Here is a 57671-nt window from a genome sequence, read left to right on the forward strand (position 1 = left end):
CGAACGGCACCTCGATCAGCAGCCGCCGCAGCAGAAATCCGTACGGCACCCGGGCCACGCCCGCGACGGCCGCGAGCAGCAGCGCGTACAGCCCGAAGGCCCACACCGCCTCGCGGGGCGTGGAGACGACGACGAGGACGAAGCAGAAGACGGCCGCGAGCTTGCAGTGCGGCGGCAGGTCGTGGACCGGCGACCGGGCGTGCCGGTAGAGCTTGTGGGCGTGTCCGGCGCCCATGTCAGACGGTCTCGGTCGTGACGGGCGCCGCCTTGGCCGCCGCCGCGTGGCTCCTGCGGCGGCGTACGACCACGAAGACGCCCGTGCCCACCGCCAGCGTCGCCCCGACGCCGATCACACCGGCCAGTCCGCCGGAGAGCCGGGCGTCCGAGACGTCCTTGACCTGGTAGTCCGCGAGCGGGGAGTCCTTGGCCGCGTGCGCCTTGGCCCCGGCGTCGATGCCCTTGTCGTGGGCGACCTTCTCCAGGCCGTCCGGGCTGGTGGAGGCGTAGAAGCTGACGAAGCCGGCGAGCGCCAGGGCGAGCACGAGGCCGACGCCGGCGATCTTGCGGACGGGGCGCGGGGCGGCCTTCGACACCTCGACGGGGACCACGGTCCCGTCCGCCTTCCGGATCTCCAGCGGCTTGGCCAGCCCCCGCGCCCCGTAGACCAGGTCGGGACGGACGGCCACGACCGCGCCCACGGTCAGGGCGGTGATGACGGCCTCGCCGACGCCGATGAGGACGTGCACCCCGATCATGGCCGTCGCGACCTTGCCGATGGGCACGTCGGTCGTCCCGCCCAGCGCGTAGATCAGGGTGAAGGCGCAGGCCGCCGCCGGGACGGACACCAGCGCGGCCACGAAGGCGGCGGCGGTCACGGAGGAGCGGCGGCGCGGCAGCGCCTTCGCCAGCAGCCGGAAGAGGGCGTAGGCGACGACCGTCGTGACCACCGCCATGTCGGTGATGTTGACGCCCAGGGCCGTGAGCCCGCCGTCGGCGAACAGCACCCCCTGCATCAGCAGCACCACGGATATACAGAGGACCCCCGTGTAGGGGCCGACGAGTATCGCCGCGAGCGCTCCGCCCAGCAGATGGCCGCTGGTGCCCGCCGCGACGGGGAAGTTCAGCATCTGCACGGCGAAGATGAACGCCGCCACCAGCCCCGCGAGCGGCGCGGCCCGCTCGTCCAGCTCGCGTCGCGCGCCGCGCAGGCAGACCGCGACGGCGGACGCGGCGACGGCCCCGGCGGCCAGGGACACCGGGGCGTTGATGAATCCGTCGGGTACGTGCATGACGGTTCTCCGTCTCTCCGTCTCTCCGGCCCCTGTGTGCGGCCGTGATGTCCGGCCGTTTCGTCCAGCCGTGAACCGCTCGATGATAGGGCCGTCCTGCGAACGAGTGGCAAGAGCGTGCACGGCGCGACTGCGCGCCCCTTGCCAGGGCCCGCGCCCTACCGCCGTAACGAACCGGAACCACCTCCAAGGCCAGTCGAGTGATTCGCCACCGCTCAAGGCATATGTCCCGTTCCACGGCTCACTCGTCATGACGGCCATCTCTGCTCTGCCACTGCTCGCGGAGCCACCGAAGAAGGAGGTCCCATGCGATCGCAGGAGATATCCGCGCGCCGGTACCGGCGGCCGTTCCTCGCGTCCACCGTCACCGCCGCCGCCCTGCTCATGGCGGCGGCCCCGGGCACCACCGCCCGGGCCGTGCCGCCGGCCGGCACGGATCACGCGCGGCCCCGGGCGGCCGGACTGCCCGGGGACTACGACGAGACGGCCTGCGAGGGCCCGTCGCCGGACGAGGGGGACATCTACTCGCGGCCCCCCGTGCCGGGCCCCGAATCCGACCCGCCCGGCGGCAAGCCCGCTCGGCCCAACCCGTCCGCCCCGGCCAGACCCCCTGAGCGCGCCCCGCACGGCTCCTCGGCCGGGGCCGCGCCCATGCGCCACGGCCGCGCCCTGCCCAGGCGCGTGCCCAAGCGCGTGCCCACGAGGTGGCCCAGGAACCTGCCCGGCCGCGACGAGGCCGCGCGCATGCTGGCCGACCTGGACGTCAGGCCCCTCAAGGGCGAGGGCTACGACCGCCGCTACTTCGGCGCGACCTGCTGGGCGCGGCACGGCCTGGACCAGTGCACCACGCGCGAGGTCGCGCTGAAGCTCTACTCGGTCGTGCCCGCCACGCTCCAGGGCAAGTGCCGGATCGTCGGCGGCCAGTGGCACAGCGAGTACGACAACAGGACGCTGGCCGACCCGGTGCACGTCGACGTCGACCACGTCGTGTCGCTGCGCAACGCCTGGGGCTCGGGCGCGCGTGAGTGGCCGGCGGAGAAGCGGCTGGAGTTCGCCAACGACCTGACGGCCTCCCCGGAGCTGATCGTGGTGTCCACATGGGGCAACCGCCGCAAGGGCGACAAGTCCCCGGACCAGTGGCTGCCGCAGGACCCGATCGGTCAGTGCCTCTACAGCCAGGCGTGGATCGGGGTGAAGGACTACTACGGGCTGAGCGTCACCCGTGCCGAGAAGGACAAGCTGCGGCAGGTCCTGGACGCCTGTCCCGCCCAGACCCCCACGGACGGCCCCGGCCGCCCGAACCGTCCGAACCGCCCGGAACACCAGCAGCCCCAGGAGGACCGGCAGGACCACCAGACCCGGCCCGACCGTCCGGAGCGCCAGAACGACCACGGCGGGCAGGACCGTCAGGACCGCCCCGCCCGGGAGGACCGCCCCGCCCACCAGGACCGGCAGGACCGTCCCGACCGGCAGGGCGACCATGCCCGGCAGGACCACCACGACCGGCAGGACCGCCCTGACCGGAACGACCGGAACGACCGGGACAGCCGGAACGACCGGGACAGCCGGGACGACCGGGACGACCGCTGAGGAGCGAAGGAGCGAGAGGCCCGGACGCCCGGCGGGAGGAGGCCCGGCCGCCCGCTAAAGAGCGGCCCGGCTGCCGGTGCTGACCGGCACGGTCGCCTGCGCCGCCCGTCGCGCGGCGTCGGCGACCTGGTCGGCGGTCAGCACATAGCCCGTCTCCGCGTCCGTCGTGGAACGGGCGAAGACCACCCCGTACACCTTGCCGGAGGGGGTCAGCAGCGGTCCGCCCGAGTTGCCGGGGCGGACCGTGGAGCGGACGGAGAAGACCTCGCGCGTGGTGATGCCGTCGCCGTAGATGTCCTGGCCCTTGGCCCGGACCTCGTTGGCGACGATCGCCGCGCGCAGGTCCAGTCCGCCGTTCTCGGGGAAGCCCGCGACGACGGACGCGTCGCCGCGCTTGGCGGTCTTGTCGAAGGGCAGCACGGGCGCGTCCAGGCCCGGGACGTCCAGGACGGCCACGTCCGTGTCCGGGTCGAAGAGGACGACCTTCGCGTTGTACGCACGTCTGACGCCGCCGACCTTCACGGTCGGGTCGCTGACGCCGGCCACCACGTGGGCGTTGGTCATCACGTGCTCGTGGGAGAAGACGAATCCGCTGCCCTCCTGGCCGCGCCGTCCGTCGCCGCCGACGTTCGCCACGCCCTCGACCTTCACCACGCTCCGCCGGGCCGCCCGGGCCGCGTCCGCGGTCACCATGTCCCCGGTGGGCTTCGGGACGCTGGTGGCGGGCTCGCTCTCGAAGGGGTTGAACACCTGGGGGAACCCGGCCCCCGCCAGCGCGTCGGTCGTCCGGCTGAACCAGGTGGGCGCCTGCTCGGGCATCACCTTGTGCACCGCGCCCAGCAGCTTCGACTCCTTGATCTCCCGGGTGAGGGAGGCGGAGTTCGACGAGACGAGCACGCTCGCGGCCACCCAGCCCACCAGCAGCACGGCCAGTGAGGCGGCGGCCGCGCCGGCTATGCCGTCGAGGCCGCGCACGGGCGCCCACGTCAGCCGGGACCGCAGCCGCCAGGCGAACCGGCCCGCGACGGCGTGGCCGATCACGGCCGGGATCAGCACGACCAGGACGGCGGCGACGGCCGCCAGGGACGTACCGGGCTCGAAGGGCTCCAGGGCGTAGGGCAGCGCCCAGACGCCCAGCACGGCGCCGCCGAGGAACCCGGCGAGCAGCACGACGCTCGCCACCAGGCCCCGGCGATAGCCGGAGACGGCGTAGGCGAGGACGAGCAGCAACAGCAGCACATCGATCAGGTTCAACGCGAAGCCCTTTCCTTCACACGCGTCCCCCGACCGCGCCCACCTGCGTGGACTTAGAAAAACGCCACCGCGGCGGGTGGCGGTTCCCATTCCGTCCGAATTCATGGCGTACGCCACGTAGCCGTCCACCGGGGGGCTCCGCCCCCGGACCCCGGGTTCTCGAACGCCGGACGGGCTGAGTCAGCCCGTCCGGCGTTCGAGGACAAAGAGGTGAGCCGCGTCAGACGCGCACGGGCTCCCGCTCCCCGTCCGGGTCGCCCGCCGTGGCCGTGGCGGACGGCGCGAGCGCCTTCTGGAGCCCCTCACCCTCCACGTCCACGTTCGGCAGCGCCTTGTCCAGCCACTTCGGCAGCCACCAGGCCGCCTTGCCCAGCAGGGCGAGGACCGCCGGCACGATCGCCATCCGCACCACGAACGCGTCGAAGAAGACCGCGATCGCCAGGCCGAAGCCGATCATCTTGATCATCTGCTCGGACGAGCCGATGAAGCCCGCGAAGACGCTCATCATGATGACGGCCGCCGCCGTGACGACCCGCGCGCCGTGGCGGAAGCCGGTCACGATGGCCTCGCCCGGGCGCTCGCCGTGGACGTAGGCCTCGCGCATGCGGGTCACGAGGAAGACCTCGTAGTCCATGGCCAGACCGAAGACGACACCCACCATGAAGATCGGCATCATGCTCATGATCGGGCCGGTCTCCTCGACCCCGAAGAGCGAGCCCAGCCAGCCCCACTGGAAGACCGCTACGACGGCGCCGAGCGCGGCGACCACCGACAGCAGGAAGCCCAGCGCGGCCTTCAGCGGCACCAGGATGGACCGGAAGACGACGATCAGCAGCAGGAAGGCCAGGCCGACGACGAGCGCCAGGTACGGCAGCAGGGCGTCGTTGAGCTTCTGCGAGACGTCGATGTTCATCGCCGTCCCGCCGGTGACCAGGACCTTCGCACCGGTGTCGGAGGCCAGCGCGGCGCGCTCGCCCCGGATCGCGTGGACCAGGTCCTCGGTCTCGGTGCTGGTCGGCTTGGACTTGGGGATGACCAGCAGGGTGGCCGTGTCCCCGGCCTTGTTGAACTGCGCCGGGGTCACCATGACGACGTTGTCCAGCTTCGCCAGGGTGTCGTGGGTCTTCTGCGCCGCGGCCTTGGGGTCCTTGGCGTCCTTCAGGTCCACGACGTTCAGCAGCGGGCCGTTGAAGCCCGGGCCGAAGCCCTCGCTCAGCAGGTCGTACGCCTTGCGCTGGGTGGAGCTCTTGGAGGCGGCGCCGTCGTCGGGCAGGCCGAGCTCCAGCGAGGCGGCGGGCACGGCGATGGCGCCCAGGCCGATCACACCGGCCGCGAGCACCAGCACCGGGCGGCGCAGTACGACGCGGGCCCAGCGGGTGCCCATGTTCGGCTTGTCGCCGGCGGCCACGGCGGGGCCGTTCTTGCGGATCTTGCGGGGCAGCACCTGCTTGCCCGCGAAGCCCAGCAGCGCCGGGATCAGCGACAGGGCGATGAGCACGGCGATGGTGACCGTGCCGGCGGCCGCCATGCCCATCTTCGTCAGCATCGGGATGTTGACGACCGCGAGGCCGGCCAGCGCGATGACGACGGTGAGTCCGGCGAAGACCACCGCGGAACCGGCGGTGCCGACGGCGCGGCCCGCGGCCTCCTCGCGCTCACGGCCCTCGGCGAGCTCCGCGCGGTAGCGGGAGACGATGAAGAGGGCGTAGTCGATGCCGACCGCGAGGCCGATCATCATGGCGAGCGTCGAGGTGTTGGCGGAGAGGTCGAGCACGGGCGCCAGGGCGGCGATCGAGGAGACGCCGATGCCCACGCCGATGATGGCGGTCAGCAGCGGCAGTCCGGCCGCGACCAGCGAGCCGAAGGTGATCACCAGGACGAGCGCCGACACGGCGATGCCGATGATCTCCGAGCCGCCCTCGGGCATCTGCTGGAGGACGCTGCCGCCGACCTCGACGGTCAGCCCGGCGTCGCGGCCGTGCTGGGCGGCGTCCTTGAGCTCGGTGCGGGTGTCCTCGGTCAGGTCCATGGACTTGACCTTGTACGCGGCCGAGGCGTACCCGATGTTCTGGTCCTTGTTGACGGCCTGGCCCTGGAACGGGTCGACCGCCATGGCCACCTGCGGGCCGCGCTTGAGCTCGGCGACGACCTTCTCGACGGCCGCCTTGTTCTTGGGATCGGTGAGCTTCTGGCCCTCGGGCGCCTTGAAGACGACGCGGGCGGAGGCGTTCTGCTCGGTATTACCGGGGAATCGTTTCTCCAGGAGGTCGAAGGCCTGCTGGGCCTCCGTGCCCGGTATGGAGAAGTCGTTGTTGGTGGACTTGGACGCCGTGGCGGCGCCCGCCCCGGCCAGCACCAGCAGCAGCACCCATATGAGGGCGAAGTACCAGCGCCGTCGGAAGGAAAGCCTTCCGAGTCTGTAGAGGAACGTGGCCACGAGTGTGGTGCTCCCGTCGGTTCGAGTGGTGCGGGGAACTGGAAGTGGGAACCAGCCCGACGGGAGCGGTACGTCAGGTGGGGCCTCAGTGGGGGGTCAGTGGGGGGTGGTCATACGCCGAGAGCGGGGATGATCACGGCGTCGACGTAGTGGGTGAGGAACTCGGCGTCCGGAGCCCGGTCCTCGATGAGCGGACGGGCCAGAAAGCCGCCGATCATCATGTGGGCGACGAACGGGATGGCGGGGTTGTCCGCCGCCAGCTCGCCACGTCCGACCGCGCGCCGGAGCATCTCGTCCATCCATCCCATCTCGGGCTCGACGAGCACCTCGCGCAGCGCCCGGTGGAGTTCCGGGTTGGTGTGCACGGCGTGCCCGAGCCCGCGGAGCAGGGCGGTGTCCTTCTCCATCTGCTCCGTGTCGGCCTGGCACACCATGGCGTGGAGGTCACCGCGCACCGAACCGGTGTCGATGCCCTCCAGGCTGCCCGGCTTGTTGTGCCGCAGGGCCTTGGCGACCAGCTCCGGCTTGCCCCTCCACTGGCGGTAGAGGGTGGCCTTGCTGGAGTGCGTCCGGGCGGCGACGGCGTCCATCGTCAGGGCGTCGTAGCCGACCTCGCGCAGGATCGCGAGCACCGCCTCGTAGAGCTCGGCCTCGCGTTCGGGGGTCAGCCTGGTGCGGCGGACCGTCGGCTTGGGTGGTTCCGTGGGCATACCGCCCCTCCCTTCCCCCGTGGCCGTACGAAACGGTTTCGTACCGTACGAGCGTAAGCCCGGGCCGCAGCGAAACGACATCGTTTCGATGGTGTTCTCCGTCACGAACCGAGTTGCCGGGGGATCAGCCGCCCGAAACCATTGACGCGTGAGCGACGCCTACATCCGCTTTCCCCATCTGCACGGCGAGCTGCTCTGCTTCGTCGCGGAGGACGACCTATGGCTGGCCCCGCTCGGGCCGCCGGGGGCCGCCGCCGGGCGGGCCTGGCGGCTGACCGTGGACCGCACCCGCGCCGGGCACCCCCGCTTCTCCCCCGACGGGCGCCACATCGCCTTCACCAACTGGCGCAGTCTGGATCCCGAGATCCATCTCGTCGACATCGAGGGCGGGCCCGCCCGCCGGCTGAGCTACTGGGGCAGCACCGACACCCGGGTCTGCGGCTGGGCGCCCTCCGACCGGAACGGCGGCTACGACATCCTCGCCGTCTCCTCGCACGGCCAGCCGTTCTCGTACTTCTCCTGGGCCTACCGGCTGCCCACCGACGGCGGCCCCGGGCTACGGCTGCCGTGGGGGCCGGTGTCCGACATCGCGATGGGCGAGGTCGACGGCGAGCACCGCACCCTGCTGCTGGCCGGCAAGCCGCCGCACGAACCCGCGTCCTGGAAGCGCTACCGGGGCGGGGCGACGGGCCGGCTGTGGCTCCACGGCACCCGGCTGGTGCCGGACATCCAGGGCCATCTGGACTCGGCGATGTTCGTCGACGGCCGGATCGCCTTCCTCTCCGACCACGAAGGCATCGGAAACCTCTACTCCTGCCGGCCCGACGGTTCGGATCTGCGCAGACACACCGACCACGCCGACTTCTACGCCCGCCACGCCGCCACCGACGGCTCCCGTGTCGTCTACCAGTGCGCGGGCGAGGTGTGGCTGGTGGAGGACTTCTCCCCCGGCGCCGCCCCCCGGCGGCTGGACCTGCGCCTGGGCGGACCGCGCGCCGGGCGGCGCACATACCAGGTGCAGGCCGCCCAGCACGTCGGCGCGCTGGCCGTGGACACCACCGGCCGGGCCAGCGCGATCGGGGTGCGCGGCAGCCTGTACTGGCTCACCCACCGCGACGGCCCGGCCCGCGCCATCTCCGACACCCCGGGCGTAAGGGTGCGGCTGCCGGAGATGCTGGGCTCCACCGGCCGTATCGCCTATGTGACGGACGCCGAGGGCGAGGACGCCATCGAGATCGCCCAGCTGCCGCGCGCCTCCGGGCCCTCCGAACCGCGCCGGCTGGCCGCCGGGCAGCTGGGCCGGGTGCACGAGCTGCTGTCCTCGCCCGACGGCACCCGGCTGGCCGTCGCCTCGCACGACGGGCGGCTGCTGCTCGTGGACGCCACGGCCGAGGGGACGGGCGAGGTCACGGAGCTGATCCAGTCCGCCAACGGGCCCGTGCGCGAGCTCGCCTTCTCCCCCGACTCCGGCTGGCTGGCCTGGTCCCACCCGGGGGTCGGCCGCTCCCTCCGGCAGATCAAGATCGCCCGGCTCTCGGACCGGCTGATCGTCGACGTCACCAACGGCCGCTTCGAGGACGAACAGCCCGTCTTCACCCGCGACGGCCGCTATCTCGCCTTCCTCTCCTGGCGCGGCTTCGACCCGGTGTACGACGTCCACACCGGCGACCTCTCCTTCCCCCTGGGCTGCCGCCCCTACCTCGTCCCGCTGTCGTCGGCCACGCCCTCGCCGTTCGCGCTCTCCGCCGAGGGCCGGCCGGCGGGCGGCGGGCTCGACCTGGACGACACCGGGGACCACGAGGGCGCGCTGGTGGTGGAGGTGGAGGGGCTGGAGAACCGGGTGACGCCGTTCCCGGTGGCCGCCTCGAAGTACTCCTCGCTCCACCCGGTCGGCGGCGGCGGTCTGGTGTGGCTGCGCTGGCCCATCTCCGGCGCTCTCGGCGAGACCTTCGCCAGCCCCACCGACGTCTCCGGCAAGCCCACGCTGGAACACTTCGACCTGGTCAAGGCCAAGCGCACCGAACTCACCTCGTCCATCGACTGGTACGCGGTCAGCGGCGACGGCACCCGGCTCGTCGTCAACGACGACGGCGACCTGCGCGTCGTCCCCGCCACCGACACCCCCGACCCCGACTCGACCGTCTTCGTCGACATGCGCCGCATCCTCCACGAGGCCGACCCCGCCGCCGAGTGGCGGCAGGCCTACGCCGAGGCGGGCCGGATCATCCGCGCCTACTTCTGGGAACCGGGCATGTGCGGCATCGACTGGGACGCGGTGCTGGAGCAGTACCGTCCGCTGCTCGAACGCGTCGCCTCCCCCGACGAGTTCGCCGATCTGCTCCGCGAGGTCCTCGGCGAGCTGGGCACCTCCCACGCCTACGTCGTCCCCGCCCGCCGCAACGAGGGCCCGCCCCACTACCAGCGCGCCATCGGCCTCCTCGGCACCAACCTCACCCACCGGAAGGACGGCTCCTGGACCGTGCGCCGCGTCCTGCCCGGCGACTCCTCCGACTCCAAGGCCCGCTCCCCGCTGGCCGGTTCGGGCATCCGCGAGGGCTGGGCGCTCACCCATGTCGACGGCCGCCCCGTCGACCCGGTCGCCGGCCCGTACCCGCTGCTCGCGGCGGCGGGCGGGACGACCGTCGAACTCACCTTCCGCCCGCCCGAACCGGACGGCCACCCGCGCCGGGTCGCGATCGTCCCGCTCGTCGACGAACGGCCCCTGCGCTACCAGGACTGGGTGACCAAGCGCCGCGCGGTCGTCCACGAGCTCAGCGGCGGCAAGTGCGGCTACCTCCACATCCCCGACATGGGCGGCTCCGGCTGGGCCCAGTTCAACCGCGACGTACGGATGGAGATGTCCCGGCCCGCCCTGATCGTGGACGTGCGCGGCAACGCGGGCGGCAACATCAGCGAGCTGGTGGTGGAGAAGCTCACCCGCACCATCGTCGGCTGGGACCTCACCCGCGGCGCCCAGCCCGTCTCGTACGCCTCCAACGCCCCGCGCGGCCCGGTCGTCGCCATCGCCGACGAGATGACCTCCTCCGACGGCGACATGATCACCGCCGCGTTCAAGCTCCAGGGCATCGGCCCGGTCGTCGGCCTGCGCACCTGGGGCGGCGTCGTCGGCATGACCGGCCGCCACCGGCTCGGCGACGGCACGTCCATCACCGTGCCGATGAACGCCGCCTGGTTCGACGCCTACGGCTGGGGCGTGGAGAACCACGGCGTCGAACCCGACATCGAGGTCGACCGCACCCCGCTGGACTGGGCCGAGGGCCGCCACAAGCAACTGGACGACGCGGTACGGGTGGCGCTGGACCTGCTGGAACAGCACGGCACGACGAACCCGCCCGACTACTCGGGCGTACCGGACCTGCGCCGGCCGAAGCTGCCGCCGCGCCAGGACTGACGGCATGAGTGAGGGGCGGCTGACGGCATGAGTGAGGGGCGCGCCCTGCTACTGGGCGCGCCCCTCACTTCACGTCATCGAACTACTCGTCCACGTCCTGGATGTCGTCCAGGGACTGCTGGCGACCCTGCTGCTGGCTCTTCTGCTGCTGTTGCTGCTGCTGGCCCTTGACCTTGTCCTGAGTCTGCTGGCCCTTCTGCTGAGCCTGCTGCTTGGCCTGCTGGGCCTTCTGCCTGGCCTGCTGGGCCTTGCCCTGCATCTCGTCCTTGATGCCCATGCGTAACTCACTCCTAAGGGGTGATCGGGGAAGTGGGCCGCGACCAGCCTCACACGCCCCCACGCCCCCCGCATGTCGATCAGTGACGCTCCGTGCGCGCCTTCGCGTCCGCCTCCCCGCCCGCGCCCACCAGCCCGAACCGCGCCCCGGCCAGCCGGGGTTCGGCGCGTCGCATCTCACGCGGGCCGCCCAGCGCGACCAGCGCCGGGAGCGCGGCACGCAGCGGCTGCAACGCGCGGAGCCAGCCCTGCCCGTAGACGTGCGCCGAGCGCCGCTCGACACCGGTCGCCAGCCGGTCGACGGTCGGCCCCAGCGGATAGGTGCGATTGGCCGGCCACGGCAGCCGCTGCCGCAACTCCCGCATCACCTCGAACTCGTCGGCGCCACGCACCATGTCGGTGTCGGTCCAGCTCAGATAGGCCACGCCGACGCGCACGCCCTTGTGGGCGACCTCGGCGCGCAGGCTGTGCGCGTATGCCTCGACGCCCGCCTTGGAGGCGCAGTACGCGCTCATCATGGGCGCCGGGGTGATCGCGGCGAGGGAGGCGATCTGGAGCAGATAGCCACGGCTCTCGGTGAGGACGGGCAGGAAGGCGCGGCCGGTGACGGCGCTGCCGATCAGGTTGACCTCGATCACCCGCCGCCAGTCGGCCGGGTCGGAGCCGTCCAGCGGGCCGCCGGCGGCGACACCGGCGTTGGCGACGACGACGTCCACCTTGCCGAAGCGCGCCTTGACCTCCGCCGCGACGCCCGCCATGGCCTCGTGGTCGGTGACGTCGGCGTGCCAGTACGCGGCCTCGCCGTACAGCGTCCGGGCGACCCGGCGCAGCTCGTCCGGCTCCAGCCCGACGAGCGCCACGTCGGCGCCGCGCGCCGACAGCGCGCGGGCCAGCGCCTCCCCCACGCCGCGCGCGGCGCCGGTGACGACGGCGACCTGCCCGCGCAGACTCGTCCGGGGCCTCATCGCACGGCTCCGGCGGCGTCGGCCGCACCGGCTTTCGTACGGGCACGGGGCGCCCTCAGCAGCTGGTACTCGGCGAGGTCCACCCGCCGGGTGACCTTGCGGAACTCCGCCGTGCTGCCCGGCCAGACCGTGGTGTTGCGCCCCTGGGCGTCGAGGTACCAGCTGCGGCAGCCGGTGTTCCAGACCGTGCGCTCCATGCGGCGCTGGATGCCGCGGTTCCAGGCGCGGACGGCGGAGGGGCGGGCGTCCAGGGCGGCCCGGCCGCCGATGGTGTCGAGCTGGCGCAGGAAGTCGGCCAGATAGTTCAGCTGGGCCTCGATGATGAGGATCATCGAGTTGTTGCCCAGGCCGGTGTTGGGGCCTATGACGAAGAGGAAGTTGGGGAACCCGGCGGCGCTGGCGCCGCGCAGGGCCGCCATGCCGTCCTTCCGCCACTCCTCCGCGAGCGTGGTGCCGTTGGCGCCGGTGACGCGGTCGGCGATCGGCATGTCGGTGGTGTGGAAGCCGGTGCCGAAGACGATGACGTCGGCCTCCGTCTCCGTGCCGTCGGCGGCCACGAGCGTGGAGCCGCGCACCTCGGCGAGGCCGGAGGCGACGACGTCGACGTTGGGGCGGGCGAGCGCGGGGTAGTAGTCGTCGGACAGCAGGATGCGCTTGCAGCCGATGCGGTAGTCGGGCAGCAGCTTGGCTCGCAGGGCGGGGTCCTTGACGGATTTACGCAGATGGGCGGCGGTGACGCGCTCCATGAGCCCGAGCCGTTCGGGCCACTTGGTGAACAGGCCGACCTGCATCTCCCGTACACCCCACAGCGTGCCGCGCCGCAACATGCCCGTGGCCGGGACCTTCGAGTGCAGCCAGCGCTCGCCGGCGGTGATCCGGCGGTCGAAGCGCGGCAGCACCCAGGGCGGGGTGCGCTGGAAGAGGGTGAGACGGGCGGCCTCGGGCTGGATCGCGGGCACGATCTGGGCGGCCGAGGCGCCGGTGCCGACCATGGCGACGCGCTTGCCTCGCAGGTCGGCGTCGTGGTCCCAGCGGGCGGAGTGGAAGACGGGCCCGGGGAAGTCCGCGAGCCCCGGGACGTCCGGGATCCGGGGGTCGGAGAGCGGCCCGGTGGCGGAGACGACGACGTCGGCCGTCCAGTCCTCCTTGGAGGTACTGATCTCCCAGAGCAGCCGCTCGGCGTCCCAGCGCATCGCCAGCACCTCGGAGCCGAAGCGCAGATGCGGACGGAGCCCGAAGGTGTCCGTGATCCGCTCCAGATAGGCCCGGATGTGCGGCTGGCCCGAGAAGCTGCGCGGCCACTCGGGATTGGGCGCGAAGGAGAACGAGTAGAGATGCGAGGGAACGTCGCAGGCGCAACCTGGATAGGTGTTGTCCCGCCAGGTGCCGCCGACGGAGTCCGCGCGCTCCAGGACGACGAAGTCGGTGACGCCCTCGCGGCGCAGCCGCACGGCCGCGCCCAGCCCGCCGAACCCCGACCCGATCACCGCCACGCGCACGTGACGTACGCGCTGTTCGTACTCTGCGCGCTGTTCGTGCTGGATCATGCCGCCGCCTCCCGGCCCCAGTTCCACAGAAGCACCCGTTCGACCGCGCCAGCGCTCACTGGCACGGTCGGAGCGTAGGGCAGGGACGGGGCACGGCGATAGGGGCCGGGGGAAGGGAAGTTACCGGCGGTCGCGCGTACGCTTCCCGCGTGGCGAACGACGGGGCGAACGACGGGAAGCGCGAGTACCGGACGGCCGAACTGGCCGAGGCGGCCGGCATCACGGTGCGCACCCTGCGCTTCTACCGTGAACGCGGACTCCTCCCGGCACCGCGCCGCGAGGGCCGTATCGCCTGGTACGGCGAGCCCCACCTGGCCCGGCTGCGCACGGTCGCCGCGCTGCTGGACCGGGGCCACACACTTGGCGGCATCGCCGAGCTGATCGCGGCCTTCGAGGGCGGGCGCGGCGTGGCCGAACTCCTGGGCACCCCCTGGTCGCAGGAGACCTCCGTCCGGCTGACCCCGGAGGAGCTCGCCGACCACTTCGCGGGCGAGGTGACCCCGGAGAACCTCGCCGCCGCCCTCGACATCGGCTATCTCGCCGTGGACGGGGAGCAGATCGTCCACATCAGCAGCCGCCTCCTGGAAGCCGCCACGGCCCTGGTCCGCGCGGGCATCCCCCTCTCCGCCGTCCTCACGGCGGCCCGCGAGGTCCGCGCCCACGCGGACGCGCTGGCGGGGATGTTCAGCCGTCTGGTGCACGAGTACACCGATGTGGCGTCGGACGACGGCGAGTTGACGCGCCTGCGACCGCTGGCGCGGACGGTCGTGGACGCGGAGTTCTCGCTGGCGATGGACCGACGGTTGCGCGGGGCGGGCGCGCGCGACGTTCCGGGCTCCGGGGACGCGACCGCGTGCGCCCCGCCCAAACAGCTCTAACCGGCGAAGAGTTGGGGATGGCGGCACTAAAGTCCCTGTTGTGACGTGCCGAGCCATACCGGCTCAACGCGGTCCTTTCCCAGGGTCGGTTCGCTGCGTTCGAGGCTCCAGCCAGGGGCCTCGGACGCGGGCCACATCGTGCCGTGTCCGGGGTTCCTTCATGGGGCCTCGCCGTCGGCGGGCCTCTCCTTCGAAGGAAAGGCGCCGGGAATGCCTCGCCATAGGAAGCCGAAGCCGTCGATCGACTGGGGCAGGGGAAGCGGTGGGTGAAAGCAGTTACACCGTGGGTGGAACTGCTTGTCACCGTCACTACGCTGATCTTGCTCATGATCGGCAAGGGGTGATCGGCTGGGCCTATACCCGTTAGGTCCAGAACGACCGCCTTTTCGGCCCGCCCGTCACGGATCCAGATTCCGTGGCGGGCGTTCCTGTTCCCGCAAGCAGGAGCAGGAGCAGGAGCGCCGTGAACGACCGTAGCAGCCCACCGCCCCGCGCGCACGGCACTCCGGCCGGGATTACCCCTTCGGGATGGGCGGCAGCTCCGCGTGCCGGACCGTGTAGCCGCCCTTGGTGACCGGGGCGTACGGGGCGGAGGACATGCAGGTGCCGACGTCGGAGGAGACCGGCTGCTTCGCGCCCTTGTCTCCGTCGCGCAGGACGTTCACCGCCGCCCAGGAGAAGCCCACCCGGTCCTGGGACTTGTGGCCCGCCTTCTCCTTGCCGCCGTCCAGGACGCTGAAGCCGAGGCGCTTGCCCAGCCAGTCCTGCGGGCCGTCCGGGCTGACCTTGGTCATCACCGCCGTGAGGGACGCGACGCCCGGCCCGGTGACGAGGCAGTCGACCTTGCCCTCGGCGGTCATGGTCCTGCCGAGCGCGGCGACGTAGTGGGAGACCTTCACCGTTCCCTCGGCGTCGGTGGGCAGCCCGGTGGGCAGCCCGGCCAGCGGCCGGCTGTAGGGCTTGGCGTGGGCGTCGAAGGTGAAGGAGCGGACGTCCTTGTCCGGCCAGAACGGGAGCTCGAAGGTCGCCGACCCGGTGACGCTCGCGCGCTTCGGGGCGGTGTCCGCCGCCGCGTTCCCGGCGGCGGCACCGCCGAGGGTGACGGTGGCGGCCAACGCGGCACCCAGCGCGGCGACTTTGCGCGAGCGCGAGGAAAGGCGGACGGACGATGCGAATGCCATGGCGTTTCTCCCGAGGAGGCCGGTGAAGTTGCGGCTGCTGCTGAACTCATCGTTCAACAGCAGCCGCAGCAGCTCATCCGTCCCCGGGCGTAACCCGCCCTCGCCCCCTCCGCCACGGGGCGATCCGTCATCCGCCCGGAGGACTACCGCGCCTCGTAGACGGCCGTCACCGGCGCGTGGTCCGACCAGCGCAGGTCGTGGCTCGCGGCCCGCTCGACGACCGCCTTCACCGCCCGCTCGGCCAGGCCCGGCGTCGCGACCTGGTAGTCGATGCGCCAGCCGGAGTCGTTGTCGAAGGCGCGGCCTCGGTACGACCACCACGAGTACGGGCCGTCCACCCCGGGGTGGAGGGTGCGGACGACGTCCACGTACTCCTCGAAGACCTTGCCGAGCCACTCGCGCTCCTCGGGGAGGAAGCCGGCACTCTTGCGGTTGGCCTTCCAGTTCTTGAGGTCGGCCTCGGTGTGGGCGATGTTCCAGTCGCCGCAGACCAGCACCTCACGGCCGTCGGCGGCGGCGCGGGCCTTCAGGCCCACGAGGTAGGGCAGGAACTCCGCCATGAAGCGTTCCTTCTCGTCCTGCCGCTCCGTGCCCACCTCGCCCGAGGGCAGGTAGAGGCTGGCCACGGTGACACCGGGAAGGTCGATCTCCACGTACCGGCCGCTGCCGTCGAACTCCGCCGAGCCGAAGCCGACGCGCACCGCGTCCGGCTCGCGCCGGGAGTAGAGGGAGACGCCCGCGCGGCCCTTGGCCGCGGCCGGGGCGTGGACGACGTGCCAGCCCTCGGGGTCGCGGACCTCGTCCGGGAGCTGGTGGGGCTCGGCGCGGACCTCCTGGAGGCACACGACGTCGGCTTCGGTCTGCGCGAGCCACTCGACGAAGCCCTTCTTGGCGGCGGCGCGCAGTCCGTTCACATTTGCGGTGGTAACGGTGAGCATCCGGGCACGATACCGACTCCTGAAATCCCTTGCCGCCCGGCGGTCGCGCGCACGTACCATCGCGGCATGGAGATCGTGCCGGTCGCCTACGACCACCCGGACGCCGTAAAGCTCAATGACCAGGTGCAATTGGAGTACGCCGAGCGGTACGGGAGCGGCGACGACACCCCCCTGGACCCGGCGCACTTCGCCCCGCCGCGTGGCCTGTATCTCATCGCGTACGACACGGACGGCGAGCCGGTCGCCACGGGCGGCTGGCGCGCGATGGAGCGCGACTCCGAGGGCGGCGTGGGGTACGCGGACGGGGACGCCGAGCTCAAGCGGATGTTCGTGATACCCCGGGCCCGCGGCCGGGGCCTGGCGCGACGCATCCTGTCCCTCCTGGAGACCGACGCCCTCGGGGCGGGCCGCGCCCGCATGGTCCTGGAAACGGGCGACAAACAGCCGGAGGCCATGACCCTCTACCTCTCCAGCGGCTACGCCCCGGTGCCGGCGGAGAGGAAATTCGGCTACTACCGCGAATACGACACGAGCCGCTGCTTCACCAAGCCGCTTCGCTGCCGCTAGGGCTTCGGGGGGCGCGGGGCGGAGCCCCACGCAGGTCCCGGGGGCGGGCGGCGCCCGGGCCGAGCCCCAGCCCCGGGGGCGGGTCCCTGTCCTGGGCGGGAGCGAAGCCCCGGGCCATCCGGGCCGCGAGGCCCAGCGGGCCGGGCCGCCGGGGCGCAGCCCCCGGCGTGGGCACGAGGCCTGGGGCGAGCCACAAGCCGCCGGGGCCCAGGGGCGCAGCCCCGGTCGTCACGAGACCCAGGGCAGAGCCCGAGCCGCCGGGGCCGGGGGGGCACAGTCCCCATGGGCGCGAGGCCCGGGGCGAGCCACAAGTCACCAGGGCCCAGGGGCGGAGCCCCGCGCCGCCAAGCCCCGGTGGTCGTGGGCCGGGGCCGGTGTCGTGTCAGGTGCCGTGGCCGGCGGCGATGGCTGCTTCCACTTCCGCGCGGATGCGTTCCGCGGGGTAGCGGCGGACCTCGCCGAAGGGGGAGAGGGCGCGGTCGACCGGGCCCGGGTCGTCCTCGCGGACCTCGGCCATCAGGACCGTGCTGCCCGGCGGCACCTCCGCCGCCAGCATCTCCAGGGCCGCGTTCGACGCGGTGGCCGCGCGGGCGTCGTGGACGCCGCCGATCAGGCCGCCCGCGCCGAAGCCGACCAGGACGCCGAGCGGCCCGCCGAGGATGCCCAGCAGTCCGCCGAGCAGCCCGCCCATGGCGAAGGCGTTGGCCGTGCCGGTGTTGTCGACGGCGTCGGGGAAGTCGAGGGCGCCCTCCGAGTCCCGGGCGATCACGGCGCCCTCTCGCAGGGTGACCTCCTTGTCGGTGTGGGCCCGGCGCAGGGCGTCCAGCGCCTTGTGGCCCTTGGCGGGGCCGGCGACGTTCAGGAAGAGGACGTTGTCGTTCACGGCATCCACTCTTCAGCCTGCCGCCGCACCCCGCACGTCAGTCGCCATCGTCCGGCGGAGCGTCCCCGGCGTCCCGTATCGCGTCGCTCAGGTCGAGCACCGCCTCCGCTCCCCCGCCCGGCGGGTTGGTGAAGGAGAGGGCGGCGCCCAGCACCCGTGCCTGGCCGACCGCGATCGTCAGCCCCAGGCCGAGGCCGGCCCGCGAGCCCGTGCGGAAGCGCTGCGGGCCGTGGGAGAGCAGCTGCTCGGGAAAGCCGGGGCCCAGGTCGCGTATGCGTATGACGCCGTCGTCGACCTCGGCCACCACCGTCCCAGAGCCGTGCCGGAAGGCGTTCGTGACGAGGTTCGCCAGGATCCGCTCGACGCGGCGCGCGTCGGTCTCGACCAGCCGGTCGCGGACCACCCTGACCTCGACGGCCTGCCCCGAACCGGCCTCCCCCGTCCCGGCCGCCGCCGCCCGTACCGCCCGCCGGGTGAGCTCGCCCAGCGCCCGTACGTCCGTCTCGGCGTGCTCGGCGTCCGCGTCGAGGCGGGCGACCTCCAGGACGTCCTCCATCAGGGTGCGCACCCGGTGCGACCGTTCCCGGACGAGTTCGGCGGGCCGGCCCGGCGGCAGCAGTTCCGCCGCCGCGACCAGGCCCGCGACGGGCGTGCGCAGCTCATGGGCGATGTTGGCGGTGACCTCGCGCTCGGCCTGGAGGCGGGCGGCCAGCGCGTCGGCCATGGTGTTGACGGCGTGGATCAGCCGGGCGAGCTCGTCCTTGCCGCCCCGGGGCCGGAGCCGGGCCGTGAGGTCGCCGTCGGCGATCCGCTCGGCGGTCCGCGCGGAGGCGTTGAGCCGGCGCCCCGCGACCGTCGCCAGGGCCACCCCGACGACCCCGGCGAGCGCGGTGCCGATGCCGCCCGCCAGCCACAGGACCTCGTCGAGCTCCTCCAGATTGCGGATCTGCCGGGTGTAGGGGTGTTTGAGGACGATGGTGTCGTCGCCCACGCGCGTCGCGGCCCACAGGGTCGGCTCGGGTCCCGAGCGGTCCAGGTAGGTGGCGCGTCTGCCCCGGTCGACGGCGCGCCGCAGGGGCTCGGGCAGCCGGTGGGGGTTGAGGATCACCCGGGGGCGGTCGAAGCCCGCCGCGTGGTCCTCGGCGGCGGACACGACCCGCTGGTCGAGGGACTCGCGCGCGGTCTCCAGCTGGCCCCGCGCGGTGCGGTGGTGCACGACGAGGCCGATGAGGACGGAGACGACCGCGGCGGTGGCCGTGATGGCCACCCCGATCTTCGTACGCAGACCCATCGACTGAAGTCTCCTCGGCTGGGGGCTGGGTTCCGCGCGCTCAGCGCGGCGCCTGCTGGGGGACGAAGAGCCGCAGGTCGCGCAGCTCGTTGTGCTGCCCGGGCGGGAGCCCGTCGACGACGACCACGGCCCGTCCGTAGTAGGCGGAACGATCCTTCCGCACCAGTCCGGCGAAGGTGACCTTCGCCGGGTAGCTCCTGTCGCGGCAGCCCGGCAGGCACCAGCCGCCGGACGCCTCCCCGGTCGCCTCGGCGGCCGGACCGCCCCAGGACAGCCAGCGCAGCCCGGTGAGCCGTACGGACTCACCGGCCTCGAAGGACGCGGGACGGCGCAGCGAGGGTTTACCGGGGCCCTCGACCGCGTAGACCGGGCCGGTGAGGGCGGTGGGGGGCCGGGCGGGGCCCGCGTCCTCCAGCCCGCCGGGTTCCGCGCAGCCGCAGAGCAGGGCGGCCAGCAGTCCGGCGGCGAGGGGGGCGGCGCCGGGCCGTGCGTGAATCGGTCGCACGGGTCTCGCGTGGAGTGGTCGCACGGACTTCCTCACGCCGTCGGGACAGGAGCGGACTGGACGAGCGGGACGAGCCGGACGAGCGGAACGGACCTCACGGCCACCCCGCCCCCACCCGCCCTTAGCAGGTCGCACGAGGCTCGTGGGGCCATTCGTGCCAAATGTAACCGGCGTGGCTGGTTCGACGCCCGTGCCCTTGACCGATTCCCGACGGGGACTCATAGGATCTCCGCGCTCAAGTGGTCCAGGCCGGCCAGCCGTCAGCCGACGGCCGGGAGCCGGCCCGTAGCCAGTCGCCGGCCGGCAGGCCGCGGCGCCACGGTGGAGGTCACTCATGCCCATCGCCCGTCGTACGATCCTCGGCGCGCTCGCCGGGACCGCCGCACTCGGCACGGTGGGGGTGCCCTCCGCCGGGGCGGCCCCGGCCGGGGCCGCCGCCTCCGCGCTGGCCCGGCTGCTGCCGCGCCACCATGACCAGGTCACCTTCCGTACCGTGCCCCGCCGGGGCGGCCACGACGCCTTCCGAGTGTCCGGCACGGCGGGCCGGATCACCGTCGAGGGCACCACGGCGGCCGTCCAGCTGACCGGCTTCCACCACTACCTCCGGCACGTCGCCCACGCCCACGTCTCCTGGCGCGGCGAGCAGACCGGTCTCCTGCCGGCCCGGCTCCCCGCCGTCGGCACCCCGGTCGCCGCGACGGCGAACGTCGCCCACCGCTTCGTGTTCAACGACACCAACGACGGCTACACCGGCCCGTACCACGACTGGGACTACTGGGAGCGCGAGCTCGACGTCCTGGCCCTCCACGGCTTCAACGAGGTCCTCGTCTACGCGGGCGCCGACGCCGTGTACCACCGCACCTTCATCGAACACGGTTACAGCGACGCGGAAGTCCGCGCGTGGGTTCCCGGCCCCGCGCACCAGCCGTGGTGGCTGATGCAGAACATGGCCTCCTTCGGCGGGCCCGCCTCCCCCGAGCTCCTCGACCGCCGCACCGCCCTGGCGCGGAAGATCGTGCGCCGGCTGCGCGAGCTGGGCATGACCCCGGTGCTGCCCGGCTACTTCGGCACCGTCCCGCCCGGCTACGCCGAGCGCAACAAGGGCGCCCGGACCATTCCGCAGGGCGGCTGGTGCGGCTTCGACCGCCCCGACTGGCTCGACCCCCGCACCCCCCACTTCGCCGCCGTCGCCCGCACCTTCTACCGGGTGCAGCAGGAGCTCTACGGCGCGACGTCCATGTACAAGATGGACCTGCTGCACGAGGGCGGCTCCCCCGGCGACGTCCCCGTCGGCGCGGCGGCCAAGGCGGTGGAGAAGGCGCTGCGCACGGCCCACCCGGACGCCGTCTGGGCCATCCTCGGCTGGCAGCACAACCCCCGGCGGGAGATCGTCGACGCCGTCGACCGCTCCCGGATGCTCGTCCTCGACGGCATCCCCGACCGCTTCCCGAAGATCGTCGACCGGGAGCGGGACTGGGGCGGCACCCCCTACGCCTTCGGCACCATCTGGAACTTCGGCGGCCACACCCAGCTGGGCGCCAACACCCCCGAGTGGGTCTCGCTCTACGAGCAGTGGCGCACCAAACCGGGCAGCGCCCTGCGCGGCATCGCCGTGATGCCGGAGGCCGCCGACAACGACCCCGCCGCCCTCGCCCTCTTCTCCGACCTGGCCTGGACGTCCGGGCCGGTCGACCTCCGGACGTGGTTCGGGCAGTGGGCCGTCACCCGCTACGGGGCCGCCGACGCGGGCGCCGCCCGCGCCTGGGACACCCTGCGCCGCACCGCCTACGGCACCACCCGCGCCGACAGCTGGAGCGAGCAGGCGGACGGCCTCTTCGGCGCTCGCCCCGACCTGGCGGTCGACCGGGCCGCGAGCTGGTCGCCGCAGAAGCTGCGCTACGACGCCGCCGAGTTCGAGACGGCCCTCCCGGCCCTGCTGTCCGTGGCCCCGCCCCTGCGCGCGAGCTCCGCGTACCGGGCCGACCTCGTGGACGTCGCCCGCCAGTGCGTGTCCAACCGCGGCCGGCTGCTGCTGCCGCGCGTCAAGGCCGCCTACGACGAGGGGGACCGCGACCGCTTCGGCGACCTCACCCGGCAGTGGCTGGACTGGATGGAGCTGCTGGAGCAGATCGTCGCCACGGACGACCGCCATCTGCTGGGCCGCTGGCTGGCCGCCGCCCGCGCCTGGGGCTCCTCCGACGCCGAACGCGACCGCCTCCAGGCCGACGCCCTCTCCCTGCTGACGGTCTGGGGCCCCCGCCCGGCGGCGGACGGCGGCAAGCTCCACGACTACGCGAACCGCGAGTGGGCGGGCCTGGTGGGCGGCCTCTACCGGCTGCGCTGGAAGACGTACTTCACGGAGCTGGAGACGGCCCTGGACGAGGACCGCGACCCGCACCCCATCGACTGGTTCACCCTGGAGGACCGCTGGACCCACCGCCCCCCGGAAACCCGCACCCGCCCGACGGGCGACATCGTCCGCATCGCGAGGACGGTGGCGTCACGGCTGTAGAGCCCGTCCGGGCACACCCCAGAAAACACGGGGACCCCCACCGGCACAAGCCGACAGGGGTCCCCGGAAACCGCGCTACGCGCTACGCGCGCTACCGCTTCTTGGCCGCCTTGCTGACGGTCCCCTCCCCGCCCGCGAGCTTCCACTCCCGGTGCAGGATGTCGACGGGGATCCGCCGCTCGAACAGCGGCGTGCCGAAGATCTTCAGCTGCGCCTGGAGCGAGCCCGTCAGGTCGACACCGCCGTACGCGGCCCACTTGCCGCTCGCGGAGGCCGACCCGTCGGACGCGGCGGTGGCGGTGCCCTCCGCCTCGGCCCGCAGGTAGGGGGCGAGGTTGGCGCTGACGCCGACCGCGCCGTAGAGACCCACGGACGCCTCGGCGCCGAGCGTGGCCTTGACCTTGCCCGCCGCGCTGGCCGTGGCCGTGACCGGCGTGGCGTTCATCTGGGAGCTGCTGACGGGCGTCCAGCCCTTGCCCCAGGTGTAGGCGCCGCCGACCTTGAAGTCGCCCTTCAGCTCCTGCTTGACGTCGACGGAGATCTTTCCTTCGGCGTCGACCTGGAGGTAGCAGGTGAGGTCGAGGTTGACGACGACCGGCACCGGGCCGACCTGGATGACCGGGTCGGCGTGGAGCTTCGCGAAGGGCAGCTTGATGGGCTTGTCGGCGGTGGTGGCCACCGCCTGGCCCTTCAGCTCCCACGCGGAGGACCAGTCGCCGGACAGGGCCAGCGACGCGGTGCCCGGGCCGCCGGTGGATCCGACGCCCTTGCCGTTGTAGGAGAAGTCCACCTCGGGGGCGAGCTGGACATAACCCGCGGCGGACGCCTCGGCCGTGACCGGGGAGCCCTTGGGCGTGGGGATGGACGCGCCGACGTCCAGTCGCAGGTTGCCCAGCGGCACCTTGGCGCCCTGGGGCCCCACGTGAATACCGTCCGGCTTCGTCCAGGAGGCCTTGACGCCCGGCAGAAGCGGTACGACCTTCACGGCCGACGGGTCGACGGGCACCGAGCCCTTGGCCTCGGAGTCGCCGAGCAGCGCGTCGAGGGTGGCCGGGGCCGTGTTGACCTCGGTGCCCTTGTCGGTCGTGCCCAGCACCTTGGTCACCTTGGCCAGCAGGCCGGAGGGCGCGCCGGGCGCGGGGGCGCTGGCGATGACGTCGCCGACGGCCACGCTGTTCGCCTCGGCCCCGCCCGGCTGCGCCGGCTTGGCCGGCTGAGCCGACTGGTCCGACCCGTTCGAGCCGTTCGACTGCGAGGGCTGCGAGGTCTGCGGCGACTTGTGGGGCTGGGGCGCGATGCCCTTCGGCTTCTTCGCGACGCCTTCGCCCTTGGGGCCCGCGATCACGGCCCGGCCGCTGCGCTGGTCGAACGAGGCGACCTTCAGCGCCGACTTGGCCGCCTTGGGCGCCGCGGCGCCGCCCGAATCACCGCCCGGACGGGCCACCGCGCTCGGCGCGCCCGCCCCGGCGGGGGCGGCGGCCACCGCGAGCTGCGGCGCGAGGGCGTTCGACGTCGCGGCGACCGGCTCGGCGTCCGAGCCCTTGGCCGCCTTGGAGGAGCTATCCGCCGAACAACCCGTGGAAAATATGGACACAGCGGTCAGAGAAGTTAAAACAGCGGCGTATCTAACAGACTTACGCAAATTCAAGTCCTTGGGAGCGTGAGGTGGGGGCGACCCGGCGGGGTACACGGCCGGGCCGCATCACACGGCATCAGGAAGGGCTACGACCGCCACGGGGCCCGGTATTACCGAGAAGTAGCGATCCGCAAGATCGTGCCATGGGCCACACACTCAGCAGAACCGTTTCCCTACCGCTGGAAACATGATCTGAGTCACACTTTGTTCAACAAGGTTTAATAAGTCAGCCGTTCAATCATCAGTGCTTCAACTGGCCTCGATAAGCCACCCTTTGAGGCGCCCTCATGAGACGCACCCAATGAGACGCTCCACGAGACGTCCTACGACCAGGCCCCCGTCGGCGCCACCCGCGCCGCGTACACGCCGAGCCCCCGGGGCTCCCGCCCGATCACCCGCCGCACGTCGTCCGTGAGCGCGGCCATGTGCCCGGCGCGCTGCGCCGCGAACATCGCGCCCAGCCCCGCGACCGACTCCTCCGGCCACCCCTCGGCGCGCAGCTCGGCCGCGTACTCCTCGGGCGTCAGCTCCACGAACCGGATCGGGCGCCCCGCCGCCCGGGCGATCGTCCCCACGGCCGCTTCCCAGGGCAGCGCCTCCGGCCCGGACAGCTCGTAGACCCGGCCGTGGTGCCCGTCCCGGGTCAGCAGGGCCGCCGCGACCTCCGCGACGTCCTCGGCGTCCACGAACGGCTCGGGCACCCCGCCGGTCGGCAGCGCCAGGCGCCCCGACCTCAGCGGCCGGTGCCAGAGGTCCTCGTCGAAGTTCTGGTGGAAGTTGTTCGGGCGGATGACCGTCCACTCCACGCCGGAGCCGCGCACGGCGCGCTCGCCGGCCGCCATCCCCTGCCCGAAGTCCGGGCCGACGTGCTCGACGCCCCGCCCGGAGAGCGCCACGAAGCGGCCCACGCCCGCGGCGACCGCCCGGCCGACGAAGTCCGCCACCGGCCCGGGGTCCTCGGGCGTCATCAGATACACCGCCGCCGCCCCCGCCACGGCCGGCTCCCAGGTGCCCGGATCCGACCAGTCGAAGCGCACCTCCCCCGAACGGGACGCCGCCCGCACCCGCTCACCCGCCGTCCGCAGCCGCCGCACCACGCGGCGACCCGTCTTGCCCGTACCGCCGAGAACCAGGATGTCCTTGCCCGTTGTCGTCATGACGCCGAGTCAACCGCCCTGCGCACGCCCCCGACATGGCCGGGAGTCCGCCGCGCATGCGCGATCGTACGGACGCCCGAAGCCTCGGGGGGCTCGCGTACTGTGACGCCATGGGCGACCCCTTCGACGACCTGCTGCGCGGCGTACGCGCCGACGGCACCGCCGTCGACCGGTCGGTCCTCACCCCGCCCTGGGCGCTGCGCTTCGACGACGGCGCCCAGCTGACCCTGTGCGTCCCGCTGCGCGGCGAGGCCTGGGTCCTCCTCGACGGCGACGACCGGCCGCACCACGTCGGCCGGGGAGCCGCGGCCATGGTGCGCGGCCCGCGACCGTTCGTCCTCACCGACGACCCGGCCTCCACCACCCCGCCGCGACCGCTGCGGGAGACCGGCCCCGGGGACCAGGAACCGGCGGACGGAGCCGGCAGCACGGTCCTGCTGGCGGGCGCGTACCGCTTCCAGGGCGCGATGCCGGCGCGACTGCTGGACGCCCTCCCACCGGTGGCGGTGGTGACCGACGACGACTGCTCACCGGTGAGCGAGTTCCTGGAGTCCCAGCTCACCCGGGGCCGGCCGGGCCGCCGGATCGTGCTGGACCGGATGCTGGACTGGCTGCTGGCGTGCACCCTGCGCGACTGGTTCGACAGTCCCGGGGCCTGCCCGCCCACCTGGTACCGCGCCTGGGGCGACGTCGTCGTCGGCCCGGTGCTGCGCGCGATGCACGAGTCCCCCGGCCGCCCCTGGACGCTCGTCTCGCTGGCCGCCGAGGCGGGGGTCTCCCGGACGACCATGGCCGCCCGCTTCACCGACCTGATGGGCGAGCCCCCGCTGTCCTACCTCACCCAGTGGCGCATGGACCTGGCCGCCGACCTGCTGACCGACCCCGCCGAGACCGTCGCCGCCGTGGCCCGCCGCGTCGGCTACGCGGACGCCTTCGGCTTCAGCACCGCTTTCAAACGCGTCCGCGGCCTGACCCCCAGCGAGCACCGCAAGGCGGCCTCCTGACAGCGATACAGGTCGCAGAGGAGAGCATGGAGAAGGAAGTCGCCCCGAAACGCGAAAAATCCCGCCCGATCTGACGATCGGACGGGATCTCCCGCTGGCTCCCATTCCGGTTCGGGAACCTACTGTTGTGGACCTGAGGGGATTCGAACCCCTGACCCCCTCGATGCGAACGAGGTGCGCTACCGGACTGCGCCACAGGCCCTTGCAACGAGTGAAACTCTAGCACCCCCACCGCGCTGCCCGGAAATCCGCTCCCCACCGCCTCCGCTGGTCAGCGCGGGGAGCGGCCCCGGCGTCACTCGTTGGCGGCGCGGGGACGGCCCTCGTCGGCGTACTGGTCGAACAGCGGGGTGTGCCCGCGCTCGCGGCGGGGACGACGGGGGCGGGTCCCCCGGCGGTCCTCGGCGGGGGGACGGTGGGCCTCGGCCGGCTCGGCGGTGCTGGAGCGGGCCGAGCTCCAGGTGTCCGCCGAGCCGCCGGTCGCCCGGGGGGCCACCGGCGCGGAGACATAGGTGGGCAGCGGGACGGGCACGGGCTCCCAGCCCTCGCCCTGGTCCCGCTCGCGCTGCTGGTCGACCCACTCGGCATGGTCGGTCTGCTCCACCAGGGCCCGCCGGCCCGCGCTGCGCGCGGCGGCCGCGCCGCCCGTCGCCGGGGGCGCCGCGTGGTGGACAACGGTGTCAGCGTCGGCGGAGCCGTCCTCGGGGGGCGCGGAGTGGGAGCGCGCACGCCCCTCGCGGAGGCGCTGGGCGGCCAGTTCGGCGCGGCGCTGGTCCATGGTGAAGGCGAAGCGGCGCCGCTCGTGGATGCGCAGGTAGCAGATGTACGCGCTCAGCAGCACGGCCGGGACGCCCGGCACCCACAGGAGGGAGAGGCCGCCGACGCCCGCGACGACCGCGCCCAGGGTGAAGGCGAAGAAGAGCAGCACCGTGGTCCGGCGGCGGCGGGCCAGCACCTTGGAGCGCCGGGCGCGCTCGGCCGCCGTCAGGGCGCCGGCCTGGGCGGCCGGAGTCGACGGCGACGGAGACGGGGACGGGGACGCCGAAGGAGACACCGGCGGGGCCGCCGGGGGCGGCGCCTGCGCGGCGTCCGGCCGACCGGACGCGGGCGCGCCGAAGGACCGGACGTCGACCATTTCGGTCGCCGCGTCCGGCTCGGGCGCCCGGGGCTCCGGCTCCCCGGCTTCCCCGGGAGCCGCCGCCTCGGCGGGGGCGCGCCCCTCCAGGTCCTTGGCGTAACGGCGCTCCATGCCCGCCCGTCCGGACAACAACCGGATGGCCGTGCTGAAGCGTTCCGTCGGACGGGCTTCATTGAGCTCGTCCTGCCTACGGAGCCACATCGGCACCAAGTAGGCGGCCCAGGCCCCGACGATGACTGCGTAGATCAGGCCGCTGCTGCTCACCCTTCACACGGTAGAGGGGTGTGCGCAGATGATTCCGCCAATTGGCGCGGTGTGTCGCACGATCCGGCTGATATCTCGAACTTTTTTTGTGATTGTTGAGATCGGAACCCTACGAATACCGTCAATTGACCGGTCAATTCGAACGTTTATTTTATTTCCGGGGAGAGTCCGGTCCCCGCGCCCGTCCCGCCCCTCGGCCGGGACCGGTGCCAGCGGGCCAGCAGCCCCTCGGGGACCTCCTCGGCGGTCAGCGCGTAGACCAGGTGGTCGCGCCAGGCGCCGTCGATGTGGAGATAGCGGGGGCGCAGGCCCTCCTCGCGGAATCCCAGTTTCTCCACCACCCGGCGGCTGGGCAGATTCTCCGGCCGGATGCACACCTCCACCCGGTGCAGCCCGACCGCGTGGAAGCAGTGGTCCACCACCAGCGCCACGGCCGTGGGCATCACTCCCCTGCCGGCCACGGCCTCGTCCACCCAGTAGCCGATGTGGGCCGAGCACATCGAGCCCCAGGTGATCCCGGCCACGGTCAGCTGGCCGACGAGCCGGCCCTGGTACTCGATCACGAACGGCAGCATCCGCCCGGCGTGCGCCTCGGCCTTCAGATGGCGGACCATCTGCCGGTAGGTGGGGCGCTGGGCGACGGGCCCACCGGGCGGCGGCGGGGGCACGGTGGCCTCCCAGGGGCGCAGCCAGTCACGGTTGCGCCGGTTGACCTCGCGCCAGGCGCGCTGGTCGCGCAGTTTTATGGGGCGCAGGGCGACATCGCCGTCCGCCAGCTCGACCGGCCAGATGTTCATGGGGCGACTGCGGGGTTTCTCGGGTGATCGCCGCCGGGCCGGCCTCCGCCGGGTTGATCGCCGCCCGGGTGGTCGCCGCCGTGGAGCTGGTCCACCGCGTGCCGGAGCAGCCGCTCCAGGACGGCCAGCCCGTCGCGTACGCCGCCCGTGGACCCGGGCAGGTTGACGATCAGCGTCCGTCCGGCGACTCCGGCCAGGCCCCGGGAGAGCGCGGCCGTGGGCACCTTGGCCAGGCCCTCGGCCCGGATGGCCTCGGGGATGCCGGGGACCTCGTGGTCCAGGACCCGGCGGGTGGCCTCGGGGGTGCGGTCGGTGGGCGAGATCCCGGTGCCGCCGGTGGTGACGATGACGTCGTAGGCGGCGGCCACGCCCGTGCGCAGGGCCTGCTCGACGGGCTCGCCGTCCGGCACCACGCGGGGCCCGTCCACCGCGAACCCCATGGCCGCCAGCCCGGCCGCGAGGAGGGGCCCGCCCCGGTCTTCGTAGACGCCCGCCGCGGCCCGGTTGGAGGCGGTGACCACCAGGGCGCGGTAGGACTCCGTCGGGGCGTGCCCGGAGGCGTGCGCGCCGGCCGTCACGCGCCGGCCTCCTGCCGGACGTACGGGCCGGACTTGCCGCCCGTCTTCTCCTCGACGCGGATGTCCGTGATGACCGCCGCCTTGTCGACGGCCTTGACCATGTCGACCACGGTCAGCCCCGCGACGGCGACAGCCGTCATCGCCTCCATCTCCACGCCCGTGCGGTCCGTGGTCCGCACGGTCGCGAGGATCTCGACGGCCTCGTCGGTGACGGTCAGGTCGACCGTGACCCCGGAGAGGGCGAGCGGGTGGCAGAGGGGGATCAGCTCGGGCGTCCGCTTGGCGCCCATGATCCCGGCGATCCGGGCGGTGGCGAGGGCGTCGCCCTTGGGCAGCCCCTCGCCCCGCAGCAGTTCCACGACGCGCGGCGAGACCAGCACCCGGCCGGAGGCCCTCGCGGTGCGCGCGGTGATCTCCTTGGCCGAGACGTCGACCATGCGGGCCGCGCCCGTGGCGTCGAGATGGGTGAGGTGCTCCTGGCCGCTGCTCATCGTTCTCCCGGTCCGGTCCCTGTGGGCAGCCACCGTACCCGGAGGGAGCGCGGACCGTTCGGGAAGGACGTCAGCCGAGGAGGACGACCTCGACCTCGGCGCCCGGATCCACGGACGTGGTGTCCTCGGGGACGACGATCAGGGCGTCGGCGTCGGCGAGGGCCTTGACCAGATGGGAGCCCGCCCCGCCGACCGGGGTGACCTCGCCGTCCGCGTAACGGCCGCGCAGGAACTGCCGTCTGCCCGCCGGGGAGGACTTCACCCCGTCCACGCACACCGCCCGTACCGTCTCGCGGTCGCCGGGCGGGAGCCCCATCAGGGCGCGCAGCGCGGGCCGGACGAAGAGTTCGAAGGAGACGTACGAGCTGACGGGGTTGCCCGGCAGCGCGAACAGGGGGACGCGGTCGGGGCCGACGCGGCCGAAGCCCTGGGGCTTGCCGGGCTGCATGGCCAGCCGGCGGAAGGAGACCCGGCCCTCCTCGCCGGTCAGCCCGGTCAGGGCCTCCTTGACCACGTCGTACGCGCCGACGCTGACGCCGCCGCTGGTGACGACGGCGTCGGCGCGTACGAGCTGGTCCTCCAGGGTGGCGCGGAAGACCACGGGGTCGTCGTCGACGGCGCCGACGCGGTAGGCGAGGGCGCCGGCGTCCCGGGCGCAGGCGGTGAGCATAAAGCTGTTGGAGTCGTGGATGCGGCCCTCGCCCAGGGGCTCGCCGGGCGGTACGAGCTCGCTGCCGGTGGAGAGCACGACGACGCGGGGGCGGGGCCGTACGGTCACGGTGGCGCGGCCGATGGCGGCCAGCAGCCCGAGCTGGGCGGGGCCGAGGACCGCACCGGCCCGCACCGCGATCTCGCCGGCGGCGACGTCGCTGCCGCGGTCGCGGATGTGGGCGCGGGCGGCGACGGGACGGTGGACGCGGACCTCGCCGAAGCCCTCCCCCTCGTCCGGGGCCCCGAGGCCGGCGGCCATCGTCTCGGCCGGGCCCTCGCCGCTCTCGCCGTCGGTCCACTCGACGGGCACGACGGCCTCGGCGCCGGGCGGCAGCGGGGCTCCCGTCATGATCCGTACGGCCTCGCCGGGGCCCACGGCGGGCAGCTCGGCGCTGCCCGCCGCGATGTCGCCGACGACGGTGAGCACGGCGGGGAACTCCTCGCTCGCCCCCGCGACGTCGGCGGTGCGGACGGCGTAGCCGTCCATGGAACTGTTGTCGAAGGGGGGCAGGGCGGCGGGGACGACGACGTCCTCCACCAGCACACAGCCCTGGGCGTCCAGGAGTTGCAGCTCGATCGGCTCCAACGGGCGGATCTTCCCGAGGATGTCGTCGAGGTGCTCGTCCACCGACCAGATGCGGTCCCCTCCGGCGGCCGACCCGTCCGTCACACTGCTCAAGTCGCCCCTGCTCAAGTCGCTACATCTCCTCGGTGACATAACTCCGGAGCCAGGCCCGGAAGTCCGGTCCCAGATCCTCGCGCTCGCATGCCAGTCTGACAATGGCACGCAGATAGTCACCGCGGTCGCCGGTGTCGTAGCGGCGGCCCTTGAAGACGACGCCGTGCACGGGCCCGCCGAGGCCGGGCGCGGCGGCCAGGGCCTGGAGGGCGTCGGTGAGCTGGATCTCGCCGCCCCGGCCGGGCTCGGTCTCGCGCAGCACGTCGAAGACGGCCGGGTCGAGGACGTAGCGGCCGATCACCGCGTAGTTGCTGGGCGCCTCGCCGGGGCCGGGCTTCTCGATCAGGCCGGTGACCTCGACGACGTCCTCGATGTCGGTGGGCTTGACGGCCGCGCAGCCGTAGAGCCCGATCTGCGCGGGGTCGACCTCCATCAGCGCGATCACGCTGCCGCCGCGCCTGCGCTGGATGTCGACCATGCGCGAGAGCAGCGGGTCCCGGGCATCGATCAGGTCGTCGCCGAGCAGTACGGCGAAGGGCTCGTCGCCCACGTGCGGGGCGGCGCACAGCACCGCGTGGCCCAGGCCCCGGGGGTCGCCCTGGCGCACATAGTGCATGGTGGCGAGATCGCTGGACTCCTGGACCTTGGCGAGGCGGGACTCGTCGCCCTTGCGCCGCAGGGCCTCTTCAAGCTCGTAATTGCGGTCGAAGTGGTCCTCAAGGGGGCGCTTGTTACGGCCCGTGATCATGAGGACGTCGGACAATCCCGCGTGAACCGCTTCTTCCACCACGTACTGGATGGCCGGCTTGTCGACGACCGGCAGCATCTCCTTGGGCGTGGCCTTGGTGGCCGGGAGAAAGCGGGTTCCGAGCCCGGCGGCAGGGATGACAGCCTTGCTGATCCGAGGGCGCGATTGAGTCATGGGCCGAACACTAACCGTTGAGACTGAGCGGAAGATGTGACTCCGCCGAGTATGACCCCAGACAGGAGATTGCCGAAACCATGGGTTCGTCAGCAGAGATCCCCGAGCTCGACAAGGCGGCGTTGCGGCGCGCCCTCCTGGCGGTGAGAGCCGGGTTGACCAGGGATGACATCCGCGCGTACGAGACGGAGCTGGGCCGCCGCGCCCTGGAGCTGCCGGAGCTGGCGGAGGCGCGGACGGTGGCCGCGTACGTCTCCGTCGGCGGGGAGCCGGGCACCCGCGCGCTGCTGGACACGCTGCGTGAGCGCGGGGTGCGGGTGCTGCTGCCGGTGCTGCTGCCGGACAACGATCTCGACTGGGGGCTCTACCGGGGCCCGGAGCATCTCGTCCGGGCGGGCCGGGGGCTGCTGGAGCCCGACGGGGAGCGGCTCGGCCCCGACGCGGTCACCGGGGCCGACGCGGTGCTGCTGCCCGGGCTCGCCGTGGACGGACGCGGGCTGCGGCTGGGCCGGGGCGGCGGCTCGTACGACCGGGTGCTGGCCCGGCTGGACCGCGCGGGAGCGGCTCCCGCCCGCGTCGTGCTCCTCTACGACAACGAGGTGGTCGCGCGGGTCCCGGAGGAACCGCACGACCACCCCGTGCACGCGGTGATCACCCCTGACGGGGTCCGCCGCTTCGCGGCGTAGCCGCTACGGCTTGAGCGTCAGGACCGCGTCCTTGCTCTTCTCGACGGCGTCCTTGCTGAAGGCCCACGGCAGCAGCTCGCCCTTGGCCCACATGTCCGTCTGGTCGTAGTAGTGGGCGTTGTAGGCGTGGCCGGAGGCACCGGTGAGGTTGATCCAGCGGGACTTGTCGAGGTCGGCGAGGTTGACGACCATCCGCATGGACGGCACCCAGACCACGTCGTAGCCGCCCGCCGCGTTCCAGCCGGCGGCGTTGACCGCCGCCTCGCCGCCCGCGAGGTTCCAGGGGCCCCGGTTGAGCATCCACCGGACGATGGCGGGGCCGTCCTTTCCGAGGGTCTGGTTCTTCAGGCTCAGCTGGTGCAGCCGGCCCCAGCTCCACTGGGTGACGTCCTTGCCGAGCTTGGAGGTCAGCTCCATCCGGGCGTCGATCATGGCCTGGGCCAGCAGCTGGTCGCGGTTGGCGGCGCCCGGGTTGGCGCGGGTGCCGTTGGTCTTCCACCACGCGTTGTCGGGCTTGTCCACGATGTTGCGGACGACCTCGAACCAGCGGTCGCCGCCGTCGGGCTGCGCGGCGTCGGGGTCGCGCTCGCCGCACTCGAGGACCAGGCGGGTGTTGCCGTCCAGGTCCTCCTGCGGGCCGGAGTCATTGGGCGGGCGCACCCGCAGGCACTGGCCCTTGACCCGCAGCTCCTTGGGGAGCTTGTTTCCGAAGGCGAGCTTGAGGGTGTTGCGCCACACCGCGTTGAAGTACGCGGCGGCCGCCGAGTCGGGCTCCTGGGTGTAGTCCCAGTCCTTCAGCAGGTTCTGCGCCTCGCGGACGTACTTCGTCTCGCGCTCGTTGGCACCCTTGACGTCGATCTTGAGCAGGTAGGGCGTCAGCAGCTTGCCGATCTCGCTGCCGTTGTCCATCTGCATCTTCTGCATGTCCTCCGTCGAGATCTTCCCGCCGTCCTTGATCTTCGACTGGATCATGTCGTTTATCCGCTGGCTGCGGGCGCCGTAGCCCCAGTCCTGCGTCAGGAGGTACGGGTAGGCCTTGTCGGCGACGGCCTGGTTGGCGGTGACGATGTAGCCGCGCTTGGGGTTGAAGTCGTACGGCAGCGCGGACTGCGGCACATAGTCGGTCCACTGGTAGGCCGGGTCCCAGCCGGGGGCGGGCAGCCGGCCGTCGGGCGCGGGGGCCTGCGCGTCGGGCTTGGCGCCGTCCTTGGCGTCGATCTTGCCGTCGCCGTTGACGTCGGTCTTCGGCTCGCCGGTGGTGCCGGTGGCGCTGGTCCGAGGAGTGCCGTTCGTCCCGGTCTGACCCTTCTGCGGGGTCCCGTCGGTCTCGCCGCCCTTGGCCTCGCCGCCCGCCTTGCCGCGGACGGGGATCCGGCCCGGGGCCTGGTAGCCGATGTTGCCCTTGGTGTCGGCGTAGATCAGGTTCTGCGAGGGGACGTCGAAGTCGGCCGCCGCCTTGCGGAAGGAGGCCCAGTCGCTCGCCCGGTCCAGCGAGAACATGGCGTCCATGGTCTTGCCCGGCTCCAGCGCGGTCCAGCGCAGCGAGACGGCGTAGCCCTCGGCGCGGTCCGGCGCCGGGTCCTGCACAGGCGCCTTCTCGCCGACCTTGACGAGCTCGTCGTTGCGGTCGGAGACGATCGGGCCGTTGCCGGTCTCGCGGACGGTGATCTCACGGCTCTTCTCGCCCGCGACCTTGATGGTCTCCTTGCGGGTGACGAAGGGCTTCTGCTTGCCGTCGTAGAGGTAGCTGTCGGCGGTGACCTTCTCCAGGTAGAGGTCGGAGACGTCGGCGCCGAGATTGGTCATGCCCCAGGCGATGTCCTTGTTGTGGCCGATGACCACGCCGGGCATGCCCGCGAAGGTGTAGCCGGCCACGTCGAACGGGCACTGCTCGCCGGTGGTGGTGCAGTGGAGGCCCATCTGGTACCAGAGCGAGGGCATCTGCGGCGCGAGGTGCGGGTCGTTGGCCAGCAGCGGCTTTCCGGTGGTCGTGTACTGACCGGAGACGACCCACGAGTTGGAGCCGATGCCGTTGCCGCTGGGGCCGAGCAGCGCCGGGATCTTCTCCAGCGAGCTCGACAGCGAGGCCAGGCTGCTGCGCAGGCCGTTCGCCGCGCCCGCGCCCCCGGCCGTGGCCGGGTTCTGCGCACCGGCGGACCGGTCTCCGCCTGCGGCGGCGCCCTTGGGGTCGAAGGCCTTGGCGGAGTCGACCGCGCCGCCCTCGACGATCGGCTTGTTCCGGTCGTACGGGTACGCCGGGTACAGGTCGTCGATCTGCTGGGGGGTCAGCCGCGAGGAGGCGAGGGACCGGTCGATCTCGTCCTTCATATTGCCGCGCAGGTCCCAGGCCATCGCCTTGAGCCAGGCGACGGAGTCGACCGGGGTCCAGGCCTCGGGCTTGTAGTCATTCTGGAACTCGAGGGCGGCGTACTCGACGGACAGCGACTTGCCCTTGTGGTCCTTCAGGTAGGCGTTGACGCCGTCGGAGTACGCCTGGAGGTACTTCTTGGTGCTCGCCGACAGCTTGGTGTCGTACTCCTGCTGCGCGACCTTGCGCCAGCCCATGGTGCGCAGGAAGGCGTCGGTCTCCACCTGGCCGGATCCGAACATCTCGGAGAGCCGTCCGGCCGTCAGATGGCGGCGGACGTCCATCTCCCAGAAGCGGTCCTGCGCCTGGACGAAGCCCTGGGCGCGGAAGAGGTCCTCGGCGTTGTCGGCGTAGATCTGGGGAATGCCGTGGTCGTCGCGGACGACCTTCGCCTGACCGGACAGACCCTTGAGCTGAAGGGTGCCGTCGGTCTCGGGGAAGGAGGCGCGAACGGTGCTGACGCTCCAGTACGCGCCGAAGGCGACGCCCGCCACGAGCAGCAGCACGGTGGTGATCACGAGCAGGCGGGCGCGTCGCCCCTTCTTCTTTTTGCCGGGGCCGTTCTTGTTGGCGGGCATCGCTGTCCTTTGAGGGGCAGATGGTCCTGGGAATGCTGGAAGCAACCATAGGCGCAGGGCGCGGGGCGCCCGGACGCGGTGCCGTGCCGATCGACATCCGGCCAGTGCGGACGTGCCGAAGAGGCGTTAAGAACCCGTAAAATATTAGATGAGGAAATTAACTTCCTCTGGACGCATCCCCCATTGCCCCCGCCTTCGCGGCCCCCAGGACAGGAGGAACGTTTCGGCCGAATCGTGAACACCCCGACGCCGTATGACGACGCCCGTGGAACACCTCGTGAAGGGACCGGCCCCTGACTGTCCACCACCTCAACGAACTCCTGTTGATCTGCTCGCTCGTGCTGCTCGTGGCGGTGGCGGCGGTCCGGATCTCCTCACGCAGCGGGCTCCCCAGCCTGCTCCTCTATCTCGGCATGGGTGTCGCCATCGGCCAGGACGGCATCGGTGTCTCCTTCAATGACGTCGGCCTCACCCAGGTCATCGGCTACGCCGCGCTGGTCGTGATCCTCGCCGAGGGCGGTCTCGGCACGAAGTGGCACGAGATCAAGCCGGCGCTGCCCGCCGCGGCCGTGCTCTCCACCTTCGGTGTCGCGATCAGCGTCGGTGTGACGGCCGCCGCCGCGCACTACCTGGCCGGCGTCGAATGGCGCCAGGCACTGATCATCGGCGCCGTGGTGTCCTCCACGGACGCGGCCGCCGTCTTCTCCGTCCTGCGGAACGTTCCCCTGCCCGGCCGGCTCACGGGTGTCCTGGAGGCCGAGTCCGGCTTCAACGACGCCCCCGTCGTCATCCTCGTCGTGGCCTTCTCGGCCGCCGGCCCGGTCGACCACTGGTACCTCCTGCTCGGCAAGATCGCGCTGGAGCTGGTCATCGGCGCCGCCGCCGGCCTGCTGATCGGCATGGCGGGCGCGTACGGGCTGCGGCACGTGGCACTGCCCGCCTCCGGTCTCTACCCGATCGCCGTGATGGCCATCGCCGTCACCGCCTACGCGGCCGGCGCGCTCGCCCACGGCTCGGGCTTCCTGGCCGTCTATCTCGCCGCCCTGATCCTCGGCAACGCCAAGCTGCCGCACTGGCCGGCCACCCGAGGCTTCGCCGAGGGGCTGGGCTGGATCGCCCAGATCGGCATGTTCGTACTGCTGGGCCTGCTGGTCACCCCGCACGAGCTGGGCGGCGACATCCTGCCCGCGCTGGTGGTGGGGCTGGTGCTCACGATGGTGGCCCGACCGCTGTCCGTGTTCCTGAGCACGGCGCCCTTCCGGACGCCCTGGCAGGAGAAGGCGCTGCTGTCCTGGGCGGGGCTGCGCGGCGCGGTGCCCATCGTGCTGGCGACCATCCCCATGGTCGCCGGGGTCGCCGACAGCCGCCGGATTTTCAACATCGTCTTCGTGCTGGTGATCGTCTACACGCTGGTGCAGGGCCCGACCCTGCCCTGGCTGGCCCGGCGGCTGAAGCTGGGCGACGACGAGGAGGCCCGGGACCTGGGCATCGAGTCGGCGCCGCTGGAGCGACTGCGCGGGCATCTGCTCTCGGTCTCCGTCCCCGACGGTTCGCGCATGCATGGCGTGGAGGTGAGCGAGCTGCGGCTGCCCGCCGGGGCCGCCGTCACCCTGGTCGTCCGGGACGGCGCGAGCTTCGTGCCGGGGCCCTCGACCGTGCTGCGCCACGGCGACGAGCTGCTGGTCGTGGCCACCGACCCGGTGCGCGACGCGACCGAGCGACGGCTGCGGGCCGTCGGCGAGGGCGGCAAGCTGGCGGGCTGGCTGGGCGCGCCCGCGGAGCCCCCGGAGAGTGCGGTGGCGAAGCGCAAAGCAAAGAAGGGGCTGGTGAAGAAGAAGTTGGTTAAGTAAGCTATTCGGACTATTCGCGTGCGTATCGAGAGTCCGCCAGGACCTCGTGGTCTCACGCGAGGACCCGACAACATCGAACCATCTCTGCCTGACGCAGAGCTGGCGCGACCGCACGGCGGCCGTGGCCGCATGAGGCGGCCTGATCGGTATCTACCACGGTCCTGCGCGAGAGGACAGCTCTCGGCGCGCTCCGTGCGGCGTTTTCCGTTCGTCCGGCGTGCGCTACCAGGCGGCGGAAAGGCCGGACCGTGGCAGCCACGGTCAATGACACCACCGGGGCCGAGGCCCGTGCCGGGTACGGCAGCCTGCTGCGCACGCGCGGCGCGCTGTCGTTCCTGCTCCCCGGGTTCCTGGCACGCCAGCCGTTCGCGATGCTGACGATCGGCATCCTGCTGCTGGTCAACGACACCACCGGTTCGTACGGCACCGCGGGCACCGTCTCGGCGACGGCGGGCGTGGCCATGGCCCTGTTCGCCCCGCTGGGCGGCAAGCTCGCGGACCGCTACGGCCAGGCCACCGTGCTCATCCCCGGTGTCGTCGTGCACGCCGCCACGATCTCGCTGCTGACGGTGCTCGCGCTGTCGCACGCGCCCCTGTGGGCGCTGCTCGTGGCGGCCGTGCCGGCCGGCGCGTCGACCCCGCAGATCGGCCCGATGGTCCGGGCCCGCTGGGCGGCCAAGCTGGACGGCTCTCCGCTGATGCCCACGGCGGCGGCCTTCGAGTCGGTCACCGACGAGTTCACGTTCGTGATCGGCCCGGTGCTGGCCACCGCGCTGTGCACCGGCGTCCACCCGGCGGCCGGTCTGGTCGCCGAGGCGGCCCTGACGCTGATCGGCGGCCTGATCTTCGCCACCCAGCGGCGTACGCAGCCCGCCGCCGCGGGCCGCCCGGCCGCCGGGAGCGCCAAGAGCGTCTCCGCGCTGTCCGTGCCCGGCGTCCGGGTACTGGCGATCACCATGCTCGGCATCGGCACGGTCTTCGGCGGTATGCAGGTCTCGATGACCGCCTTCACCAAGGAGCTCGGCGAGCCCGGCCTCAACGGTCTGATGTACGGCACGTTCGCGGCCGGCAACATGATCGCGGGCATCGTCTGCGGCGCCGTCGCCTGGAAGATCAGCGCGCAGCGCCGGCTGCTGATCGCCTACCCGCTGCTGGTCCTGGCCACCACGCCGCTGTGGGCCGCGCACGCCCTGCCGCTGCTCGGCGCCGCGGGCCTGCTCGTGGGCCTGTGCATCGCGCCCTCGCTGATCACCGGCTACACGCTGGTCGAGAAGCTCGTCCCGGCGAGCGCCCGGACCGAGGCCTTCACCTGGCTGACCGGCGCGGTCGGCCTGGGCCAGGCCGCCGGCGCCACCGTGGGCGGCCGGCTGATCGACGCCCACGGCGCGAGCACCGGATTCCTGGTGCCGCTGGGCGGTACGGCGCTGGCGCTGGTGGTCCTGCTGGGCCTGCGCAAGGCGCTGACTCCGAAGGGCGAGTCGGTCGTCGCGGCAGGTGCCGTGGCACGTGGGGTCGGTCACCGTGAGCCCGTTTCGGTGGACTGACGGGCCGGAATACTGCACTATTGAGCGTCGTTAGCACTCATTGAGTGAGAGTGCCAGGAGGAACAAGTGCCGACTTACCAGTACCAGTGCACCGAGTGCGGCGAAGGCCTTGAGGCGGTGCAGAAGTTCACCGACGACGCCCTGACCGTGTGCCCGCAGTGCGACGGACGCCTCAAGAAGGTGTTCTCGGCGGTCGGCATCGTCTTCAAGGGCTCGGGCTTCTACCGGAACGACAGCCGTGGCTCGTCGTCCAGCAGCACCCCGGCGTCGAAGTCGACGTCCTCGACGTCGTCCTCCTCGACCTCGTCGTCTTCCTCGGCCTCTTCGAGCAGCGCGAGCGCTTCCTCGTCGAGCAGCTCTTCGTCGAGCACCGCGAGCAGCAGCTCGGCCGCCTGACACACGCGCATTCCGACGGAGCCCGTCGCCCCCTGCTTTCGGGGGCGGCGGGCTCCGTGGCGTCCAGCGGTTCCGTGGCGTTCGCCGGCTCCCCGGCGGGCGAGGGTGGGGCGGTTAGGGTGAGCCCATGCCTGAGACCAGCAGCGCGGCGACGACGACGGCGACGACCACGGCGGAGATAGGGGTCATCGGGGGATCGGGGTTCTACTCCTTCCTCGACGACGTGACCGAGATCACAGTGGAGACGCCCTACGGGGCGCCGAGCGACTCGCTCTTCCTCGGCGAGCTGGCGGGCCGGAAGGTGGCCTTCCTGCCCCGCCACGGCCGCGAGCACCGCACTCCCCCGCACCGCATCAACTACCGGGCCAACCTCTGGGCCCTGCGCTCGGTCGGCGTCCGGCAGGTCCTGGGCCCGTGCGCGGTGGGCGGTCTCCACCCGGAGCACGGACCGGGCACCCTGCTCGTACCGGACCAGCTCGTGGACCGTACGAAGTCCCGCGCCCAGACCTTCTTCGACGGGGAGTCGCTGCCCGACGGCTCGGTGCCCAACGTGGTCCACATGACCTTCGCCGACCCCTACTGCCCCGTCGGGCGCTCGGTGGCCCTCGGGTCGGCGCGCGGGCGCGGCTGGGAGCCGGTGGACGGCGGGACGATGGTCGTCATCGAGGGGCCGCGTTTCTCCACCCGTGCCGAGTCGCGCTGGCACGCGGCGCAGGGCTGGTCGGTGGTCGGCATGACCGGGCACCCGGAGGCGGTCCTCGCCCGTGAGCTGGGGCTCTGCTACACGTCGATGGCGCTGGTCACGGACCTGGACGCGGGCGCGGAGGCCGGGGAGGGCGTCTCCCACGAGGACGTGCTGCGGGTCTTCGGCGAGAACGTGGACCGGATGCGCGAGGTGCTGTTCGACGTGGTGGGCGCGCTGCCCAAGACGCAGGACCGGGACTGTCTGTGCACGCGGGCGCACGAGGGCTGGGACCTGGGGATCGAGCTGCCGTAGCGGACGTGGGGGCCTTAGGGGTGACGGAGTTGTCCACAACCCGCGAGTAGTCCACAGGGTCCAGCGGGATCGGCGCGGAGCCGGGATCGTGGGGAGCGTCCGTTGCCGCTCCCCACGTCAGGTGGTGTTCCCCAGTGTCCGTAGTGCCCGCAGTCAGCACGGCCCTCACAGCCCCCGCCCCCACCCCGGCTTCCCGCCCCTTCCCCGCGCCCTGGACCCCGCCGGGGCGCCGGGTGCCGATGTTCGCGCCGGTGCGCGTGGGGCGGCGCGTGCGCCGCCGACGCACCCGGGCGCGCGTTTGTGGATTGGACAGACCAGCCAGACTCTCTCGTATGTTATGTAATCGGCCATTCCGGCATAGGTACGTACAGAGAGAGGTTGTTCGGTGAGCTCCGGGAGCGATAAGAAAACAGGAGTCCTCGGGGGTTTCAAGGCCTTCCTGATGCGGGGCAATGTGATCGACCTCGCGGTCGCGGTCGTCATCGGAGCGGCGTTCACCAACATCGTGAACTCTGTGGTGAAGGGCGTCATCAACCCCGTCGTGGGTGCCTTCGGCACCAAGGACCTCGACCACTACGCGTCCTGCCTCAAGGGCCCCTGCACGCGGAACGCCACGGGTGAGGTCACCAAGGGCGTCTACATCCAGTGGGGCTCGGTGCTCAGCGCCACGCTGACGTTCCTGATCACGGCGGCGGTGGTCTATTTCCTGATGCTGCTGCCCATGAAGCGCTGGCAGGACCGCCAGGCCGCGAGGACCCCGGCGGAGACCAAGCCCGACGAGCCCACCGAGATCGAGCTGCTGGCCCAGATCCGCGACACCCTGATCGAACAGCGCCGAGGCCCGGGCTCCGACTCGGTCCCGGCCCAGCGCTGAGCGCCCCATAGGGGCGCGAGGAACTGCGCGACAAGCCCCCACCGGCCCGCGGCGACCGGATCGCGATCCCAGCGGAAGCGCTTAGGCCTCAGATGTGGTGAGGCGGCTTCTCGTCCAGGAAGCGGGCCAGGTCCGCGGCGCTGCCGCCGGTGGCCGGGCGGTCGCCCCAGCCGCGGTCGGTGTCGTCCGAGGACTGCCGGTCCAGCGGGTCGTCGAAGATCAGCGCGGCGGCCGGGGACGCGGGTTCCCGGCGGGGCGCGGGCTCAGGGGCGGTGCTCATGCGTCCAGGGTACGGCGGTGACAATCGCCCTATGAGCGAGGAGCCGCTGCCCGGGGAGCCGCCTCCCGCCCGGCACCCCGGCGTGCTGCGCCGGATGACCGCGCGCGGGCGCGACGAGGAGCACCGGGCCGCGACACCCCTCGAGCTCTTCTTCGACCTGTGTTTCGTCGTCGCGGTCGCGCAGGCCGGCAGACAGCTGGTCCACGCGCTCGCCGAAGGGCATCCCGGACACGGCATTCCGGGTTATCTGATGCTTTTCTTCGCGGTGTGGTGGGCCTGGGTCAACTTCAGTTGGTTCTCCTCCGCCTACGACACGGACGACGTCGTGTACCGCGTCGTGACACTGATCCAGATTGCGGGCGTGCTGATCCTGGCGGCGGGCATCCCCCGCGCCTTCGGCAATGCGAACTACACGGCGGTCTGGCTCGGCTACGCCGTGATGCGGCTCGCGCTCGTCTCGCAGTGGCTGCGGGCCGCGCATGCCTCCGCCGGGGCCGAGCGGCGCATGGCGCTGAAGTACGCCATCGGCGTCAGCCTGTGCCAGGTGGGCTGGCTCGGGCTGCTCCTGCTGCCCGACCGGGCCAAGCCCTGGGTGTTCCTGGTGATGGCGATCGCCGAGATGGCCGTCCCCGCGATCGCGGAGATGCGCCAGCAGACCGCCTGGCATCCGCACCACATCGCCGAGCGCTACGGCCTGTTCACGATCATCGTGCTGGGCGAGACGGTCTCGGCCGCCACGGTCGCCGTCCAGTCCGCGCTGGACGAGCACGAGGCGGTGGGCGAGCTGCTGCCGATCGCGAGCGGCGGACTGCTTTTGATCTTCGCGGCCTACTGGATCTACTTCGCCGTGCCCATCCACCTCCACCTGGCCTCCAACCACCAGGCGTTCCTCTGGGGCTACGGCCACTATCTGATCCTGGGCTCGGCGGCGGCCATCGGCGCGGGCATCGAGGTGGCGGTCGAGGAGTCGGTGGGCAAGGCGCACATCTCCACGTTCGCGGCGTCGTCCTGCGTGACCGTTCCCGCCGCCCTGTTCATGTTCTGCGTCTGGCTCATCCACTCCCGCCACTACAAGCGCGGCACGGCCCAGCAGCTGGTGCTGCCGCTGTCCGCGCTGGCCGTCCTGGCCTGTACGTTCGCGGGCGGGGCGGCGGTGCTGCTGGCGGGTCTGGCCGGGGTGGTGACGGTGGCGGTCGGGGTGACGCTCTCCACACGCAACCCGCCGGAGCCCGCGGCGTCGTCATCCCCTCAACGCAGCTGACTCCTCCATCTTTTGATGGCCCGTGATACGGATGCCGTATGACTGACGCTCGTATAGCGCCCGCGCCCGGGCCACAGGACGCCCTCACCGATGTGCACGGCCTCCATGTGGGTCACGCCCGCCGCCAGGGCGACCTCGCCCTCACCGGCACCACGGTCGTCCTCACCGCGCCCGGCCTCGGCGGCGCCGTCGCCGCCGTGGACGTCCGAGGCGGCGGGCCCGGCACCAAGGAGACCGATGCCCTGGACCCCCGCAATCTCGTCCAGCGCGTGGAGGCCGTCGTCCTGACCGGCGGCAGCGCCTTCGGCCTGGACGCGGCGTCCGGGGTCATGGCGTTTCTGGAGGACGCCGGCCGGGGCTTCCGGGTGGGGCCGGATCCCGCGCAGGTCGTCCCGGTGGTCCCGGCGGCCGCTCTGTTCGACCTCGGCCGGGGCGGCGACTGGCGGGCCCGGCCGGACGCCGCGCTGGGCCGGGAGGCCGCCGAGGCGGCGGCCCGTACGGCACCGGGGGCGCCCGTCGCCCAGGGCACGGTCGGCGCGGGCACCGGCGCGGTGGCCGGCGGGCTCAAGGGCGGCATCGGCACCGCCAGCGTGGTCCTGCCCTCCGGGGTGACGGTCGCCGCGATCGCGGCGGTCAACGCCGCGGGCTCCGTGGCCGACCCGGCGACGGGCGTGCTCTACGGGCGGCTGTACGAGGGCCGGCCCGTCACGTACCCCGCCCCCGAGCGGCACCGGGCGGCTCAGGAGTCCCTGGCGGCGGCGCGGGAGGAGTCGGCCCGGCGCTGGGCGGGTTCCGTACGCCCCCCGCTCAACACCACCATCGCCGTCGTCGCCACCGACGCCGCCTTGACCCGTGCCCAGGCCCAGAAGCTCGCGGGCACCGCCCACGACGGCCTGGCCCGCGCGGTCCGGCCGGTCCATCTGCTGACCGACGGGGACACCGTCTTCGCGCTGGCCACGGGCGCCCGCCCGCTGCCGGAGGAGGAACACCTCCCCGGCAGCGCGGACTTCGCGGCGGGCGCGGTCAACGAGATCCTCGCCGCCGGGGCGGACGTCCTGACCCGCGCCGTGGTCAAGGGCGTGCTCGCGGCCGAGGGCGTCGACGGACCCGGCGGCGTCTTCCCCTCCTACCGCGACCTGTACGGCACGGACGGCTGAGCCGCCGGACCCGCCGGCCCGGCCGTCAGACCACGCGGCGGCGCAGCACCGCGTACGTCGCCACGAGCAGCGCCGCCGCCAGCCCCAGGAAGATCGCGGTCTCGATCCACTGGAGCGTCCAGAAGTCACCGCTGGGATAGACCTTGTGATACCGGGCGACGAATCCGTGCTCGGTCATGCACTGCCGCATCTCGGCGCCCGAGAGCTGGCAGTACCGGCTGATGGGGAACTCGCGCCCGGCGGCGTCGAGGTAGCCGAACTCGCCGGTGGACCAGGCGCTTCCGACGTACTTCTTCGGCGCGGCGCCGGGGGTGACGCGGCGCAGCGGTTCGAGCCAGTCCGGGCGGACGAAGGTGAGGAGCAGCCGGGTGCCGGCGACCGCGGCGAGGGCCGCGCCCATGGCGGGTGTCGTCCGGCGCAGGAGCGCTCCGGCGGCGGTGCTGGCGGCGAGCCCGAACAGGGCGCAGGCGACGGCGGCGGGTCCGGTGGCGTTGAAGAGGAAGCCGTCGTGCCAGTAAAGACCGTCGAGCATGTTGGAGACCGGCGCCCACCACCACGCGACGAGCGCGGCGAGGGTGGTGGAGGCGACGACGGCGCACAGCGCCGCCAGTCCGAGGCGCGCGGTGAACCACTGGCGGAGGCCCGCGCCCTGGGACAGGGCCAGTTTGACGGTGCCGGTCTCGATCTCCCGGCCGATCAGGGGCGCGCCCCAGAAGAGCCCGATGAGCACGGGCAGGGCGGCGCTGAAGGCGCCGAGGAGCCGGATGGCGCCGGTGTTGTCCTCGATCAGCCGCTGGGCGAGGGCGACGGTGACGGCGTCGGTCGAGCACTCCTCCGGGTCCCAGCCCTTGCAGACGGGTATGTGGTGCGCGTCGATGAACGCCGTCATGTCCGCGCGCCGCAGCGCGACCCAGACCGCGCAGGCGGTGAGGGCGGCCAGGGCGGTGAGGACGAGGGCGCGCTGCTGGCGCCAGGCCAGCCAGAGGGTGCCCTTCACGCGGCGGCCTCCTCGGCCGGGGCTGCCGGGGCGTCGGTGCGGAGGTAGGCGAGCAACAGTTCTTCCAGGGTGGGGTTCTGGGTGACCCACCGGTCGCCGGGGCCGGTTCCGCCGTGCCGGACGAGTGCGGAGACCTGGCGGCCGGTGACGGTGGCTTCGACGACCGTGGCACGGTCGGTCCCGGGCGGCAGCCCGTCGGGGGTTCCGTCGTGGGCGCGCCCGGTGATCAGCAGGTGCTCCTCGCGCAGGCGCTGGGCGTCGCCCGTGAGCCGTACGCCGCCGTGCTTGAGCAGCAGCACGTGGTCGCAGACGTTCTCCAGTTCGGAGAGGACGTGCGAGGACATCACGACGCTGATCCCGCGCTCGGCGACCTCGGCCATGATCAGGGCCATCACCTCGTGCCGGACGAGCGGGTCCAGGGCGGCCAGCGGCTCGTCGAGGAGCAGCAGGTCGGGGCGTTTTCCGAGGGCGAGGGCGAGGGCGATGCGGGTGCACTGCCCCGGTGAGAGGGTGCCGACCTGGGCCCTGAGGGGGATGTCGCCGGCGCGGACGAGGGCCTCGGCGGTGTTCTGGTCCCAGCCTTCGGGGTTCGTCCGGCGCCCGAACCGCAGGGTCTCCTTGACGCTGAAGCGCGGGTAGAGGGGCTTGTCCTGGGCGACGAACGCGATGCGGCGCAGGGCCTCGGGCGTGCCGGGTACGGCGCCGAATACGCGGAGGTCGCCGGTGGTGGGCCGGAGCAGGCCGGTGGCCAGGTGGAGCAGGGTGCTCTTGCCGGCGCCGTTGGGTCCCACGAGCGCGGTGACCCGCCCGGCGGGCAGGGTGAAGGCGCAGTCCCGCAGCCCCCAGCCGCCCCTGAATTTCCGGCCCAGGCCGGTCGCGGCCAGTGCGGCTGTGGGCGCCGTCGCGGCGGTCGGTTCGTGGTCGGTCACGTGTCTCACCCCTACACCCATTTCACTAACATGTTAGTGAAATGATGCGGAGGTCGATGATCGCCGTCAAATCCCCGGACGACGGACCGATGAGTGCACGACAAAGCCCCGGGCCGCCTGTCAGGACAGGCGGCCCGGGGCTCCGGGTCGTACCGGCAAGGCCGTCCTACGCGGCGGCGGCCAGCTCCGGACCGGCGTCCTCGACGCCTTCGGCGCCCTCCCCGGCCTCCGCGCCCGCGGCCGACTTGCGCGGCATCGCGAACATCAGGGCGAGGACCACGCCCAGGACCGCGGCGACCCACCACATGCCGTGCCGGAAGGCGGCCGCGAACGCCTCGCCCGCGTGGCCCCGGGCCACCTCGCCCTCGTCGAGGGCGTTGAAGAAGACGACCGACACCAGGCCGAGGCCCACGGCGTTGCCGAGCTGCTGCGTGGTGTTTATCAGGCCGGACGCCGAGCCCGAGTGCTCGCGCGGCACCCCGGCGATGACGGTCTCGGTGAGCGGGGCGACGATCAGGCCCATGCCGAGGCCCATGACGGTCAGCGGAAGGGCCATCTGCCAGGGGTGGATGGCCGTGCCGAAGTGCTCGGACTCCCAGATGTAGAGCAGGACGCCCGCCATCATCGACAGCGCACCGGCCTGGAGCACCTTGCGCCCGAAGCGGGGGACGAGCTTCTGCACCGACAGGCCCGCCGCCACCGACACGGCGATGGAGAAGGGGATGCCGGTCAGGCCTGCCCGCAGCGCGCTCCAGCCGAGCCCGATCTGCATGTAGAGGGTCCAGATCAGGAAGAAGACACCGCAGGCGACGCCGAAGGCGACTTCGACGCCGATGCCCGCCGCGAAGCTCTTGACCTTGAACAGCGACAGCTCGACCAGCGGCGAGCCGTCCTTGCGGGTCTTGTGGCGCTCGTAGGCGACGAAGGCGGCGAAGACGACCGCGCTGCCGGCCATGCTGAGAAAGCCCCACAGCGGCCAGCCCAGCTCACGACCCTGCGTCAGCGGGTAGAGCAGCATCAGCAGCCCGCCGGTGGCCAGGGCGACGCCCACCAGGTCCAGCTTGAGCGCCTGCGGCGCGCGGGACTCGGAGATATAGCGGCGGCCCATGATCAGGCCGGCGATGCCCACCGGCAGGTTGACCAGGAAGATCGGCCGCCACTCCAGCCCGAAGAGGTTCCACTGGGTGAGCAGCGCGCCGAGGATGGGGCCGGAGACCGCGCCCAAGCCGACGATGGCGCCGAACATGCCGAAGACCTTGCCGCGCTCGTGGGCGGGGAAGGTGGCGTGGACGATCGCCAGCACCTGCGGCACCATCAGCGCGGCCGTGGCGCCCTGGAGGACGCGCGCGGCGACGAGCAGGTGCGGGTCGCCCGCGACGCCGCAGAGCATCGAGGCGAGGGTGAAGCCGCCCATGCCCAGGAGGAAGACCTTCCGGCGACCGTATATGTCGCCGAGCCGTCCGCCCGTGATCAGGCCCGCCGCGAAGGCGAGGGCATAGCCCTCGGTGATCCACTGAAGGATGCTGAAGGAGGCGCCGATGTCCTTCTGGATGCTCGGCATGGCGATGTTGACGATGGTGACGTCCACCAGGTCCATGAAGGACGCGGTCATCACCACGGCGAGCGCCAGCCAGCGGCGGCGGTCTGCGGTCGCGCCGGGGGACTTCCCGGCGGGCGGATCGGTGGTCGCGGTGCTGGTCACAGGGGTATTGCCTTTCCTCTTCCTGCGCGCCGGATCGTTTCCCTCACCCGGTGCACCCACCACGCTAGGGGCCGTATAGGTCAGGTCATGTCCTAGATACCTGCCACCCTGGTGAGATGACGGACACCCCGGCACGGCTGCTGAATCTGCTCTCGCTCCTCCAGACCCCTCGCGAATGGCCCGGCAGCGAGCTCGCCGAGCGGCTCGGCGTCAGCTCCCGCACCATCCGGCGGGACATCGAGCGGCTCCGCGACCTCGGCTACCCCGTACAGGCAACGATGGGAGCCGAGGGTGGGTACCGGCTGGCGGCCGGAGCCGCCATGCCGCCGCTGGTCCTCGACGACGAGGAGGCGGTCGCCATCGCGGTGGGGCTGCGCGCCGGCGCGGGGCATGCCGTGGAGGGCATCGAGGAGGCGTCCGTACGGGCCCTGGCCAAGCTGGAGCAGGTGCTGCCCGCCCGGCTGCGGCACCGGGTCTCCGCCCTCCAGGCCGCGACCGTGCCGCTCACCGGCGGCGACGGAGCGACCGTGGACCCCCACACGCTGACCATGATCGCCTCGGCCGCCACCGGCCATGAGCGGCTCCGCTTCGCCTACCGCAAGGGCGACGGCACGGAGACGAAACGCCTGGTGGAGCCGCACCGGCTGATCAGCACGGGCCGCCGCTGGTATCTGGTCGCCCATGACGTCGAACGCGGCGACTGGCGGACGTTCCGGGTGGACCGGGTGAGCGAGCCCTTCGCCACCGGCGCCCGCTTCACCCCGCGCGAGCTGCCGGTGCCGGACGCGGCGGAGTATCTGAAGCGGTCCATGGCCCGGCTCCAGCCGACCTACCGGCTGGTGGTCACCTTCCGCGCCCCGGCCGAGTTCGTGGCCGCCCGGCTGCCGAACTGGCTCGGCGTACCGGCGCCCGTCGACGCGATGACATGCCGGCTGGACGTGACCACGTCCGACTCCGTCGAATGGGTGGCCCTACGGCTGGCGATAGTGGACTGCGAGTTCGAGGCGCACGAGCCGCGCGAGCTCGTCGAGCACCTGCGCGAACTGGGCGCCCGCGTCAGCAGGGCGGCGGCGAAGGGCTGAGGCGGCCGGAAAACATAAGGGCCCCGGCGCAAGGGGGGGAGATGCGCCGGGACCCGGTCTGCTGGCCTATAACCAGATTAGACCCGATTACGCCGCCGCGTCGAACCCCGTGGCATGTGCCATCTTCTTCAGCTCCAGCAGCGCGTGCTTCTCGATCTGCCGGATGCGCTCACGCGTCAGCCCGTGCTGCTTGCCGACCTCCGTCAGCGTGCGCTCGCGCCCGTCCTCGATGCCGTACCGCGCCTTGATGATCGACGCGGTGCGCTGGTCGAGACGGCCGATGAGGTCCTCCAGCTCCTCGCTGCGCAGCAGCGCGATGACGGACTGCTCCGGCGAGACGGCGGAGGTGTCCTCCAGCAGATCGCCGAACTGGGTCTCGCCCTCGTCGTCCACGGACATGTTCAGGCTCACCGGGTCACGGGCCCAGTCCAGCACGTCGCCGACGCGCTCGGGCGTGGTGCCCAGCTCCTCGGCGATCTCCGCGTGCTCCGGGTCGCGCCCGTGCTCGCGGTTGAACTCGCGCTGCACCCGGCGGATGCGGCCCAGCTCCTCCACCAGGTGGACGGGGAGCCGGATCGTACGGGACTGGTCGGCGATCGACCGGGTGATGGCCTGGCGGATCCACCACGTCGCGTACGTGGAGAACTTGAATCCCTTGGTGTAGTCGAACTTCTCCACCGCGCGCACCAGGCCGGCGTTGCCCTCCTGGATCAGGTCGAGAAGGGGGAGGCCGCTGCGCGGGTAGCGACGGGCGACGGCGACGACGAGACGCAGATTGGACTTGATGAAGACGTCCTTCGCGCGGGCGCCCGCGGCGGCTATCGCCGCCAGCTCCTCGCGCGACGCCTCGCCGGCCCGGTCCCCGCCGGCCTCCTGGCCGTCCAGGATCTGCTGGGCGTAGACGCCCGCCTCGATGGTCTGCGACAGCTCGACTTCCTCGGCGGCGTCGAGCAGGGGTGTACGCGCGATCTCGTCGAGGTACATGCCGACCAGGTCGCGATCGGCGATCTCCCCGCCTGTGGCGCGAACACTGCTTGCCTCGCCAGCCCGCCGTGCGGTGGTCTGACGACGGGCGACGGCACGGGTTGCCATGCGTACTCCCTTGCGATGAGACGTGTCGCGGGATGGACCAGGTGCCCACGGGGCGCCCCGTCCGAAGTAAAGAACGGCCGGAATCCGGACAGAATTCCCCGGGGACGCCTTCTTTTTATGGATCATGCAGTACCCTGCGCGGCCGCACAGCCGGCACACAGGGTGATACGGCTCGGGGAAGCGCAGGTCAGCCCCGATGGCAGACCCGGCCCCACGGCCCTCGTGAACCCCCGCGGCCACGACGCCCATGAGACGGCCGTCACATCGCGGCCACCCCCGCTCCCTCTCCCCCAAGGACGCCGGTAACCGGCCACCGGTTGCCCGAGAAGGCCCGGAAGGTCGGTTTCCCGGCGGCCCTGTCCGGGCCCCGCCACGGCGTGATCGAGTTGCCCCGGCAAGGGGGCGGGTGTGCCCTGGTGGGACAGAGGGGCGGGACAGACGGTGAGCGAGAGGAGCCCGCCATGACGCACTCGATCATGCCCGGCCGGCACCACGCCCACGAGGGCCCCGGCCCGGTCCCCCGCACCGGCCACGTCCGCCACGAACGCACGACCCCCACCGCCGGCTGGGCGGTGCCCGTCTTCGGCGGCTTCGTCCTCGGCCTCTACGCGGTCTTCCTCGCCCACGACAACGGCTTCGGCGAACTCCAGGGCTGGATGCTGGGCCTGGCCGCCGCGGTGGTCTCGGCAGGCCTGGGCTATCTGCTGATCCGCAACCGCGACAAGATGATCACCGAGGTCCGCGCAGCCTCGTTCGGCGCGCTCTTCGGCATCTCCATGGGCTTCCTGCGCAGCCTCACCCGGGTCTCGGTACTGGAATCCGCCTGGATCGGCCTGGTCTTCGGCGCGTGCATGGCCCTGGCCTCGTACTACCTCTTCTATTGGCACGAGCACTGAGCCGGCACGAGCACTGAGCACCGGCGCCGGGCGCACCCGTCCGGCTCCGGCGGAGTACCGGCGACCGACGCCGAGCGGCCAAGGGGCGTAGGTCCGGCGACCGTTCCGCCGGGCCCGCCCGCGCTCCTACGGTGAGGCCATGACCGCCATCACCGAGGACGGCACACTCGACGAAGCCCTGGAGCGCGTCCACTCCACCGGTCCCGAGTTCCAGGGCTGGCTCTCCAACCACGCCCCCATGACCGTGGAAGCGCTCGCCCGCCACGGCCAGGCCCGCGCGGTGCACCGCTGGCTGGACTCCTACCGGCACCGGACGGAGGACCTGCCCACCGCCGCCCTGACGATCACCGACGCCAACTGGCACGAGGCGCTCGGCGACGCCCGCCACCTCGGCTCCTGGATCGCCCACTTCACCCGGCTGACAGCCGAACTCCCCTGGGCGGACGTGCTCACCACATGGTGGCCCCGGCTGCTGCCCGGCATCATCGCCGGCGCCACCCACCCCGTGATCCGCGTCGGCCACGCCGTCCGCACGCTCCTCACGGACGGCGAGACCGCGCCCCGTACGGCCGAACTCGCCCACGCCCTGGGCTACTGGGCCGCCCGCCACCAGCCGCTGCCCGGCACCGTCACCCCCTCCGGCACCGCGGGCCCCCACCGCGCGCTGGACGCGATACCGGTTTACGCCGCCGTCCAGGAGGGCGGCATCCGCGACCGCCTCGCCCGGCTCCCGGCCGCCGACGGCTGGCCCGCCGCCGCGAGCGGCCTGCGGCGGCCCGCCGGCCCGGACGACGCACACGACCTGCTGGCGGAGCTCGTCCGCGCCACGGTCGCCCGCTATCCGCGCTACGCCCACGGCGACGCGGTCATGCTCGTCCACGCGGCGACCGCGCCCAACGCGGTCCTCCGCGTCCTTCCGGCGCTTCCCCGCGCCTTGTGGGTGCCCAGCCTGGCGGCGGCGTGGGAGGCGAGCGCGGTCATCACGGCGGCGTATGCCCCTGCACGGGCCCTGTTCGCGGGCGCGGGTGCGGGTGCCGCCGCGACGATGGAGGAGTCCTTCGCGCTGGCCGCGGCGCACGGGGACGCGCACGTGATCAAACTCGCCGACACGGCGTGGGACGTGGGCGGCCCGGCCGCCCTGGCGGCGACAGCCCGCGCGTGCGAGCTGATCGAACCGGGGGACGGCTGAGCGCCGGACGGGCTGATTTCAGCCCGTCCGGCGATCGAGGACCGGGGGTCCGGGGGCGGAGCCCCTGAAAGAAACTAGTCCTCCGCCCAGTACGGCGGCTCCTCGTCCGGCCACGGCACCTCGTCCTCGTCCACAGCCTGGGCCCGGGCCGGAGCCGACGCCTGTGCGGGCACCGGCGCGGAAACCGGCGCCGGGGCAGAAGCCGGCACCGGCGCAGCCGGCGCCTCCCCGCCGTGCTCCCCCAGCACCCCCAGAATCCCCTCCCCGTACTTCGCCAGCTTGTTCTCTCCCACGCCGCTCACCCCGGACAGCGCGTCCACCGACGTCGGCCGCGCTGTCGCGATCTCCCGCAACGTCGCGTCGTGGAAGATCACATACGCCGGGACGCCCTGTTCCCGTGCCGTCGCCGCGCGCCACGCCCGCAGCGCCTCGAAGAGCGGCATGGCCTCCGCCGGCAGGTCGACGGGGGCGCGCTTGCCGTTCCCCGACGAGGACTTCGCGGACTTGGCGCCCGCCGCCCGCACCGGCTTCGGCTCGCGCCGCAGCGACACCGTGCGGCGCGAGCCCAGCACGTCGCCACTGGCGTCGGTCAGGACGAGCGTGCCGTAGTCGCCCTCGACCGCGAGCAGCCCCTGTGCCAGCAACTGCCGTACCACGCCCCGCCATTCGGCGACGGAAAGCTCCGTGCCGATACCGAAGACGGACAGGTTGTCATGGTCGAACTGGATGACCTTCGCGCTCTTCTTCCCGAGCAGGATGTCGATGATGTGGCCCGCGCCGAACTTCTGCCGCCGCTCGCGGGCCAGCCGGAAGATGGCGGAGAGGAACTTCTGGGCGGCGACCGTGCCGTCCCAGGTCTCCGGCGGGGTCAGGCACGTGTCGCAGTTGCCGCACGCCTCGGCGCTCGTCTGGCCGAAGTAGTCGAGCAGCCGCGCCCGGCGGCACTCGACGGTCTCGCACAGGGCGAGCATCGCGTCGAGGTGGGCGGCCAGCCGGCGGCGGTGCGCCTCGTCGCCCTCGGAACCGTCTATCAGCTTGCGCTGCTGGACGACGTCCTGGAGGCCGTACGCCAGCCAGGCCGTGGACGGCAGGCCGTCGCGCCCGGCGCGACCGGTCTCCTGGTAGTAGCCCTCGACGGACTTCGGCAGGTCGAGGTGGGCGACGAAGCGCACGTCCGGCTTGTCGATGCCCATGCCGAACGCGATCGTGGCGACCATGACGATGCCGTCCTCGCGCAGGAAGCGCGCCTGGTTGGCGGCGCGCGTCCGGGCGTCCAGGCCCGCGTGGTACGGCAGGGCCTCGATGCCGTGCTGCGCGAGGAACGCGGCCGCGTCCTCGACGCTCTTGCGGGAGAGGCAGTAGACGACGCCCGCGTCGCCCGCGTGCTCGGTGCGCAGCAGCTCCAGGAGCTGCTTCTTCGGGTCGTTCTTCGGCGCGATGCGGTACTGGATGTTGGGCCGGTCGAAGCTGGCGACGAAGTGCCGGGCGTCCTGGAGCTTCAGCCGGGTGGCGATCTCCTCGCGCGTCGCCGCCGTGGCCGTCGCGGTCAGGGCGACGCGCGGCACGTCCGGCCAGCGCTCGTGGAGCTGCGACAGGGCCAGGTAGTCGGGGCGGAAGTCGTGGCCCCACTGGGCCACACAGTGCGCCTCGTCGATGGCGAAGAGGGAGATCTTGCCCCGGTCGAGCAGCCGCAGCGTGGACTCCACGCGCAGCCGCTCGGGCGCCAGATAGAGCAGGTCCAGCTCGCCCGCGGCGAACTCGGCCTCCACCAGGCGGCGTTCGTCGAGGCCCTGCGTGGAGTTGAGGAAGCCGGCCCGCACACCGAGCGCGCGCAGCGCGTCGACCTGGTCCTGCATGAGCGCGATCAGCGGGGAGATCACCACGCCGACCCCGGGTCTGACGAGCGCGGGGATCTGGTAGCAGAGCGACTTGCCGCCACCGGTCGGCATCAGCACGAGCGCGTCGCCGCCGCCGACCAGATGATCGATGATCTCTTCCTGGTCGCCGCGGAACGCGTCGTAACCGAAGACGCGCCGCAGACAGCTCAGGGCCTCGCTGTCGAGGCTGCCCAGCTCTGCTGTGGTCTGTGTGGGGTCGGCCATTGAAGAAGTCTACGAGGCGCCACCGACAGAACCGGGTGGATCAAGGAACTCCCACACGAACGGGTGATCGAGAGATCGAGCAGGCGATCACCCGGACGATCAGGCGACCTCTATCCCGTACTCCTGCACCAGCGCCTCCAGCCCGCCCGGGTACCCCTTCCCGCCGAGCACGAAGTCCCAGTCGCCGTTCGCCCGCCGCCGGAAGGAGCCCAGGACCAGCGCGGTCTCGCCCGGCCGACCGTCCGAGACCTCCATCTGCCCGAGCTCGGCGCCCGAGGCGTCGGCGAGGCGGATACGGGCGTCGGTGAACTGCGAGAGGTCCGCCTCCGGGTTGACCTCCGGGTCTATGGCCGCCACCAGCACCAGCCGGTCGGCGGTGGTCGGCAGCTCCTCGAAGGCGACGCGCAGCGCCGCCTTGTCGGCGAGGGTGGGCTCCAGCGCCCGGACGGAGCCGTCGGGGGTGCGGGGATTGTTGTAGAAGACGAAGTGATCGTCGCTGAGGACCCGGCCGCCGTCGCAGACCAGGGCGCACACGTCGAGGGCGACCCGGCCGGACCAGGACATGCCCAGCACGTTGTGGGTCTCGGGGCGGTCCTCGGCCTGCTCTCCGCCGGAGGCGGCCGCCCCACCGCCGCCCCGGGCGGGGCGGGACGCCCCGCCCCCGAGCCGGCCGCGCAGCCCGTGCTGGGCCAGCAGGTCCACCAGCTCCTCGCCGGAGACGAGCGTGAGCGGCTTGCCGTTGGCGAAGGCGTACGAGCCCGGGCCGAAGCCGGACGTCGTCACCAGGACGCCCTTGTTGGCGCCCGCGCCCTGCACCGTGCCGTACAGGTCGCGCACGGCGGTCGGCGGCACGGTCTTCCGGTACCGCTTGACCTGCACGATGATCCGGCCGCCACTGATCGGGTCGGGGTCCAGGGCCTCGACGTCCACACCGCCGTCGTTGGAGCGGGTGGTCATCACCGCCCGCATGCCGCGCGCCCGGAACAGCTCGGCGACGAGCTCCTCGAACTCGATGGGGTCCATCTCGAAGAGGTCCGGGTCGTCACCGCCGCCGTGGGAGACCACCCCGCGCCCGACGTCGCCCGGCACCCGCCCCGGCCGGACGGCGGCGAGCTGGTCGGGCCGGCCGGACAACTGCCCGCCGAGGCCGTCGACGAGGCAGTCGACCGCGCTGACCTGCTCCAGGCGCAGGCCCGAGAAGACGGACCGGCCCACCGTCACCGAGGCCAGGACGATCTGGGCGCGGTGCCCGGTGACCGGGTCGTGGTCGTCGACGAAGCCGTTGAGGGCGACGGACTCCAGGATCCCGAACTCGTCGGCCGCGAACAGCTCCCGCATCGCCAGCAGCACGCACTGCGCCAGTACGTCCCGGTAGGCGCCGCGGCGCTGGGTGACGGGCCGGGCCGTCTCCTTCTCCTCGTCCGCCGTCGGCATGTACCGCACCGACTTGATCTCCGGGACGATCTCGAAACCGGGCAGCTCCCAGTCGAGGACGAGCTGCCGGGCGGCGGGGTCGTAGGCGGCGGCTATCTGGTGCGGGAACTCGTCCGGCCAGGCGGTGGAGGCGTAGAGCGCGGCGGAGAAGTACTCCACCACGGCGTCCGGGTCGCCCTCGCGCAGCGCGGTGATCATCTCGCCGATGCCGGCGTTGTGCCGGTGGATGTCCGCGAGCGCGGCCGCGGCCCACTGGTCGTACTGCTGCCGGTAGGCCCCGAGCTGCTGCTGCCGCTGCGCCTCGGCGGCCTGCGCGGCGTGCCAGTCGTGCTCGTACTGCGAGCGGTTGCCGAAGCCGCGGTAGGCGTTCGGGTCCGGCATGGGCACCGGCTGCCCCAGGTGGCCGGGGTTGAACGGCTCCAGCCGCTCGGGCCGCTCCAGCGCGCTCGTCCGGAAACCGGGCGCCCCGCACCCGGCGACCAGCAGGCCCTCGAGCGCCGCCATCCGCGCGTCGAGCTCCTCCGTGCGCCGGCGCGCCTCGGCCTCGCGCGCCTGCCGGTACGCCTGGCGCCGCTCACGGTCCTGGCGCGCCAGATCCCGCTCGGACGCGCGCTGCTGCCGCTCCTGCTCGCGCTGCTGCTGCACCAACGCCCGCTGCCGGGCCTCCTGCTGACGCTGCTGCTGACGCTGCGCCTCGGCCCATATGCCCATCAGTCCACTGGAGCGGCGACTCATCGGTTACGTTCCTCCCCCGGCGGACTGCGCTTGCGTGTCGACTTTAGTCGGCTTGCGCGTGAATTGATCACCGCCTGGCGAAAGACCGCCCCGAACGGCGGGATCGCAGCACGAACCAGCCGCCGATCAGCGCGATCGTGCTGATGACCGCTGTGAGGACGACGGTGGTGAGCCGCGCGCCCCCGTCGAAGGAACGGGACGCCTTCGCCGCTTCCGGCGTGGCCGCGGGCGCCGCCGCGACGCGGGCCGCCGCGGCGGGGGCGGCGGGCACGGTGACGACGGCCTCGCCGTGGCCGAGGTCGGGAAAGCCGCAGTGGAGGGTGACGGTCCAGTTGCCGGGCGGCAGCGACTCCTGGGTGGTGTAGGCGCCCTTGGTACCGGGGACGGGGACGAGCACCCAGGGCCCCTGGGTGTGCCCGTCGGCGTCCCGGGCCGTGAGGGTCCCGGCGACCCGCTCGTCCACGGTGTCGCCGTCGTTGTCCCAGGTCGCGACGGTCCGGATGTGGCCGTCCGACGGGGGTCCGGCGACGGCGAGGCGGATCGTGTCGCCGTGCGCGGCGGCGGGGCCGGCGGCGCCCAGGGCGAGGAGGGCGCCCAGGCAGGCCGTGACCGTCGTGGTCGCAGCGAGCCGGAGAGGCCGGAGGGTCATCGTGCGCTCCAGGGGAGAGGGGGTGGGGAAGGGCCGGCGGCCACCGGTGGGGGGGTGGCGTGGGGGGTGCTGGTGGCCGCCGGCCCGGATCATGGAGTTACGTGGTGTCAGGCGACCTTGGCCGGCGTCCAGTTCTGGTAGCCCTGGTCATTGCGCTGCTGGAGTTCCAGCAGGCGGCCGCCGTAGTACTCGCGGTTGCTGATGCCCAGCGCCAGCCGCGAGCCCTGCGGCTGGAGGACGTACGAGCCGTCGCCCGCGGCGGTCAGCCGCCACTTCTGGGCGGCCGTGCCGTCACAGGACCGCTGGGCGACGTACTGGCCGGCCACGGCCCGCCCGTCGGTACCCGGCTGAAGGCACTTGCCGGACTGCACGGACTTGAGGCGCACCGCGCCGCCGCCCGCGTCCTCGAACGTCCACTGCTGGTTGGCGTAGCCGTGCCGCTGGTAGGCGATGGCGACGGTGCCGTCGGCGGAGGAGCTGCCCCACAAGTCGGCGGCCTGTCCGGTCAGGCCGTTGACCAGCACGTACTTGCCGCCGGGCCGGGTCGTGCCGGTGGTGGCCGCGAGGGTGCGGAAGGACGCGGCGCGGCCGGGCGCGGAGGCCTTGCCCTGTCCGTCGCGCACGGCGACGGCGACCTTGTGGGCGGTGTCGGGCGTGAGCCGGGTGATCCGCAGGGCGGTGCCCTTGACGTCGGCCAGCTTCCTGCCGTCGAGGACCAGCTCATAGCCGGTGGCCCCGGTGACCGGGTTCCAGCCGACGAGCGCGGAGTCCGGGCCGATCTGGGTCACCTGGACGTCGGGGCCGGTGGACGGGCGCGTCGGCCCGGACGTGGGCCCGGTGGTGGGGGTGGGGCTGGGCGAGGGGTTGGGGTCCTTGCCGCCGCCCGCGATGAGGAAGCGGTTGTTGGCGATGTTCCAGTGGGTGGCCAGATAGCTGCCCGGGCTGGGGTTGGTGTGGAAGTAGTCGTCGTGGTGGCAGTCCAGGCGCTGGTCGCCGGCGCGGTCGGGGCAGAGGATCTGCATCTGCGGGTAGTTGGGCGCGTCCGAGTAGCACATGATGTCCCACTCGTCGACGCAGTGCCCGGCCCGGCTGGTGTGCGGGGCGCTGTTGTTGACGGCGCCGAGGTTGTGGCCCAGTTCGTGGGCGGGGGTGCTGCCGCCCCAGCAGCCGGAGTCGGTACGGCCGTAGGAGGGGCCGAAGTTGCTCATGTTGTCCTGGCCGGGGCGCTCGTCACCGTTGAAGGTGCCTATGCCGCAGTAGA

Annotated in this window: 48 protein-coding genes and 1 tRNA gene (2 of these 49 cut by a window edge); 17 read left to right on the forward strand and 32 right to left on the reverse strand. The window is 72.6% G+C overall.

What is annotated here, in order from left to right; genetic code table 11:
• Together cbiQ and RM609_RS06485 are read right to left on the reverse strand one after the other, a co-directional pair.
• Positions 1–235 carry the beginning of a cobalt ECF transporter T component CbiQ gene (gene cbiQ / locus RM609_RS06480; protein WP_311608671.1) on the reverse strand. It extends 530 nt beyond the left edge of the window, so the window shows 235 of its 765 coding nt (coding positions 1–235); it begins with the start codon at positions 233–235; its stop codon lies off the left edge, out of view.
• 1 nt (position 236) lies between these two features.
• Positions 237–1289 carry an energy-coupling factor ABC transporter permease gene (locus tag RM609_RS06485; RefSeq protein ID WP_311608673.1) on the reverse strand — a complete coding sequence of 351 codons (1053 nt, stop codon included), beginning with the start codon at positions 1287–1289 and terminating at the stop codon, positions 237–239.
• A 306-nt stretch (positions 1290–1595) separates the two neighbouring features.
• On the opposite strand from RM609_RS06485, the gene RM609_RS06490 reads away from it, so the two are divergent.
• A complete protein-coding gene (locus RM609_RS06490; RefSeq protein WP_311608674.1) occupies positions 1596–2879 on the forward strand; it encodes a GmrSD restriction endonuclease domain-containing protein in 1284 nt (427 codons plus the stop codon).
• 54 nt (positions 2880–2933) lie between these two features.
• Here RM609_RS06490 and RM609_RS06495 read toward each other — a convergent pair whose 3' ends face one another.
• The 3 genes from RM609_RS06495 to RM609_RS06505 form a co-directional block, all read right to left on the reverse strand.
• Positions 2934–4133, reverse strand: coding sequence for a MarP family serine protease (locus RM609_RS06495; protein WP_311608676.1), 1200 nt, complete (start codon positions 4131–4133; stop codon positions 2934–2936).
• A 220-nt stretch (positions 4134–4353) separates the two neighbouring features.
• The gene (locus RM609_RS06500; RefSeq protein WP_311608678.1) at positions 4354–6570 is read right to left on the reverse strand and encodes an MMPL family transporter; all 2217 of its coding nucleotides are present in this window, start codon (positions 6568–6570) and stop codon (positions 4354–4356) included.
• A 110-nt stretch (positions 6571–6680) separates the two neighbouring features.
• Positions 6681–7280, reverse strand: a complete 600-nt coding sequence (locus RM609_RS06505; RefSeq protein ID WP_311608680.1) for a TetR/AcrR family transcriptional regulator — start codon at positions 7278–7280, stop codon at positions 6681–6683.
• A 148-nt stretch (positions 7281–7428) separates the two neighbouring features.
• On the opposite strand from RM609_RS06505, the gene RM609_RS06510 reads away from it, so the two are divergent.
• On the forward strand, positions 7429–10692 hold the full coding sequence (locus RM609_RS06510; protein ID WP_311608682.1) for a S41 family peptidase: 3264 nt from the start codon (positions 7429–7431) through the stop codon (positions 10690–10692).
• Positions 10693–10774: 82 nt separating this feature from the next.
• On the opposite strand, the gene RM609_RS06515 is transcribed toward RM609_RS06510, so the two are convergent.
• The 3 genes from RM609_RS06515 to RM609_RS06525 form a co-directional block, all read right to left on the reverse strand.
• On the reverse strand, positions 10775–10969 hold the full coding sequence (locus RM609_RS06515; protein ID WP_311608683.1) for a hypothetical protein: 195 nt from the start codon (positions 10967–10969) through the stop codon (positions 10775–10777).
• Between the two features lie 79 nt (positions 10970–11048).
• Positions 11049–11933, reverse strand: a complete 885-nt coding sequence (locus RM609_RS06520; protein ID WP_311608685.1) for an SDR family oxidoreductase — start codon at positions 11931–11933, stop codon at positions 11049–11051.
• A complete protein-coding gene (locus RM609_RS06525) occupies positions 11930–13480 on the reverse strand; it encodes a flavin-containing monooxygenase (protein WP_311608687.1) in 1551 nt (516 codons plus the stop codon). The genes RM609_RS06520 and RM609_RS06525 overlap by 4 nt, the downstream gene beginning before the upstream one ends.
• Before the next feature lie 149 nt (positions 13481–13629).
• Between RM609_RS06525 and RM609_RS06530 the strand changes: the two genes are divergently transcribed.
• Positions 13630–14358, forward strand: a complete 729-nt coding sequence (locus tag RM609_RS06530) for a MerR family transcriptional regulator (protein WP_311608688.1) — start codon at positions 13630–13632, stop codon at positions 14356–14358.
• Between the two features lie 515 nt (positions 14359–14873).
• Here the strand turns inward: RM609_RS06530 and RM609_RS06535 are convergent.
• A complete protein-coding gene (locus tag RM609_RS06535) occupies positions 14874–15539 on the reverse strand; it encodes a hypothetical protein (RefSeq protein ID WP_311608690.1) in 666 nt (221 codons plus the stop codon).
• 143 nt (positions 15540–15682) lie between these two features.
• The gene (locus tag RM609_RS06540; RefSeq protein WP_311608692.1) at positions 15683–16477 is read right to left on the reverse strand and encodes an exodeoxyribonuclease III; all 795 of its coding nucleotides are present in this window, start codon (positions 16475–16477) and stop codon (positions 15683–15685) included.
• Positions 16478–16543: 66 nt separating this feature from the next.
• On the opposite strand from RM609_RS06540, the gene RM609_RS06545 reads away from it, so the two are divergent.
• A complete protein-coding gene (locus RM609_RS06545; RefSeq protein ID WP_311608694.1) occupies positions 16544–17044 on the forward strand; it encodes a GNAT family N-acetyltransferase in 501 nt (166 codons plus the stop codon).
• 382 nt (positions 17045–17426) lie between these two features.
• Here RM609_RS06545 and RM609_RS06550 read toward each other — a convergent pair whose 3' ends face one another.
• From RM609_RS06550 to RM609_RS06560, 3 genes are read right to left on the reverse strand one after another with little or no spacing between them, the layout of a single operon-like run.
• Entirely contained in the window at positions 17427–17927 is a 501-nt protein-coding gene (locus RM609_RS06550; protein ID WP_311608695.1) for a DUF1269 domain-containing protein, read from the reverse strand.
• A gap of 37 nt (positions 17928–17964) precedes the next feature.
• Entirely contained in the window at positions 17965–19218 is a 1254-nt protein-coding gene (locus RM609_RS06555; protein ID WP_311608697.1) for an ATP-binding protein, read from the reverse strand.
• A 40-nt stretch (positions 19219–19258) separates the two neighbouring features.
• On the reverse strand, positions 19259–19723 hold the full coding sequence (locus tag RM609_RS06560; protein ID WP_311608698.1) for a hypothetical protein: 465 nt from the start codon (positions 19721–19723) through the stop codon (positions 19259–19261).
• Positions 19724–20057: 334 nt separating this feature from the next.
• Here RM609_RS06560 and RM609_RS06565 point away from each other — a divergent pair, with 334 nt between their 5' ends.
• A complete protein-coding gene (locus tag RM609_RS06565; protein WP_311608699.1) occupies positions 20058–22235 on the forward strand; it encodes an alpha-N-acetylglucosaminidase in 2178 nt (725 codons plus the stop codon).
• 91 nt (positions 22236–22326) lie between these two features.
• Here RM609_RS06565 and RM609_RS06570 read toward each other — a convergent pair whose 3' ends face one another.
• Complete coding sequence (locus RM609_RS06570; protein WP_311608701.1) at positions 22327–23829, reverse strand: hypothetical protein; 1503 nt, start codon at positions 23827–23829, stop codon at positions 22327–22329.
• A gap of 365 nt (positions 23830–24194) precedes the next feature.
• Positions 24195–25028: an NAD(P)H-binding protein gene (locus tag RM609_RS06575; protein ID WP_311608703.1), complete on the reverse strand. Its 834-nt coding sequence runs from the start codon at positions 25026–25028 to the stop codon at positions 24195–24197.
• Positions 25029–25138: 110 nt separating this feature from the next.
• Between RM609_RS06575 and RM609_RS06580 the strand changes: the two genes are divergently transcribed.
• Entirely contained in the window at positions 25139–26032 is an 894-nt protein-coding gene (locus tag RM609_RS06580) for an AraC family transcriptional regulator (RefSeq protein ID WP_438828400.1), read from the forward strand.
• Between the two features lie 128 nt (positions 26033–26160).
• Here the strand turns inward: RM609_RS06580 and RM609_RS06585 are convergent.
• The 7 genes from RM609_RS06585 to galU all read right to left on the reverse strand — a co-directional run bounded on the left by RM609_RS06585 (position 26161) and on the right by galU (position 31612).
• Positions 26161–26234: transfer RNA gene (locus tag RM609_RS06585), tRNA-Ala, on the reverse strand.
• 93 nt (positions 26235–26327) lie between these two features.
• Entirely contained in the window at positions 26328–27434 is a 1107-nt protein-coding gene (gene sepX / locus RM609_RS06590) for a divisome protein SepX/GlpR (protein ID WP_311608706.1), read from the reverse strand.
• 146 nt (positions 27435–27580) lie between these two features.
• Positions 27581–28231 (reverse strand): GNAT family N-acetyltransferase, encoded by a 651-nt coding sequence (locus tag RM609_RS06595; RefSeq protein WP_311608707.1) that lies wholly within the window; start codon positions 28229–28231, stop codon positions 27581–27583.
• On the reverse strand, positions 28228–28809 hold the full coding sequence (locus RM609_RS06600; protein WP_311608708.1) for a MogA/MoaB family molybdenum cofactor biosynthesis protein: 582 nt from the start codon (positions 28807–28809) through the stop codon (positions 28228–28230). Before RM609_RS06600 ends, RM609_RS06595 begins: the two co-directional genes overlap by 4 nt.
• Positions 28806–29300, reverse strand: coding sequence for a cyclic pyranopterin monophosphate synthase MoaC (moaC, locus tag RM609_RS06605; protein WP_311608710.1), 495 nt, complete (start codon positions 29298–29300; stop codon positions 28806–28808). The genes RM609_RS06600 and moaC overlap by 4 nt, the downstream gene beginning before the upstream one ends.
• A 70-nt stretch (positions 29301–29370) precedes the next feature.
• Positions 29371–30681: a molybdotransferase-like divisome protein Glp gene (gene glp, locus RM609_RS06610; protein ID WP_311609134.1), complete on the reverse strand. Its 1311-nt coding sequence runs from the start codon at positions 30679–30681 to the stop codon at positions 29371–29373.
• A gap of 28 nt (positions 30682–30709) precedes the next feature.
• Complete coding sequence (gene galU / locus RM609_RS06615) at positions 30710–31612, reverse strand: UTP--glucose-1-phosphate uridylyltransferase GalU (RefSeq protein ID WP_311608711.1); 903 nt, start codon at positions 31610–31612, stop codon at positions 30710–30712.
• A gap of 80 nt (positions 31613–31692) precedes the next feature.
• On the opposite strand from galU, the gene RM609_RS06620 reads away from it, so the two are divergent.
• Positions 31693–32298, forward strand: coding sequence for a 5-formyltetrahydrofolate cyclo-ligase (locus RM609_RS06620; protein WP_311608713.1), 606 nt, complete (start codon positions 31693–31695; stop codon positions 32296–32298).
• Positions 32299–32301: 3 nt separating this feature from the next.
• Here RM609_RS06620 and RM609_RS06625 read toward each other — a convergent pair whose 3' ends face one another.
• The gene (locus tag RM609_RS06625) at positions 32302–35244 is read right to left on the reverse strand and encodes a penicillin acylase family protein (protein WP_311608715.1); all 2943 of its coding nucleotides are present in this window, start codon (positions 35242–35244) and stop codon (positions 32302–32304) included.
• 323 nt (positions 35245–35567) lie between these two features.
• Here RM609_RS06625 and RM609_RS06630 point away from each other — a divergent pair, with 323 nt between their 5' ends.
• From RM609_RS06630 to RM609_RS06650, 5 genes are all read left to right on the forward strand, one after another.
• The gene (locus tag RM609_RS06630) at positions 35568–37094 is read left to right on the forward strand and encodes a potassium/proton antiporter (RefSeq protein ID WP_311608717.1); all 1527 of its coding nucleotides are present in this window, start codon (positions 35568–35570) and stop codon (positions 37092–37094) included.
• Between the two features lie 248 nt (positions 37095–37342).
• Positions 37343–38638: an MFS transporter gene (locus tag RM609_RS06635; protein ID WP_311608719.1), complete on the forward strand. Its 1296-nt coding sequence runs from the start codon at positions 37343–37345 to the stop codon at positions 38636–38638.
• Positions 38639–38704: 66 nt separating this feature from the next.
• A complete protein-coding gene (locus tag RM609_RS06640; RefSeq protein ID WP_311608720.1) occupies positions 38705–39034 on the forward strand; it encodes an FmdB family zinc ribbon protein in 330 nt (109 codons plus the stop codon).
• A 127-nt stretch (positions 39035–39161) separates the two neighbouring features.
• Positions 39162–40031, forward strand: coding sequence for an S-methyl-5'-thioadenosine phosphorylase (locus RM609_RS06645; protein WP_311608722.1), 870 nt, complete (start codon positions 39162–39164; stop codon positions 40029–40031).
• Between the two features lie 442 nt (positions 40032–40473).
• A complete protein-coding gene (locus RM609_RS06650; RefSeq protein ID WP_438828401.1) occupies positions 40474–40905 on the forward strand; it encodes an MscL family protein in 432 nt (143 codons plus the stop codon).
• Between the two features lie 88 nt (positions 40906–40993).
• Here RM609_RS06650 and RM609_RS06655 read toward each other — a convergent pair whose 3' ends face one another.
• Complete coding sequence (locus RM609_RS06655) at positions 40994–41185, reverse strand: hypothetical protein (RefSeq protein ID WP_311608725.1); 192 nt, start codon at positions 41183–41185, stop codon at positions 40994–40996.
• Positions 41186–41216: 31 nt separating this feature from the next.
• On the opposite strand from RM609_RS06655, the gene RM609_RS06660 reads away from it, so the two are divergent.
• Together RM609_RS06660 and RM609_RS06665 are read left to right on the forward strand one after the other, a co-directional pair.
• Positions 41217–42446, forward strand: a complete 1230-nt coding sequence (locus tag RM609_RS06660; protein ID WP_311608728.1) for a low temperature requirement protein A — start codon at positions 41217–41219, stop codon at positions 42444–42446.
• Positions 42447–42484: 38 nt separating this feature from the next.
• Complete coding sequence (locus RM609_RS06665; protein WP_311608730.1) at positions 42485–43603, forward strand: P1 family peptidase; 1119 nt, start codon at positions 42485–42487, stop codon at positions 43601–43603.
• 25 nt (positions 43604–43628) lie between these two features.
• Here the strand turns inward: RM609_RS06665 and RM609_RS06670 are convergent, their stop codons facing one another.
• The 3 genes from RM609_RS06670 to RM609_RS06680 form a co-directional block, all read right to left on the reverse strand.
• Entirely contained in the window at positions 43629–44600 is a 972-nt protein-coding gene (locus RM609_RS06670) for an ABC-2 membrane transporter-related protein (protein WP_311608731.1), read from the reverse strand.
• On the reverse strand, positions 44597–45529 hold the full coding sequence (locus RM609_RS06675) for an ATP-binding cassette domain-containing protein (RefSeq protein ID WP_311608733.1): 933 nt from the start codon (positions 45527–45529) through the stop codon (positions 44597–44599). Before RM609_RS06675 ends, RM609_RS06670 begins: the two co-directional genes overlap by 4 nt.
• A gap of 166 nt (positions 45530–45695) precedes the next feature.
• Positions 45696–47141: an MFS transporter gene (locus RM609_RS06680; RefSeq protein WP_438828402.1), complete on the reverse strand. Its 1446-nt coding sequence runs from the start codon at positions 47139–47141 to the stop codon at positions 45696–45698.
• Between the two features lie 206 nt (positions 47142–47347).
• Here RM609_RS06680 and RM609_RS06685 point away from each other — a divergent pair, with 206 nt between their 5' ends.
• Positions 47348–48313 carry a helix-turn-helix transcriptional regulator gene (locus RM609_RS06685; RefSeq protein ID WP_311608737.1) on the forward strand — a complete coding sequence of 322 codons (966 nt, stop codon included), beginning with the start codon at positions 47348–47350 and terminating at the stop codon, positions 48311–48313.
• Positions 48314–48400: 87 nt separating this feature from the next.
• Here the strand turns inward: RM609_RS06685 and RM609_RS06690 are convergent, their stop codons facing one another.
• Positions 48401–49405, reverse strand: a complete 1005-nt coding sequence (locus tag RM609_RS06690) for a sigma-70 family RNA polymerase sigma factor (protein WP_311608738.1) — start codon at positions 49403–49405, stop codon at positions 48401–48403.
• Positions 49406–49866: 461 nt separating this feature from the next.
• Here RM609_RS06690 and RM609_RS06695 point away from each other — a divergent pair, with 461 nt between their 5' ends.
• Positions 49867–50301: a hypothetical protein gene (locus RM609_RS06695; RefSeq protein WP_311608740.1), complete on the forward strand. Its 435-nt coding sequence runs from the start codon at positions 49867–49869 to the stop codon at positions 50299–50301.
• Positions 50302–50440: 139 nt separating this feature from the next.
• The gene (locus RM609_RS06700) at positions 50441–51490 is read left to right on the forward strand and encodes a questin oxidase family protein (protein ID WP_311608742.1); all 1050 of its coding nucleotides are present in this window, start codon (positions 50441–50443) and stop codon (positions 51488–51490) included.
• 74 nt (positions 51491–51564) lie between these two features.
• On the opposite strand, the gene recQ is transcribed toward RM609_RS06700, so the two are convergent.
• The 4 genes from recQ to RM609_RS06720 form a co-directional block, all read right to left on the reverse strand.
• Positions 51565–53592: a DNA helicase RecQ gene (recQ, locus tag RM609_RS06705; protein WP_311608743.1), complete on the reverse strand. Its 2028-nt coding sequence runs from the start codon at positions 53590–53592 to the stop codon at positions 51565–51567.
• A 99-nt stretch (positions 53593–53691) separates the two neighbouring features.
• The gene (locus tag RM609_RS06710) at positions 53692–55761 is read right to left on the reverse strand and encodes a restriction endonuclease (RefSeq protein ID WP_311608745.1); all 2070 of its coding nucleotides are present in this window, start codon (positions 55759–55761) and stop codon (positions 53692–53694) included.
• Between the two features lie 67 nt (positions 55762–55828).
• Positions 55829–56410: a hypothetical protein gene (locus RM609_RS06715; RefSeq protein ID WP_311608747.1), complete on the reverse strand. Its 582-nt coding sequence runs from the start codon at positions 56408–56410 to the stop codon at positions 55829–55831.
• 107 nt (positions 56411–56517) lie between these two features.
• On the reverse strand, positions 56518–57671 hold the 3' portion of the coding sequence (locus RM609_RS06720) for an RICIN domain-containing protein (RefSeq protein ID WP_311608749.1). The gene runs 913 nt beyond the window's last position; 1154 of the gene's 2067 nt are visible here — the last part of the coding sequence; its start codon lies off the right edge, out of view; it ends in the stop codon at positions 56518–56520.

Origin of the sequence: Streptomyces hesseae (genome assembly GCF_031845785.1) — a bacterium.
In the GTDB taxonomy this organism is placed as follows: Bacteria; Actinomycetota; Actinomycetes; order Streptomycetales; family Streptomycetaceae; genus Streptomyces; species Streptomyces hesseae.

Excerpts from the sequence above, each read along its gene's own strand:
- RM609_RS06545 (WP_311608694.1), top strand. The coding sequence starts at position 16,544 with ATGGAGATCGTGCCGGTCGCCTACGACCACCCGGACGCCGTAAAGCTC.
- RM609_RS06515 (WP_311608683.1), bottom strand. The coding sequence starts at position 10,969 with ATGGGCATCAAGGACGAGATGCAGGGCAAGGCCCAGCAGGCCAGGCAG.
- RM609_RS06680 (WP_438828402.1), bottom strand. The coding sequence starts at position 47,141 with ATGACCGCGTCCTTCATGGACCTGGTGGACGTCACCATCGTCAACATC.
- moaC (WP_311608710.1), bottom strand. The coding sequence starts at position 29,300 with ATGAGCAGCGGCCAGGAGCACCTCACCCATCTCGACGCCACGGGCGCG.
- RM609_RS06505 (WP_311608680.1), bottom strand. The coding sequence starts at position 7,280 with ATGCCCACGGAACCACCCAAGCCGACGGTCCGCCGCACCAGGCTGACC.
- RM609_RS06490 (WP_311608674.1), top strand. The coding sequence starts at position 1,596 with ATGCGATCGCAGGAGATATCCGCGCGCCGGTACCGGCGGCCGTTCCTC.
- RM609_RS06575 (WP_311608703.1), bottom strand. The coding sequence starts at position 25,028 with ATGACGACAACGGGCAAGGACATCCTGGTTCTCGGCGGTACGGGCAAG.
- RM609_RS06580 (WP_438828400.1), top strand. The coding sequence starts at position 25,139 with ATGGGCGACCCCTTCGACGACCTGCTGCGCGGCGTACGCGCCGACGGC.
- galU (WP_311608711.1), bottom strand. The coding sequence starts at position 31,612 with ATGACTCAATCGCGCCCTCGGATCAGCAAGGCTGTCATCCCTGCCGCC.
- RM609_RS06710 (WP_311608745.1), bottom strand. The coding sequence starts at position 55,761 with ATGAGTCGCCGCTCCAGTGGACTGATGGGCATATGGGCCGAGGCGCAG.
- RM609_RS06690 (WP_311608738.1), bottom strand. The coding sequence starts at position 49,405 with ATGGCAACCCGTGCCGTCGCCCGTCGTCAGACCACCGCACGGCGGGCT.
- RM609_RS06665 (WP_311608730.1), top strand. The coding sequence starts at position 42,485 with ATGACTGACGCTCGTATAGCGCCCGCGCCCGGGCCACAGGACGCCCTC.
- RM609_RS06685 (WP_311608737.1), top strand. The coding sequence starts at position 47,348 with ATGACGGACACCCCGGCACGGCTGCTGAATCTGCTCTCGCTCCTCCAG.
- RM609_RS06655 (WP_311608725.1), bottom strand. The coding sequence starts at position 41,185 with ATGAGCACCGCCCCTGAGCCCGCGCCCCGCCGGGAACCCGCGTCCCCG.
- RM609_RS06645 (WP_311608722.1), top strand. The coding sequence starts at position 39,162 with ATGCCTGAGACCAGCAGCGCGGCGACGACGACGGCGACGACCACGGCG.
- RM609_RS06555 (WP_311608697.1), bottom strand. The coding sequence starts at position 19,218 with ATGGGTCTGCGTACGAAGATCGGGGTGGCCATCACGGCCACCGCCGCG.
- RM609_RS06715 (WP_311608747.1), bottom strand. The coding sequence starts at position 56,410 with ATGACCCTCCGGCCTCTCCGGCTCGCTGCGACCACGACGGTCACGGCC.
- RM609_RS06485 (WP_311608673.1), bottom strand. The coding sequence starts at position 1,289 with ATGCACGTACCCGACGGATTCATCAACGCCCCGGTGTCCCTGGCCGCC.
- RM609_RS06520 (WP_311608685.1), bottom strand. The coding sequence starts at position 11,933 with ATGAGGCCCCGGACGAGTCTGCGCGGGCAGGTCGCCGTCGTCACCGGC.
- RM609_RS06535 (WP_311608690.1), bottom strand. The coding sequence starts at position 15,539 with ATGGCATTCGCATCGTCCGTCCGCCTTTCCTCGCGCTCGCGCAAAGTC.
- RM609_RS06525 (WP_311608687.1), bottom strand. The coding sequence starts at position 13,480 with ATGATCCAGCACGAACAGCGCGCAGAGTACGAACAGCGCGTACGTCAC.
- RM609_RS06565 (WP_311608699.1), top strand. The coding sequence starts at position 20,058 with ATGCCCATCGCCCGTCGTACGATCCTCGGCGCGCTCGCCGGGACCGCC.
- recQ (WP_311608743.1), bottom strand. The coding sequence starts at position 53,592 with ATGGCCGACCCCACACAGACCACAGCAGAGCTGGGCAGCCTCGACAGC.
- RM609_RS06650 (WP_438828401.1), top strand. The coding sequence starts at position 40,474 with ATGCGGGGCAATGTGATCGACCTCGCGGTCGCGGTCGTCATCGGAGCG.
- RM609_RS06595 (WP_311608707.1), bottom strand. The coding sequence starts at position 28,231 with ATGAACATCTGGCCGGTCGAGCTGGCGGACGGCGATGTCGCCCTGCGC.
- RM609_RS06695 (WP_311608740.1), top strand. The coding sequence starts at position 49,867 with ATGACGCACTCGATCATGCCCGGCCGGCACCACGCCCACGAGGGCCCC.
- RM609_RS06660 (WP_311608728.1), top strand. The coding sequence starts at position 41,217 with ATGAGCGAGGAGCCGCTGCCCGGGGAGCCGCCTCCCGCCCGGCACCCC.
- RM609_RS06620 (WP_311608713.1), top strand. The coding sequence starts at position 31,693 with ATGGGTTCGTCAGCAGAGATCCCCGAGCTCGACAAGGCGGCGTTGCGG.
- RM609_RS06700 (WP_311608742.1), top strand. The coding sequence starts at position 50,441 with ATGACCGCCATCACCGAGGACGGCACACTCGACGAAGCCCTGGAGCGC.
- RM609_RS06540 (WP_311608692.1), bottom strand. The coding sequence starts at position 16,477 with ATGCTCACCGTTACCACCGCAAATGTGAACGGACTGCGCGCCGCCGCC.
- RM609_RS06625 (WP_311608715.1), bottom strand. The coding sequence starts at position 35,244 with ATGCCCGCCAACAAGAACGGCCCCGGCAAAAAGAAGAAGGGGCGACGC.